We start from the raw sequence: 57,671 nt of genomic DNA, 5'->3' as shown, positions 1-57,671 counted from the left end.
ATGCGACAGTGACGGCATTTCCCCTCCCAAGGCGGCCGAAAACACCCCCGGACTATAGCGACGCGGTCACGATTGCCGACCGCCCTGGCCATGAATACGTATGCAGCTCGATGCAGGCTGCGGCGTGCCGTCTACCATGGGCCCAAGGCACCCTGGGAGGGGGCCGCGAGCGCATTGCCGCGAGGCGGTGCGGACCTACAACGCGAGCAAAGGGGAGGGAGGCAACTGGCGCGAGCCGGTTCGCCACTTCGATGCTGAAGATGATCTGCCTGACCGTTGCCCTCGGGGCAGCGATGGGGTCCACCGCACGTGCGGCCGACCTGGACTTCGATGGCCGCCATGCGCGTGCCGAGACCGCCGCTGAAGGTGGCTACCTTCTGCACGCACCGCAGGGCGAGGTGCGCGTCAACGCGCAGCCGATGCGCAGCGAAACCGGCAGTGTGCTGTTCGATGCGCTGTTCGGGCTGGCCCAGCAGGAGATGGATGCCGACCGCGTGGATGCGATCCGCGACCCGGCCTTCAATCACGGTAAGCCCGTGGACTGCGAGTGCTTCCAGACCGGCGAGCGCTGGCCCTATGTGTGGACTCGCGATGTGAGCTTCGCCGCGGATCTGGCACTGTCGCGTCTGGATCCGGTACGCACGCGCCAGTCGCTGCAGTTCAAGCTGTCCACCGCGCGCGATGGGCATACGCCGGGCCTGTTCGTGGCGCAGGACACCGGCTCCGGTGGCAGTTGGCCGATCAGCAGCGACCGCGTGGTGTGGTTCCTGGCCGCACGCGGGCTGCTGGATGACGCGGCCTTTGCCGACCAGGTCTGGCAGGCACTGCAGGCCACCCTGGCACAGGATCGCGAGGCGGTGTTCGAGGCACGGATCGGCCTGTATCGCGGCGAGACCTCGTTCCTGGATTGGCGCGAGCAGACCTACCCGGACTGGACCCGCGAGGACGTGCGCTTCATCGGCGAGTCCTTCGCGCTGTCCACCAACGTGCTCCACTATCAGGCCCTGCGGCTGGCCGAGCAGCTGGCACGCCAGCACGGCGATGCGCGGGCTGCCACGTATGGTCAATGGGCCGACGCGCTGGCCCGCCAGATCGACACGCGCTTCTGGCGCGAGGATGCCGGGCAGTACATGAGCTACATCGGTGAAGCCGCGCACCCGGTGCCGTATGCCAAGTACGACCTGCTCGCGCTCTCGCTGGGCGTGCTGGCCGATGTGTTTCCGGCCGATCGCGCGCGGCGTGCCCTGTCGAACTACCCGGCCGTGGCCGGTGGCAGTCCGGTCGTCTGGCCGCAGGAAGCCCAGCAGCCGATTTACCACAACCGCGGCATCTGGCCCTTCGTCAGCGCGTACTCGCTGCGCGCGGCGCGCCGGCTGGACGATGCCCCGCGCATCGCCATGGAGATCGAGTCGCTGATGCGCGGCACCGCGCTGGCCGGTTCCAACATGGAGAACTACGAGATGCGCACGCTGGCGGTGCATGTCGATGAAGGTGCCCTCAGCGGCCCGGTGGTGAATTCGCCACGCCAGCTGTGGTCGGTGGCCGGCTATCTCTCGATGGTGCTGGAAGGTGTGTTCGGCGTGGAGGACGACGGTCGTATCGCGCCGAAGCTGCCGACATCGCTGGTGCCGACGCTGTTCGGTGAGCATGACCGCATCCGCCTGGACGATGGCGAACAGCGTTACGTGCTGGTGCGACCGAAGCACCTTGCCGGCGAGCTGTTGGTGGCGGGTGATATCCAGCGCGACGGCACGACCACCACGGTGCAGCTGGTGCCGTTGCATGCCACGGGCGCGACGCCATCACCGGCCATCCTGCGTCCCTCGGCGGTGTTCGCCCCGGCCACCCCCGCCGCCCCGGTGCCGCGTGAAACGACGGCAGGCTGGCAGATCACGGTGCCTGCCGGGCACGTGCTGTGGCGCGACGGCCAGCAAGTAGTGACCGTGCAGGGTGTCGCCACGCTGGTCAAGGACGGTGCCAGCCACTGCTTGAGCCTGACCCGCCGTGCAGGCGCGCTGGAATCGCTGCACAGCCCGATGACCTGCATCGGCCCGCAGCAGGTGCTGGCCGGCGACACGCAGTGGCAGTGGACCGCACCGACCGCCGGCCGCTGGCGTGCACGGCTGCGTTACAACAACCCCAACGGCCCGATCAACACCGGCGTGACCGCAGCGGTGAAGACGCTGGTGCTGCAGTGTGCGAGCCAGCCCGAGCAGCGCCGCCCCATCGTGATGCCGCACAGCGTGGGCGAACAGGATTCAACAGCCGTAGAGTTCGAGACGACGGCACGGGCCTGCCGCATCTCGCTGGAGGAGGGCTTCAACATGAGCGCGCTGACCCACTTCGCGCAGTACAACGGCGGCAAGGGCGGCAGCGCGGGCGTGCTCAACCAGGCGCGCGTATCCGCACTGACCCTGATGCCGGTGGCAGCCTCGACGGAGCCGCGCCGATGAGCCGTTCGCCCAAGCCGACGCTGTCGTTCTGGCAGATCTGGAACATGTGCTTCGGCTTCCTCGGCATCCAGTTCGGCTTCGCGCTGCAGAACGCGAATGCCAGCCGCATCTTCGAGACGCTCGGCGCCCCGATGGATGCGGTGCCCGGGCTGTGGATCGCCGCGCCACTGACCGGCCTGCTGGTGCAGCCGGTGATCGGCTACCTGTCCGACCGCACCTGGACGCGCTGGGGTCGCCGCCGCCCGTTCTTCATGATCGGTGCGGTACTGACCACGCTGGCCCTGCTGGTGATGCCGAATTCGCCGGCGCTGTGGATCGCGGCCGGCACGCTCTGGGTACTGGATGCTTCGATCAACGTATCGATGGAGCCGTTCCGCGCGTTCGTCGGCGATCAGCTGGCCCCGCGGCAGCGGCCGACCGGCTTTGCGATGCAGAGCTTCTTCATCGGCATCGGCGCCATCGTCGCCAGCTTCCTGCCTTTCATCCTGGCCCACTTCGGCGTGGCCAATACGGCCGCAGCGGGGCAGGTGCCCGATACCGTGCGCTACGCGTTCTACTTCGGCGCGGCGGTGTTGCTGGCGGCGATCACCTGGACGGTGGTCAGCACCCGGGAGTACTCGCCTGCCGAACTGGCCCGCTTCGACGATGCCGAGCCGGCCGCCGTGCACCACAGTGCGCGCGTGGCCGGACCGCCCCCCTGGGCGCAGATCGGTGGCTGGGTGGCGGCCGGTCTCGTGCTTGCCGCCGCCATCGCGTCGCAGCAGGGTGACCGCATGCTGTATGTGCTCGCCGGCCTGTGCGTCGCCTACGGCGTGCTGCTCGGTGTGGCGCGCTGCGTGCCCGGCGCGAACATGCTGGCCACCATCGTCGACGACCTGCGTGCGATGCCGCGCACCATGCGTCGCCTGGCGTGGGTGCAGTTCTTCTCATGGTTCGCGCTGTTCGCGATGTGGATCTACACCACCGCCGCCGTCGCCGGTAAGCACTTTGGCTCGACCGATACCGCCTCGGCCGCCTACAACGACGGCGCCAATTGGGTCGGTGTGCTGTTCGGTGCCTACAACGGCTTCGCCGCACTGGCGGCCTTGCTGATCCCGTTGATGGTGCGTGCACTCGGCCTGCGCTGGAGTCACCTGGTCAACCTGTGGCTGGGCGGGCTGGGGCTGATCTCGATGCTGTTCATCGGCGACCCGCACTGGCTGCTGCTGTCGATGGTCGGCGTCGGCTTCGCCTGGGCCTCGATCCTGTCGCTGCCGTATGCGCTGCTGTCCGACAGCGTGCCGGCGGCCAAGATGGGGATCTACATGGGCCTGTTCAATTTCTTCATCGTGATCCCGCAGCTGGTCGCGGCCAGTGCGCTCGGCTTCCTGCTGCGCACGTGGCTGGGCGGTGACCCGATGCACGTGCTCGCACTTGGGGGCGGCAGCCTGCTGCTGGCCGGCCTGTGCGTGCTGTATGTGCCATCCCAACAGGAGGTTGTCTGATGTCCCGGTATTCGTCGTTGTCGCTGGCCCTGTCATTCGTACTGTCCGCCAGTCCCGCCCTGGCCGTCGAGCGCCCGGACTATGTCGGCACGCGTGAGCCGTTCGCCAGCCAAGCGGTCTACTTCGTGGTCACCGACCGCTTCGTCAATGGCGACCCGTCCAACGATCACCGCGACCAGGGCGGTGCACACCCCACCTTCGACATCCCGGTGCCGTGCCCGGACAAGGTGGACGGCAACATCGGCTATCTCGGCGGTGACTTCAAGGGTGTGCTCGACAACGCCGCGTACATCCGCAATCTGGGCTTCGGCGCGGTGTGGATCACCCCGATCATCGACAACCCGGACCAGGCCTTCACCGGCAGCAAGCCGATCAGCTGCACCAGCACGCTGACCGACCGCGGCAAGACCGGTTACCACGGCTACTGGGGCGTCAACTTCTACACGCTCGACGAACATCTGCCGAGCAAGGACCTGGACTTCGGCGATTTCACCCGTGGCCTGCACGCGGCCGATCTGAAGGTGGTGCTGGATATCGTGGGCAACCATGGCTCGCCCGCGTGGACGATGCCGGTGGCGCAGCCGCAGTTCGGGCAGATCTTCGACAAGGGCGGCCGGCTGATCGCCGACCATCAGAACCTCCCGCCGCAGCAGCTGGACCCGGTCCACAACCCGTTGCACGCGTTCTACAACAACATCGGCCCGGTGGACGGGAAGAGCGGCTCGATCTTCGATGGCAACCTGGCCGAACTCTCCGATTTCAACGAGCACAATCCGGCGGTGATGGACTACCTGGTCGGCGCGTACCTGCAGTGGACCGCGCAGGGCGTGGATGCGTTGCGCATCGATACCATCGGCTGGCTGCCACACCCGTGGTGGCATGCCTTCGTCAACCGCATCCGCGCGGAGCATCCGGGCATGTTCATGTTCGGCGAAGCGTTCGACTACGACGCCCGCAAGATTGCCGAGCACACCTGGCCGGCCAATGCGAACGTTTCCGTGCTCGATTTCCCGCTGCGCGGCGCCTTGTCGTCGGTCTTTGGCAGGGAGCAGAAAGGCTTTGAGGCCCTGGCCGAGCCGCTGCACCTGCTGGATGGGCCGTATGCCAATCCGTACGAGCTGATGAGTTTCTACGACAATCACGACATGGCGCGGCTGGATGCCAGCGATGCCGGGTTCATCGACGCCCACAACTGGCTGTTCACCGCGCGAGGCATCCCGGTGATCTACTACGGGTCGGAAACCGGCTTCATGCGCAGCCGCGCCGAGCATGCCGGCAACCGTGCCTACTTCGGCCAGAAGCGCGTCGATGAGGCGCCGAAGAGCCCGATCTTTGCGCCGTTGCAGCGCATCGCCAAGCTGCGCGAGGCCACCCCCGCCCTGCAGCGCGGCCTGCAGGTCAACGAGCGCCTGCACGGCGATGAAGCGGTGTTCTTCCGTGTGCTGCAGCAGGGCGATACCGCGCAGACCGCACTGGTGCTGCTCAACAAGGGTGACGCGGCGCGCACCTTCGAGGTCAGCCGCTACCTGCAGGCCGGGACCTGGCGCGAAGCGCTGGGCGGTGCCAGCCACACGGTGAAGGGATCACTGACTGCCGAGGTACCCGCACACGGCGTGCGCGTGTTCGTGCTGGATGCACCGGTCGACCAGACGGCGCTGCAGCAGCAGTTGAAGGCAGCGGTCGACGACCAGCGTGCGCGCACGAAGCGCCTGGCGAAGTAGCCGGATGACGCCCGGTCCGCCGTTCGCGGTGGGCCGGGCCTTACAATCGGGCTCGCGACCGCGCAGTGCGGTCCTTCCGAGTAAGCTGTCCATGTCACGCCTGTCCCTGCGCCACGCAACGCCCGGCGACGCCGAGCGCCTGCTCCATCTGATGCAGTTCTACTACTTCGAGGCCTCGGCCTGGAGCGGGGAAGAGGTACGTCCCGACGGCCTGTTCGACTGTGACCGGCGCGACGTCGAGGCCTCGCTGCGCGATGACCCGCAGTGGGCACGGCTGCTGTTCGTCGACGAAGCACTCGCCGGCTTCGTGCTGGTGGACCGGGTGGAACGGGACGGCCACCACTATCCCGAACTGGCCGACCTCTTCGTGCTCCCCAAGTACCGGCGGCAAGGCCTGGCCGCTTATGTGGTCAGCACACTGCTGCGCCCCGGCGAGGGGCAATGGCTGCTCGCGGTGTTCCGCGGCGATCTGGCGGCGCATGCCTACTGGCTGCGGACCCTGCCGCGGCTCGGTCTCCTGCATGTCGCGCTGACCGAGGAGGACCCGACGTTCCACCTCTACCTCGTCGGCGATCCGGCCAGCCCGTAGTGCCGGCCGCTGGCCGGCTCCTGGCACCCCCGGCGGTACACTAGCGAACCCCACCCATACCCCTGCATTCCATGACCGACGCTGCTGCCCCCCAGACCCCGATCGAAACGCTGCTCAAGACGGCAATGGACGGCCAGCTGCCGATCGGCCTGTTCATGAAGGCCTTCGTGGCGTCCGAGGTGGTGCTGCTCACCGGCAGCCTGGTGACACCGGACGGCAGCGGTTTCGATCCGCTGCTGTTCGACAAGCAGGGCGTGCTGCACGTGTCGGTGTTCACCGATATGAGCCGGGTCGGTTTCCACAGCCAGCAGGCCCCGCACACCATCCGCATGCTGATGCTGGACGTGCTCAAGCGCGTTCCCGGCGGCTACGGCGTGGTGATCAACCCCGGCACGCCGCTGGGGTTTGAGATCGCGCCATCGGGCGTCGGCGAAATCCTGAAGGACTTCGCCGACAGCCCGCGCTGACGCTGCGTTCTACTGCAGCGTCACCTTGCGCCGGTTGTCCGAGGAGACCCGATCGATCAGTTTGTTGTAGGGATCGAAGCCCGCTTCATCCGGCTTGCCGTCCACCGTCACGGTGATCGACGGGTTGGCCTCGGTGACGTGGTGGCGCTGCAGGTACAGCACCTTCTGGTCGCGCTCCTTGCCCGAGGGAGCGTTGGCAAACACGCCGAGCTCGATCCAGTCGTCCATGGCGCCAGCGGTCTCCTTGCCGTCACCGTCGGCATAGCGCTTTTCGGCATGCAGCTTCAGGGTGACGTCGTACTTGCCGTCCGCCCGCTTGCGCGCGGTCGCGGCCAGCACGCGGTTGTCGTAGAAGCTGATCTTCTCGAACAGATCGGTCACCAGTTGCTGGCGGTCGGCCGGCGTCTCCGCCCGGATGTAGCCCAGGAGTTCGGTCGAGGTGGTGTAGGGCGGTTGCTGGAAGCCCTTGTCCTGCAGGAAACGCTTGAGCGCACGGTTGAGTGCGGCCTCGCCGATCTCTTCGCGCAGGCGGTAGAACGCCAGTGAGCCCTTTTCGTAGTGGATGTACTGCTGGTTCTCCACCCGCGCCAACGGCAGCTCCTCGATACCCTCGCTGCCACGCCCGGACAGGTAGCCATCCAGTTCCGTCTTCAGGAACTGGCGCATCTGCTGCCGGCCGTACTCCTTCTCCATCACCATCAGCGCCGAGTACTGGGACAGCGATTCAGACAACATCGTCGCGCCCTGCACGTTGGCACCGATCACCTGGTGCGCCCACCACTGGTGCGCGACCTCGTGGGCGGTCACGTAGAACACATAGTCCACCTTGTCACGGTTGCGCAGATCGGCGATGAAGCCGATCGATTCGGAGTAGGGGATGGTGTTGGCAAACGACTGGGCGAAACGTGCGTAGCCCGGGAACTCGATGATGCGCACCTGCCGGTGCTGGTACGGCGTGAAGTTGGCCTCGTAATACGCCAGCGACTTCTGTACCGCCTCGATCATGCGGTCCACGTTGTAGCCGTGGCGCGCATCGTAGTACACCTCGATCGGGATGCCCTTGTATGCGGCGCGCTTCACTTCCCAACGCGCCGAGAGGTAGGCATAGAAGTTGAGCATCGGCCGGTCCATGGCGTAGCTGAAGCAGCGCCGCCCGTTGATGGTCGCTTCGTGCTGCAGGTAGCCCGGCGCCAGCGCGATCTGGTCCGGCGCGGTGCAGATCGTGCTGCGGAAGGCCAGCCAGTCGGCATCGTCGGTCACGTAATTGTTCGCGCGGGCGGCCTGGTCCTCCAGCTTGGGCATGCGGCTCGGTTCGCCGAGGCCGCGCTTGCGGCGTTCGTTGCGGTCGGTGATCTGCACGCCCTGGTCGTACCCGAACGAGGGCAGCAGCCGGCTGTTGAAGAAACTGCCATTCTCCACCAGGTCGGTTGGCGCCTGATCGGAGGTGATGCCGGTCGGATGCTGGTTGACGCGGAAGTGGATGCGGCGTTCCTCCCCTGGCTGCAGCGGGGCGGTCAGCTGGTAGATGCGATAGCCCAGGTCGGCGTCATGCATCGCCAGCGTCTGGCCGCCCAGGTCGACCGCGGTCAGCTGCTTGTCGTCGTTCATCGCCACGTGCAGCTGCGCGATGGGGGTGGTGTGGGTGTTGCGCACCGTCCAGTACGCATCGATCACCACCGACTGGGTTTCCGGGTGCAGGTCGATCCGGTTGTCCACCGCGACGATGCGCGGCTGCGGCAGGTCGCGGTAGCGCGACAGTTCACGCTCGTAGCGGGCCTGCAGGTCCAGCTGCTGGTCCGGCGAGAGGAATTCGTTGCGGATGTTGGTGCTCCAGTACAGCCAGCCGCCCAGCCCGATGAAGGCCAGCGTTGCGACGGCGCCGCCCAGCCCGGCCGGGCCGCGCAGGCGACGGCCCGCCAGCACCAGGCGTTGGCGCAGGCTGGTGCCGACACCACGGACCCAGAACGCCGAGGCGACACACAGCAGCGCCAGCAGGAACAGCGCCCAGTAGCCCTGGAAAGCCAGTTGCCCCGGCAGGAAATGGCCGTAGCCGTTCATGTCCGAGTACGGCGCGATCGGCCAGCTGCCGAAGTTGTACAGGTTCTGGGTGTAGTCGAGCATGCCCAGCACCGCCTGGCCGATCATCACCACGATCAGCAGCGCGTAGCCGATGAACTTGTTGTTGGTCAGCACCTGCAGCACCAGCGCCAGGCCGCCCATCAACAGGTAGACGACCGAGTCCAGTGCCAGGGTCTTGAGATACACCAGTGGCTCGATCTGCGTGTAGCCCTTGCTCAGCTGCACCGCGATCGCGGCCAGCGCACCGATCGCCTGGAAGCAGGCGATCACCGCCACCAGCGTGGCGAACTTGGCCAGCAGCGGGACCCAGTTGGGGACGGGCATCGCATCGGTGACTTCATTGATCCGGGCCGCGCGCTCTTTCCAGACCAGCTCGCCGGCGAAGAACAGCACGATGATGATCAGCAGCCAGCTGTAGGCGCCCTGCAGGGCGGTCAGCATCTCCGAGGTGACCGGCCAGATCGGCGTGCCGTACAGGGTCTGGCGGAACAGCGCGCCGGGCAGGAAGTTGCACAGCCCCAGTACCAGCAGCACCAGGAACGGCACGCTGCGCAGCACGCCGCTGGTGTCGAAGCGGACCTGGTGCAGGAACTGCCTCCAGGCGGTGCCGGCGCCGTGGCCCGGCACCACGCGGGGCACTACGACCTGGCTCGGCCGCTGTGCGGGCGCGGTCGTCACGAGGGCGGTCCTGCGTCCCCAGCGACGTCCAGCGCTGCCGCTGCGTTCGGTGCGGAACAAGGCGAACGTGGCGGCGTACAGTACGGCCGCCACGCCCAGCCACAGCGCGCGGTTGGCCAGCAGCTGACCGGCCACGGCGGGCAGGCCGCTGTTGCGCTCGGCCACCGACCAGTAGCGGATGGTCCGTGACAGCGCGCGCAGGCCGAGCGGCTCGCTCAACACGGCCACCCAGGTGTTGTCGATGTCGCTGAGCAGGGCGGCGCTGACGCCGTACAGCACGAAGTAACCGATCACGCCGATGTAGACCCACAGGATCGAGCGCGTGGTGGCCGCGAGCAACGCCAGCAGCGCCGTGGTGAAGACCAGGTTCGGGATCACGATCACCCCGAAGGCCCACACGTAGCTGTACAGCGAGACCGGGCCCATGCGGGCCGGATCCACCCAAGGCATGAACGGCCCCAGCGCCAGGCCCAGGGCGATGATCATGTAGACCAACAGCCCGCTGACCAGGGCCGCACCGATGCGCCCGGCCAGATAGTCGCGGCGTTTGATCGGGCTGGCGAAGATCAGCTCGGCGGTGCCCAGATCGAAGTCGCGCAGCAACGCGTTGCTGACGAACAGCGTGGACACCAGCATGCCGAGCAGGGTGAAGATGCCCAGCATCGAGGCGATCACGGTTGGCGCATTGCTGTGCACATTGCCGGCGCCGCCGCCGATCTGTACGGCGTCGGAGGAGGCCGCACCGAAGGCCATCAGCGCGAACAGGCCCGCCAGCAGCCACAGCGGCGGGGAACGGAGCTGCTCGCGCAGCTCGAAGCGGAAGAAGGCAGCGATCATCGGCGGGCTCCGGTCAGGCGGCCCGCGACTGCAGGCGCAGTCGCTGGAAATAAACGTCTTCCAGATCGGGAGCAACGGCGGCGAAGCCGTCGCCGGGGTCGGTCGCGCTGTGCACGTGGATCACCGGCCGGCCACCAACCAGGCGGGTGGACAGCACCACATGGTTGGCTTCATAAGCGGGCAGTTCGGCAACGTCCACCTGCTTGCGCCAGACCTGGTGCTGCAGCGCGTCGATCGCATCGCTGGGCTTGCCGGTCAGCAGCACCTGCCCCTTGTTCATGATGGCCATGCTCGGGCACAGGTCGGTGACATCCTCGACGATGTGCGTGGACAGGATCACCGCCACGTTCTCGCCGATCGCGGCAAGCAGGTTGAGGAAGCGGTTGCGCTCTTCCGGGTCGAGCCCCGCAGTAGGTTCATCGACGATCACCAGGCGTGGGTCGCCGAGCAGCGCCTGCGCGATGCCGAAGCGCTGGCGCATGCCGCCGGAGTACGTGCCCAGCTTGCGCTTGCGCGCGTCCCACAGATTGACCTGCTGCAGCAGGGCATCCACCACCTCGCGGCGCTGGGCCTTGTGGGTGAGGCCCTTGAGCACTGCGAAATGCTCAAGCAGATCCAGTGCGCTGACCTTCGGGTACACGCCGAAGTCCTGTGGCAGGTAGCCCAGCCGTCGGCGCACGGCGTCCTTGTCGCGCAGTACATCGATGCTCGCCTCGCCCGGAATCGACAACGTGGCGGTGCCGCTGTCCGCTTCCTGCAGCGTGGCCAGGGTGCGCATCAGCGAGGACTTGCCGGCGCCGTTCGGGCCGAGCAGCCCGAACATGCCGCGGGGAATATCGAGGGTGACACCGGCAAGGGCGTGGACCCCATTGGCGTACGTCTTGGACAGCGCGCGGATCTCAAGCATGCGGACAGCTTCCCCTGGGCGATGGATCGGTTATCCGCCCTATTCAGATAGCCTGCATCCGCCGTAAGTCATGGGTGCTTCCGGCCGGACGCCCGCCAACGGGCCGCCAGCCACGACAGCGCCACGCAGGCTGCGCCAGCCAGCAGCCACCCGGTCGCCGCGCTGCCCGCGGCGTGCTCGATCGCGCGCCACCATGCCGGGCCGAACAGCGAAACCAACGCCAGCACCGCGACCGCCAGCACCCCCAGCAGGGCCCGGGAGACCCAGCGTTCGATCCCGGCGTCATGCCGGGCGATGTGCACGGCGACATCGCGGGCGAAGCGCATCGGCGGCCCGCTCTGCGGCGCAGAGGCGATCGCCTGGGCAATACGCAGGTAATCGGGGGCGTACGGTCCGGCGCGTTGGCCGCTCAGCGCCGCGCGCAGCCCGCGTTCCTGGGCGTGCCATTCGTCGGGGTCGATCCGGGAATCGTCTGTGCTGCTCATGCGGGCACTCCAATGCGGGATTCGAGCAGTTCGCGCAGCCGCTTGCGGCTGCGGAACAGGTGGCTCTTGATGGTGCCTTCGGCCAGGTCGGTGAGGGTGGCGATCTCGGCGATGGAGATCTCTTCCAGATGGTAGAGCGTGAGCAGGGTGCGCTGCAGCGGGGGCAGGGCGTCCATGGCCGCATGCAGGTGGGCGTTGATGTCCTGCTCGCTGGTCAGGGCTTCCAGATCGATGCCATTGCCGACCCGATCGATCAAGGCGGTGCCGTCGTCGCTTACGGTGTTCTCCACCAGCGGGATGCGTCGCCGTTCCAGGTGCCGCTTGGCAATCGAATAGGCAACCTGCGCGACCCAGGATTTCAGTGCGCTCTCGCCGCGGTATTGATGCAACGTCTGATGGATGCGCAGGAAGGCTTCCTGACACAGCTCGCGGGTGTCGTCGGGGTGGCGGACCATGCGATCGACCACGCGCCAGCAAAGGCCTTGATACTCCCGCACCAGCTGCTCGAACGCCCCGGGCTGGCGCGACAGAATGGCGTCGACCAGTTTCCGGTCGGCATCGAGACAGTCGGCAGGAGGGGGCGGCGACGTGCGCATGTTCCATAGAGATACGTCGAGTGCCTCTCCGGTTGCAACTGTGTTCCGTGCAACCGACCCCGCCGTGGCCGTATCTCAGTGGACAAGCCCCTCCTCAACGGAACGAACGCACCATGGATTACAACCTGATTCTGCCCGTCGTCCTGATCCTCGGCATCGTGTATGCCATCAAGAGCGTGGTCGATGGCCACACGCGCCGCCGTATCGTCGAAGCCCGCGGCTCGGAAGAGCTGGTGCGTTCGCTGCTGGCCGGCGATACCACCAAGCGCCGGCTGGCCGCGCTGCATTGGGGCTGCGTGATGTTGACCCTGGCCCTGGCCTTCGGGCTGGTCGATCTGCTCGGCATCGACCGGGTCACGCCGGGTGCGATCGCGCTGCTGCTCGGGGCGACCGGTCTGGGCAACGTGGTGTACTTCGTGCTGGATCGCCGCTTGAAGTAAGCCAGCGTACGGCCCGCTGACCGATCGCCCGCCGGTTGTCCGCCGCGGCCTGACCGTCGGCATCCGGCGCAGGCCGCGGATGCGGCCGCCCACCCCAGCCGGCAGGTCCGCTGTCGGCTGCTCTGCAACAGGACCCTCGAATGAAACGCATCCTGGCACTCTGTGCCGGCCTTGCCGTGGCCGTGCTGTCTCCGGTCGGCGCCGCCACGCCGCTCGATTTCGCCCCGCTGTCCGCCCTCATCGAACAGACCAAGGCGGCGACCGGCTTGCCGTCCGGTACCGCCGTCGTGGTGGTGAAGGACGGCAAAGTGATCCATGAGGGCTACTACGGTTTGGCGGACATTGCCGCCGGTACGCCGGTCACGGCCGACACCGTCTTCTATATCGCCTCGGCGACCAAGCCGTTCTTCGCGCTGAACGCCCTGCAGAGGGAGGCCGCCGGTGAGCTCGACATGGCGATGTCGCTCCAGCAGATGTTTCCGCAGATGCGCCTGGAAGGTCTCGATGCCGAGGCGGTCACCGTGCGTGATCTGCTCACCCATACCGCAGGCGTGGACAACCCCGCCTTGGTCTGGGCCACTGCTTTCAGCGGCGTGCATGACGCTGCCTCGCGGCTGGCGCTGGTGGGCGCGACCCGGCGCGACCCGGACGCGCCCCACGGCACCTTCGGCTACACCAACCTCGGCTACAACCTGCTGAGTATCTGGATGGACCAGCACGACGCGCTGCCGTGGCAGGACCAGTTGCAGCGCGCGGTGTTCGATCCGCTGGGCATGCGCCATACCAGCACCCGGATCAGCCGTGCCCAAACGGCAGGCTGGCCCCTTGCCAAGCCGTACTCACTCGGCAGCGCGCAACCGACCACGGCCCTGTATCTGCGCAAAGCGGACGGGACGATGCAGGCGGCCGGTGGCATGGTTGCCAGCGCACCGGATCTGGCCCGGTTCCTGATCGCGCAGTTCCCGCGCGCGGGCACCCCGGCCTTCGCACCGCAGGTGATCAGCCGTTCGCAGCACCGGCAGGTCGCGCTGAGCGCGCGCTATCTGGACTTCGCGCGCGATGGTTATGCCTGGGGCTGGTACACCGGGCAGTACAAAGGCCACCGGCTGCTGCACCACTTCGGCGGATTCGCCGGCTTCCACGCGCACCTGTCCTTCATGCCTGATCAGAACATCGCACTGGTGGTGCTCAACAACGAGGACCTGCTGGGCGCACCGCTGACCAATCTCATCGCCGATCACGTGTATGGCGTGCTGCTCCATGAGCAGGGGATCGCAGCGAGCTCCGCCGCCCGCTTCCTGGCCCTGCAGGCAACGGCGGCCCAGGCGCAGCGGAACATGGCGCGTCAGCGCCAGGCGATCCAGGCACCCCCGTGGCTGCGAACGTTGCCGCGCGATGGCTACGTGGGCAGATACGTGCACCCGTTGCTCGGCGAGATGAACGTCGAAGCGGCCGGTGACCAGGCACTGCGGCTGCGTTGGGGGCAGCTGGACGCGGTGGCCACCGCGGGCGAACACCTTGACCAGGTCCGGGTCGAGTTCATCCCCAACAGCGGCAACTGGCTGACCTTCCACGTGGCCGATGGCCAGGCGCGGTCCCTCAGCTTCGAGAGCCTGAGCTTCCAGCGGGTGCCCTGAACGGACTCAGCGGCGCAGCGAGGATTCCCGCAGCACCTGCTTCACCGCGATGCTCTGGCCTTCCACCGGCTGGCCGTCGATCAGCGCCAACAGCTTTTCCACCAGCAGGTGCCCGGCCTGCTTGGTGTCCTGCTGCACTGTGGACAGCGGCGGGGACACCGAGGCGGCCAGCGGGATGTCATCGAAGCCGGTGACCGCCACGTCCTCCGGCACGCGCAGGCCATGCTCGCGCAGGGCGCGCATCGCACCGATCGCGATCAGGTCGCTGGCCGCGCACAGCCCATCGATACGCTCACCGCGCGCCAGCAGCGCCTGGCAGGCATCGAAGCCGGACTGCTCGGTGGTGATCGCATCGTGCTGCAGCGAGGGCTCGGCGGTGAGGCCTCGCGCCCGCATTGCTTCGACGTGGCCGCGATAGCGCTGCTCGAACTCGGGATAGTGGCTGGAAGCGTGGCCGACGAACGCGATCCGGCGGCAGCCCTGGTCGAGCAGGTGGGCGGTGATGTCGAAACCGCCCTGGAAGTTGTCGCTGCCGATCGAGACACCGGGCTGGTCGGGCAGGGAAGCGCCCCAGCGCACGAAGTGGGTGCCTTGCTCGACCAGCCGCTGCAGCCGCTCGCGCGACTCGTGGTAATCGCCATAGCCGAGCAGGATGATGCCGTCGGCCTTGTTGCTGTCCTCGTAATCGGCCTGCCAGTCAGTGGACAGCTGCTGGAAGGAGACCAGCAGGTCATAACCGCGCAGCGCGCAGGCCCGCGTGATCGAGCCGAGCATCGCGTGGAAGAACGGGTTGATCAGCGAATCGTCATTGGTCGGGTCTTCGAAGAACAGCAGGGCCAGTGTGCCGGCATTGCGCAGGCGCAGGCTGGAGGCGTTCTTGTCGACCTTGTAGTTCAGCTCCCGGGCGATGGCCAGGATCCGCTGCCGGGTTTCGGCGTTGACCATCGGGCTGCCGCGCAGCGCCCGCGACACCGTGGGCTGGGAGACGCCGGCCAGGTGGGCGATATCGAGGGAGGTGGCTTTACCGCGGATGGTCATTTCAGCAGGCGGGGAGACGGTGAAGCGACATCATGCCATGCGCCGTGATGGCGGGGCCGGGAGGTCCCTCGGGCTGGCGGCCAGCGCCCTGCGGCGCGGGGACTGAACCGCCGTCACCGTTGCGGCATATGGCTCGAGCAGGTTTCCGGTCGTTCCCGGCCGGAATTCCGACAGGGTCGGGGACGGCGGCGATGATAAGATGGTGCAATCTGGATCCCCCCAATTCTCCCAAGGGCGGCCCGGCAGATCTGCGCCCCGCCCGGGGCTGTGATATGACTGCGGCCTGCCCTCGGACAACGGAAGAGCAACCCTATGGCGCGCGGCATCAATAAAGTCATCCTGGTCGGCAACCTCGGCAACGACCCGGACGTGAAGTACACCCAGGGCGGTATGGCGATCACCCGCATCAGCCTGGCCACCACCAGCGTCCGCAAGGACAAGGATGGCAACCAGCAGGAGCGTACCGAATGGCACCGCGTGGTGTTCTTCGGCAAGCTCGGCGAGATCGCTGGTGAGTACCTGCGCAAGGGCAGCTCGGTCTACGTCGAAGGCAGCCTGCGTTACGACAAGTACACCGGCCAGGATGGCGTGGAGAAGTACTCCACCGACATCATCGCCGATGAAATGCAGATGCTCGGCGGCCGTGAAGGCGGTGGTGGCGGTGGCGGTGGCGGCGAACGTCCGCAGCGCCAGCAGGCCCCGCGCCAGGAGTACGGCGGTGGTGGCGGCGGCGGTGGTGGTCAGCGTGGCGGTGGTGGTGGTGGCTACGGCCAGCAGCGCCCGCAGCAGCAGGCTCCGCAGCAGTCGGCGCCGCCGATGGACGACTTCGCTGATGACGATATTCCGTTCTAGGACACCTATCCTCACGCTTTGTAGCTAATGGATACAGGAAGCCCCTTCTACTAAGGGGCTTTTCTATTTTTTGCTCACTACTTTTGTAAAATAAAATGGTATAGTCATTCATATGTAGTAAATGTAGAAAAAGACCTTATGTCCTCGCTTGCGATGCGCGTGATGAATCAAGGTGAGCGCGTGCCACTTCTGCTGGACGATCAGGGGCTTCCTGTGTTCTACCCGACGCTCTTTGCGACGGCGCAGTTGCGCAACGCCGGAGCGGCCGTCAATACGATTCGAAACGCTCTCACGCACATCCAGGTGCTCCTTCGATGGGAGATGCAGGAAGGACGCAACCTCGTTGACGAGTTCACGGGTGGGACGTTCCTTTCGTTGCCAGACATCGTGTCGCTGCGCGATTTCGCGAAGCTGGACATGCGATATGTGGGCGCTAGAGAAGACACCGAAGTGCGCTCGGGCAACGTGGTGGCCTTTTCTGATGCACGGGTAGGCCCGACGGTGGCGCGTCCCTCGGTGACCCAGCGAGTGGCCTACAACCGCATGACGACGATCGCGGACTACCTGGAGTTCCTCGGCGGCGTCATCATCCAGCATCGCAACTCTGCGGAGTTTGCGCACGATTTGGCTGAGATGGGCAAGCGCATTCGAAAGCACCGCCCACGAGGGTCCAAGCACGGACTCATTCAGACGCCGGTCGAGAAGTCGCCTGATCCAGGGGTGGTCAAGCGGCTGCGGGAAGTCATCGCCATCGGGAGCGACGAGAACCCGTTCAGCGATCCGACGATCCAGCTGCGGAATGCGATCATCATCGAGTTGTATCGAGTCACCGGCATGCGAACGGGCGAACTGCTCAGCCTTTGGGTGGAGCAGTTTCATCTTGGGCACGAGCCAAGCGTCAGCGTTCGACGCAATCACGATGACGTGCACGATCCTCGCGCTTATCAGCCGACCAGCAAAACGAAAGAGCGCATTCTGCCGATCTCGGACGAGCTCGCAAAGCTGGTCCAGCACTACATCCTTGAAGTGCGTGCACGCATTCCTGGAGCGCGACGACATCCCTACGTTTTCGTATCGCACAAGGCCGGGAAGACCTTTGGGAGGCCGCTGTCGAAGAATGGCCTGTACCGAGTCATCGAGCGAGTCAGCGCGGTCTCGCCAGAACTGGCGGGCATACATCCTCATGCACTGCGCCATCACATGAATTACGCGCTGTCGCTAGCGATTGATCAACACAATGCAGCGTCGCGTTCCAATGACGCCGAGCAGATCATTAGGGAGGGTCGCGAGCAGGACATTCGTGCACACCTCAATGGACATCGCAACAAGGAGTCGGGCAAGGTCTATAACGAGCGTCATATCCGTGAACAGGCCGACAAGGCCATGCGACTGCTTGGCAGCGCACTTGCTCGCAATAACGATAAGAAGGTGGGTGATGAAGGCAAGCGCTAAGGCGAATGCAGCCGTACCAGAGACTGCTTCGCCGCGTATGGCTATATCGAAGGATGGCTATTCATTCGATCCGAAGGACATGCAGTGGAAGCTCAATAAGGATGTTCAAATCTCGCTTGGTGTCATAGATGACCTTGAGCCGGATTGTAGGCAGGGTGCCCGCCTCACCCTTCAGCGCTACGCAGAGGAGCAATCCGCCTCACATACCTACAACATGGCTGAGCGCATGAAGCGGTTCATTCGTGAAACGGGGTCTGCTGAAGTGTCTCCGGCTTCGCTCATGAACTGGAGAGCCTCACTCGGATTGGATGGGGAGTGGAATCTGGGGGGGCTCAAGGGGTTCTTGCTGGCATGGCATGACTATGGGTTCGCTGGGATCTCCAAGGATGTGGTTGAACTACTTGAAGGTTGGCGTATCACCGGCAATGAAAAAGGCGCAGCTGTGGCAAACGGCTGCCCAGAAACGGGACCTTTCACGGATATTGAGCTGCAGTCCCTATTGGATTGGGCGAATCTCGCGGTGGTCCAGAAAACGATTGATTTCGAGGATTACGCCTATCTGTTGATGCTGGCAATGACTGCTCGGCGACCCATCCAGATCGCTGCGCTCAGAGGCAAGGATCTGGCTTTGCCGAAGGCAGGCGATAGCTTCTATACGCTAAATGTTCCACGCTCCAAGCAGCGAGGTGGCTCCTTCCGCGGTGAGTTTCGTTCACTTCCAATCCCGAACGATCTTGGCGTTGTGTTGCAGCAACAGCACAGGGGCTCAGTCAAACTTGTCGAGAGTCGAGTGGGATATACGTTGCACGCATCGCTGCGGGATGAAATTCCGATCTTCATCAATGCATCCAAGGCGTACACACTTCGACGCAACACCGATGGTTTCGCGCTTAAAGAGTTGCTTCTTGGAGGTACGCCTGATCTTTTGCACGCGACGACGACATCATTTAGTCAGGCGCTACAGCGCGTCGCACAAGCGTGCACAGCGCGCTCGGAGCGGACTGGCGAATATCTCCGCCTCACAGCCACGAGATTCCGCTACACACGAGGTACGAAACTTCGGAGGGAAGGATTCGGGGCATACGTGATCGCAGAGTTGTTGGACCAATCCGACATCCAGCAGGTCAAGGTCTATACCGAGAATACGGCCCAAGAGGCGGTGTTCATCGACCGGATAGTGGGCCCCGCCCTTGCGCCATTTGCACAAGCTTGTCTAGGAACGCTGGTTCGCAGCGAACGTGACGCGATACGCGGCGACGACCCTACCAGTCGTGTGTCGAATGATCGGCAGAACGCCGTGGGGACATGCGGAAACTTTGGCTTCTGCGCCAGTGGATATCGCGCTTGCTATACATGCGTGCACTTCCAGCCCTGGCTCGACGCTCCACATTCGGAAGTGCTCGAGGATCTTTACGCTGAGAAACTCAGGGTGAAGGAGGCTGGATGTGCGGAGGTGGTGGTCAACGCCAATGATCTCCTGATACTTGCTGTGGAAGACTGCGTCTCGAAGTGCGCTGCCATGCGTCAACAACTGGCTGGCGCATCGTGCCTCGCTGAGGTGGCCGATGGCTGATGTCGTCCTCTTTGTACCGCGTGACGCACGATTTGCCAGCGAAAATTTGGCTGAGTTCATACGGCTTGCACGTGAAGATCTAACCGCATTCGGTGGGCGAGACGGTTGGGAAGAGCACAAGTGGAGGCTTGGAAAGACATCAGTTGTATTTGCCACGAAGACGAAGGAATTAACGAGCCATCGTTTCACCCCGATGGCAGAGCCGTTCATCCAATTCGCCAAGGCATACGTTCGTTATACGTACAGTCACAAGCCCGTTAAGAACATTGACTATCCGCTTCGAGCATTGCGTTGCATTGAAGCGGCTCTTCTTGAGTCCCGCGGAGGTGCCGACGTCAGCGGCCTGAACGGGGCTGTGATGGATGTGGCGGCTGCCAAGTGTCGGGAGTTCTACAAGAGCGACGACGAGAGATGCCAGACGGGGCGTCAGATGGCTCGCATTGTCGAATTCCTTCGGGAGAAAAAGATTGTCCCTTCCTTGCAGCAGTGGAAGTCGCCGTTCCCGAAGCCGAAGATACTGACCGAAGACATCGGAGGCGCGGGGAAAGCACACCGTGCAGCGAAGCTGCCGTCCAACGAGGCAATGTTCGCTTTGGCTGAAATGTTTGCAGCCGCCGATGATGTCGAGACTCAATATTTTTCCTCTATCGCCACGCTTTTGATGGTTGCACCGTCGCGAATTTCTGAGGTGCTCGCGCTTCCAGTTGACTGCATTCAGTGGGATACCGACGAATATGGAGCGCCGCAAATGTGCCTGCGATGGCGGGCAGCGAAGGGCAAGGGAGCCACGAAGAAGTGGGTGCCTTCGGTGATGCAGGATGTTGTCATCGAAGCCGTGCGTCGGCTGACCCAAATCGGCGCTCCCGCTCGTGCGGCTGCCCGCTTCGCTCATGATCACCCTGGAAGATTTATGGATCATCCGGGCTGTGTGGTGACGGTGGGCGATGCCGCCGATCGTCTGCTGATGCCGAATGAAGTGGCAGCTGCTCTAGGGCTTCGGGTTCACAGAAAAACGTACCGTACTGACGGCACGCCCACTTGGTCGCAGGTGGTTGGGGACAAGCGGTTGAAAAAGCTCCTTGATCGGGGTGACATCTCCTACAAGGATCTGGCCGCCTACGTTTTTGAAGGGTGCGCCGGGCCGGATTGGCCATTCATTGATGACAGCAGGACAGTGAAGATCTGGGATGCCCTCTGCCTGCACCGCGTGAACGAGTTCCATCGCGAACATGAAGTCAAGCGGTTCTCATGGGCAATCGCCACATCAACGATGGTGAATGATCGCCTGGGCGGGAGTTCGGATCTCTCGCTCTTCGAGAAGAAGGGCTATCGGAACTCAGATGGAAGTCCAATCAAGCTCACGACTCATCAGCCCCGTCATTGGCTCAATACCCTGAGTCAGCGGGGCGGTATGGACGAGATGACGTTGGCTCAGTGGTCGGGCCGCGCCCGTGTTGCCGACAACGCGCACTACGATCATCGTTCGCCAGAGGAGCGCATGAGAGAGGTGCGAGACATCCTCAAGGTGGAACATAAGTCGCTACTTGAACGATTCCAGAGCCGTCAACCGGTCACTTATCAAGAGCTTGGGGTAGATCGCCTGGGGACCGCCAAAGCTACGCTCTACGGGATGTGCGTTCACGATTACGCGATGAGTCCCTGCCAAAAACAGCGTGAATGCATGACTTGCAAGGAGCATGTATGCATCAAGGGGGATCACGTGACATTGGATCGAATCCTGCTTCTGGAGGCGCAAACCAAAGCGCTTCTTGATCGGGCCCTCGAGGCTCGCGAAGCTGGGGACTTCGGCGCAGACCGATGGGTGGACAACCATAAATGGAAGTTGGCACATGTGCAGGCGATGCGCATGACGTTGGAGCATGATGGCGTGCCCGATGGCACTGTCTTGCGCATTCCAGATGGTCACGATCCTTCGCCAGTGCGGCGAGCGCTGATTGAACTAGGCGTAGTCCTGCCCGATGCTCTGGCTCTGCATCCTCGCGTAATTCCCTTGGCACTCGCATAAAGCCATGCCGAAGAAGATTGTCACGAAATCGACCCTACCCAAGATCCTGCGGGTATTGGATCAATGGGAAGGCAAGTTGACCTGGGATGCTTACTGCGATCGAGTTGCCCAAGCGCTTGGCATCGATTCCGTGAGCCGCCATGCGTTGCTCAATTATCCTGCAATCAAGGAACACTACCGGCGTCGGCAGCAGGAGCTGAGAGAGGTTAGGGATCAACGGCCAAGAGACTTCACGATGGAAGTTGCAAATCGGCGGATCGCGGATCTTGAGGCGCAGGTGAGCCGGCTTGAAGCCACCAACACGTTGCTGCTTGATCAATTTCGGCGGTGGCAATACAACGCGTACGCCAACAACGTGCGGATGGATAGCTTGAATTTGGATAAACCACTGCCTGCGGTTGATCGGTCAGGACATGGGGCGAAAGGGAAGAGTAGGTAGATTTTCGAATTGCATCGAGCATCGGCAAGCGGTCGAACAGTTGGCAGATCTTGATGCAGCAGGGAGCGAGGATGTCTCACTTGAGCGTTGTTGTCTCAGTTTTTGAGACTCACGTGGAGTAGCTTCGGGTCACTGGAGTGTGGGATGCGATGGATGAACCTGATTCAAGCTTACTGGCCGGCTATCGCTGCAATGGCGTTCTCGTTGCTGGCCGTAGGAGTGATATCTACCTTGCGGCACAGTTCATTTGGTACGGAGTTGATGGCTAGTTGTTGGCGCGCACTTAAAACTGACCCAGGCTGCGCGTTGAACTTTGACCCACCCGGTGTACGGGGCTGAGGGTATCAGTTGGTGGTCTGGGTGGTGGCCTCCTTTGCCCTGATTCTGGCTTTGGTCTTGTTGGCGGCGGTGCTGTTGCGCAGCCGCCAGGAGTCGTTGCCGGTCTCCAGGATGTGGCAGTGGTGGGTGATGCGATCCAGCAGCGCGGTGGTCATCTTGGCGTCGCCGAACACCTGACCCCATTCGGAGAAGGCCAAGTTGGTGGTGATGGCGAGGCTGGTGCGCTCGTAGAGCTTGCTGATCAGGTGGAACAGCAGCGCGCCGCCTGAGGGGGTGAACGGCAGGTAGCCCAGTTCATCGAGGATGACCAGGTCGGCATAGGTCAGGCGCAGGGCGATCTGCCCGGCCTTGCCCTGGGCCTGTTCCTTCTCCAGCGCATTGACCAGTTCGATGGTGGAGAAGAAGCGCACGCGCAGGCGATGCTGGCGCACGGCCTGGATGCCGATGGCGGTGGCCAGGTGGGTCTTGCCGGTGCCCGGTCCACCGACAAGGACGACGTTCTCGGGGGTGTGGATGAAGTCACCCTGGTGGAGTCGTTCGACCAGTGCGCGATCAACGGGACTGGCCGCGAAGTCGAACCCGAGCAGGTCACGATGGACGGGGAAACGTGCGGCCTTCATCTGGTTGGCCTGGGCACGAACCTGCCGTTCGGCGGACTCGGCCTGCAGCAGTTCGGCCATCCAGTGTTCGGGCTCCATGGTGTGCAGGCGCATCTTGGCCAGCAGTTCGGGCCACTGGCTGGCCATGCCGTGCAGCTTGAGCTGCTGCATGCGCAGCGGCAGGTCAGGCGTCGACATGATCTGCCTCCCGCAGGGCGTCGTAGCGGGCCGGATCGGACACCGGCGGATGACGCAGCGTCACTCGCGAGGCGACCGTCTCGATCGTGCGGTCCGGATGCTGCAATCGCCCCAGCACGTTGAGCACGTGGTCGGCGCGCACCAGGCCGGACTCGAGTGCCAGTTCCACCGCCACCAGTACCGCTTCGAGCCCGTGCACGGGTACGGCGGCCAGCACCTGGGCCATGGCGCGGTCGCCGTGAGGCTGGCGCAGCAACACCTGCTGCAGCTTGCGCAGCGGATCGGGCATGGACAGGAACGGCGCGCCGTCACGCAGTGCCCCCGGCTTGCGCTGGACCAGGGCGATGTAGTGCTGCCAGTCGTAGTGGACCCGATCACGCTCGAAGCTGCGCCGGTGGCGGGCGACCTCGGCCTCGCCGACCACCACGGCCAGTTCGAAGGGATACACGCGCAGGCTGGCGACGGCGTGGGCGTGTTCGCACGGCACGCTGTAGCGGTTGCGCTGGAAGCTGACCAGCGCGGTCGAACTGACCCGCACCGGCCGCTCGATGTAGCCGTCGAAGGGCGCGGGCATCGGCATCAGGTGGGGCTGTTCGTCCTCCAGAGCTTCGGCCACGGTGATGTCGGAGGCATCCGGATGCGCCTGCATCGGCCAAGCGGCGCGGCACTCGCTGGCGAGCCAGGCGTTGAGGGTGTCCAGATCTGGCCAGTGGCGGGCCCCGGCCTCGATCCAGATCTGTCGGCGCCGGTCCTGCACGTTCTTCTCGACCCGCCCCTTCTCCCAACCCGCGGCGCGGTTGCAGAACTCCGCGGCGAACAGGTAGTGGCTGGTCATGGCGTGGAAGCGGGCGTTGACCCGCCGTTCCCGGTGCTGGCCGATCCCGTCCACCGCCGTCTTCATGTTGTCGTAGATGCCGCGGCGCGGCACGCCACCGAAGGCGGTAAACGCCTGGGTATGAGCATCGAACAGCATCTCGTGGCTCTGGGTGGGATAGGCCACCAACCAGAAGGCGCGGCTGCAGGCCAGCTTCACGTGGGCGAGATCCAGCGGCATCTTGGCGTGGCTGCCGACGAAGGCGTACTCGCGGCTCCAGTCGAACTGGAAGGCTTCACCCGGAGGAAAGTGCAACGGCACGAAGGCCGGGCGGCGGCTGGCGCCGCCGGCCGCCTTCCACTGGCGGATGAAGGCCGTCACCCGGGTGTAGGTGCCCGGATAGCCGATCGCCTGCAACTGCGAGAACAGCACCTTGGCGGTGCGTTGTTCCCGCCGGGGACGATGGCTGTCGGCACGCAGCCACGTCTCCAACTGGGACCGGTAGGGATCGAGCCGGGAGGGCGAGGCTCGCCTGGGATAGACCGGCTCGGACTGGCCGCTGCGCAGCCATCGCCGGATGGTATTGCGGGATAGGCCCGTGCGCTTGGCGATCTCGCGCAGCGGCAGGCCATCGCGGAAATGCATCCGCCGGATCTTGGCCAACATGACCATGGTGATCACTCCTGAAATCCCCCGAGCAAAAGATGCTCAGGATGTGGGCTTCAGGTGGGTCAGTTTTACCCGCGCATCACCGCCGAAAGTGGGTCAGTTCTGGATGCGCGCCAACACCAAGACGGGCCGATCGGCTCTGGCACTGTCGCGGGAGCTGGGGATCGGCTACGACGCGGCCTGGCTGCTCAAGCACAAGCTGATGCAGGCCATGGTCGAGCGTGAAGGCAGGCGCCAGTTGGCCGGCTGGGTCCAACTGGACGATGCCTATTTCGGCGGCGAGCGCCGGGGTGGGCCACGTGGCCGCGGTGCCGACGGGAAGCAGGCGTTCGTGGCCGCCGTGCAGTGCTCCGAGGAGGGCCATCCGGAAGTGATGCGGCTGGATGTCGTCAAGGGATTCAGCGCCGATGAGATCGGCGCCTGGGCCACGCGCCACCTGGCCCCCGATACCGTCGTCGTATCCGATGCCCTGGCAGGGTTCAATGCGGTGGGCGAGGTGGCCGGCACCAGCCATCGCCGGCTGCGGACGGGCAGCGGTGGGCACAAGTGCGACCATCCGGCACTGCGCTGGGTCAACGTCATGCTGGGCAACGTGAAGACCGCTCTGCGCGGCACCTACCATGGACCCCGGCGCAAGTACGCCCAACGCTACCTGGGCGAGTTCTGCTATCGGTTCAACCGACGGTTCGAACTGCATCGGCTGGTTGCACGATTGACCTACGTGCTGCTCCGTACGCCGCCGCTGCCCTATCGGATGGCAACCGTGGATGCGATAGCCGGGTAATCAGGAACAAAAAAGCCACGTTGAATCCAGACTCCAAGGCATTGCCGCATCATAGCGGCAGCAGAACCGGCACGAGAAGGACCGTCACCACCAGGGCGATCATCGCCAGCGGCACGCCGATCTTCACGAAATCGACGAAGCGATAGTTTCCCGGCCCCACGACCAGCATGTTCACCGGCGATGAAACGGGAGTCATGAAGGCCGTCGACGCGGCAAGCGCCACGGTCATGGCGAAGGGATAGGGCGAAGCCTCCAGCCCCGCCGCAAGGGCAAGCGCGACCGGCGCCATCAGCACGGCGGTCGCGGTGTTGGAGATGAACATGCCCAGAAGGGCGGTGACGAAGAACAGAACAGCCAACACGGCACGCGGAGAACCGGACCCTACCGTCGATAACAGCCAATCGGCCGCCAGATCGATCCCGCCCACTTCCTGCAGCGCAATCGAGAAGGGCAGCATGCCGACGATCAGAACCAGCGTCTGCCAATGGATCGAACGGTAGGCGCCGTTCATGCCGACGCAGCCGGCAAGGCCGAAAAGCAGGCAGCCGATCAGCGCCGCCAGAACATTGGGCACGATGCCGCTGGCCATCATGAAGACCGTCAGGAGCAGGATCGCCACCGCAAATGGCGCGCGCGACCGGACGGGCGCTACATCGTCGCTCTCGACAGGCAGGTTCAGCAGGATCAGCCGGTCCGGCGAGCGCGGCAGACGCTCTATCGCGCGCCAGGGGCCGATGACAAGGAGTATATCCCCGGCGCGGAACCTCACTTCCGTCACCGGCTCTTCCAGCGCCTTGCGTTCGCGCCTGACCCCGACGACCGTCACATCGTGAAGCGATCGGACATCGGCCTCCGCCACGGTTTTGCCCACCAGCCTCGAATCCGGAGAAAGCAGCACTTCGGCCATGCCGATCTCCTGACTGCGATCCCCGAAATAATTGGCGGCCAGTTCCATCGGGTGCAGCCTGAAGCTGCGAGTCACTTTCCCGATATCGAGATCGCGCCCGCACGCATCGATCATCAATATGTCCCCGGCCTCCAGCTGGCTGTGGGCGTGCGGGCGCAGAAGCTGGCGGGAAAAGCGCCTCTCACGCTCGATGGCGATGATATTGATCCCGGCGCTGCCGCGCAGGTCGAGCGTGGCGAGCGGCCGTCCGATCAGGGAAGAATAGGGATCCACCGCAAAGCGGTATTCGCGGCCCTCCAGTCCGTATTTCTCTATGAAATCGCGAAGGGTGGGGCGTTCCGGCCCCTGCTCCGCTTCCGGCACGCCGGCGAGGAAACGGCGCGCGGCGAGCATATAGATGATGGCCAGGACAAGCAGCGGAAGGCCGAAAGGCGTGAAGGCGAAGAAGCTGAATCCCTCATAGCCATGCCGCTCGAGCTCGGCATGGACCACGAGATTGGGCGCCGTGGCGACCAGTGTCATCATGCCGCTGAGCAATGCCGCGACCGACAGCGGCATCATCAGCCGGCTGGCGGGAATGCGGGCGTTGCGCGCGATCCGCAGGACTATGGGGATGAAAATGGCGACCACGCCGGTCGAGCTCATGAACGAGCCGATGCCCGCCACGACGATCATCAGCAGCACGATCAGCCGGGCCTCGCTGCGGCCGGCCTTGCTGACAAGCCAGTCCCCCAGCATCTGCGCCACGCCCGTCCGGACCAGCGCCTCGCCCACAACGAAAAGCGCGGCGATGAGGATGATGTTGGGATCCGCGAAGCCGGCGAATGCCTGCTCGACGGTGATGACCCCGGAAAGCGGCAGCGCCACGATCATCATCAACGCAACGGCATCCATTCGCGGACGGCCGATCGCGAACATGACAATGGCGGAAATCAGCAGGGCGAGGACAAGGGCCAGGTCGGACATCGTCCCAGCCTAGTGCATTTTTTGCAGTCAGGGGAATCCGCGCGCCGCAAAGAGGTCCGGCGGCCGCCTGTTCGGGGGTGACTTGCCTACTCCGGTTTCCGGCTGGCGGGCTGCCGCAGGCGCAGGATATTATCCAATACGGAAGGATGCAGCGGCCGGGCGAACTGGCAGCCGACCACGAATTCATCCACCCACACGACCTTCGCCTGCTGGGGCTCCAGCTGCGGCAACCTTATCCAGCAGGTGTCCCCGATACGGAGCGCCTGGATCGCGGCAATACGCACGCCATGCGTGGAAATGTCGAGGATCTGGACATTGGTGCGGACGTTCCCCTTGCGGAACTGCACAGTCGCATTCAGCGGCCGCCGCTCGGCAAGGCGAGAAATCTTGCCCAACCTCCTGCTTCCAGACCTGCTGCAGGCGCATTGGCCGGACTTTCTCGCGCGCCGTGAGGTAGAAGACCGCCCGCTGCCCGAGTATGTGCGCGAGGAGTTCGAGACCTACCTGCGCTGCGGCGTGCTCGAGCACGGCTTCCTGCGCGTGGTCTGCGAGCACTGTCGTGCCGAGAGGCTGGTGGCGTATTCCTGCAAGAAGCGCGGCTTCTGCCCCAGCTGCGGCGCGCGGCGCATGGCCGAGTCGGCGCGGCATCTGGTGGACGAGGTGTTCGGCCCGCGGCCGGTGCGGCAATGGGTGCTGAGCTTTCCGTACCCCTTGCGTTTCCTGTTCGCCAGCAAGCCAGAAGCCATTGGCCCGGTGCTGGGCATCGTGCAGCGCGTGATCGCCGGTTGGCTTGCCGATCAGGCCGGCGTGCCGCGGGATACGGCGCAATGCGGCGTGGTGACCCTGATCCAGCGCTTCGGCAGCGCGCTGAACCTGAATGTTCACTTCCACATGCTGTGGCTCGACGGCGTGTACGACGCGAACGTCGAGCCCCCGCGGCGCAAGCCGCGCCTGCGCCGCGCCCCCACCTCTGCGCAACTGACGCAGCTCGCCAACACCATCGCGCATCGCGTCTGCCGGCACCTGTCGCGCCGCGGCTGGCTCGAAGGCGAAGACGAATCCGTGTTCCTGTCCGACAGCGCGGGTAGCGACGACGGCATGGATGGGCTGCGGATGAGTTCGATGACCTACCGCATCGCCACCGGTCGCGACGCTGGCCGCAAGGTCGTCACGCTGCAAACATTGCCCGGTGACGCAGGCTCGCTGGAGGGCGATGCCGGCAAGGTCGGTGGCTTCTCGCTGCATGCCGGCGTGGCCGCGGAAGCACACGAAAGCCACAAGCTCGAAAAGCTGTGCCGCTACATCACGCGCCCGGCGATCAGCGAGCAGCGGCTGTCGATCTCACCGCAGGGTAGGGTGCGGTATCAGCTCAAGACGCCGTGGCGAAATGGGACCACGCATGTCGAATGGGATGCGGTGGACTTCATCGCCAAGCTGGCGGCACTGGTCCCGCCACCTCGCGCGCATCTCACCCGCTTCCACGGCGTATTCGCCCCGAATGCAAACCTGCGTGCGCAGCTGACGCCCTCGGGGCGCGGCAAGCGGCCTGCGGGCGATGCGGCGCCGGTTGACGCAAGCGCCCACGACGAGCCGCGCAGCCCCGAGCAGAAGCGCCGTGCGATGAGCTGGGCGCAACGGCTCAAGCGGGTCTTTTCCATCGACATCACCACCTGCGCCCACTGCGGCGGCGCGGTACGGATCGTCGCCAGCATCGAGGAACCCACCGCCATCCGCGCCATCCTCGCCCACTTCGAGAAGCACGGCGCGCTGGAGCAAGCGCACTACCGGCCCGCAGCGCGCGCCCCGCCGCCGGCCGCGTGACGAGGTGCCGGCCACACAGCCGGCAGCCAAGCCAGAGTCCGATCCGATGCGGCCACGACCCCGCAGGGCTGCGCTCGGCCCTGTGCCGGGATTCGGTGAGAAATGGCTACGCACTGAGCCGCTGCGTGGCCCCGCGATGTCGAAAACCCACGCATGAACCCCCGATCTGTGCCCGATCTGTGCCCAAAGCGGCGCTTGCGCGGCCGCTTCCTACCTGCCAGACTCGCAAAAAAGGGCGGTTGAACTTCCTATACCCAAGATACCGCCTACGTCTTCTTCGGAAGGCCGGTAAGGGTGAAATGGTGCGGTAAGAGCGCACCGCGAGTCTGGCAACAGACCGGCACGGCAAACCCCACCTGGAGCAAGACCAAATAGGGATCCTTTGGCGCGGCCCGCGTTGGATCCGGGTAGGTTGCTTGAGCGTTGCGGTGACGTAACGCCTAGAGGAATGACTGTCCACGACAGAACCCGGCTTATCGGCCGGCTCCGCCTCTTTCTTACGGTAGGCCGAGCATGGCTCGGCTCTACAGTAGAGCCGAGATCCTATGTTCGTGGTCAAGCCTGCTGGAAGCAGGCTTGACCCACTTTCAGCATGGCCGGGTCAAAGTCCCGGCCGCTCTTGAAGACGCCCCAAGCGATCCTGGCCAGCTTTCTGGCCAGGATGTTGAAACTGGCAGTACTGCTGTGGCCGCGTTCGCGGATGGCGTTGTAAAGGGCTTTGCCATTTTTGGAGCGGGTCAGTCCCATGGCCGCCATGTAGAGGATCTGGCGCAGGCTGGCGTTGCCGCGCTTGGACAGGCGCCGCCTACCGATCCGGGCGCCGGATTCGTTGGGGCGCGGATCCAGGCCGGTACAGGCGATCCAGGCGTCCGAGCTGGTCAAGGGCCATCGTGTGATGTGATGGGTGACGAAGGCCGCTACCGTCGGCCCAACCCCCGGAATGGTCATGATCCGCCGATACAGGTCGCGCTGTTCGCCACTGCGGCACAGCTGCTGAATCTGTTGGTCGAGCAGGGCAATGGCCTCTTTCAGACCATCGAAGATGCGCCCAAAGATGGCCGACTCCGACGCCCCCGCGCCTAGCGAGAGATTCAACTTCGCCTTGCTCCGGACCAGGCTGTCACGTTGCTGGAGCAGCACATGCAGCTGCTCCTGCGCAGGCGATCGGGCGACATGCTCATGCAGATTGTCGGCCTCCTTGGCGATGTAACGCGCAATGACCTGCGCGTCACCTGAGTCGGTTTTGCCGCGGCAGGCCACGCCCTTGGCGTAATGTTTGATGTCGCGCGGATTGAGCACAAAGACGACGTGGCCGGCCTTCTGGGCAGCTTGAACCACAAGCTCGTGGTAGCGATTGGTTGCTTCCACTCCAATGCGAGACCCGACCGGCAGAGTGGACAGCCACTTACCGATGGCTGACGCTGAATTGGGGATTCGAGTGCTGCCTTTGGTGCCATGGCGTGCCACCACAAGGCTCTTTGAGTCGGCATCGATGCCGACGGCCAAATGATCTGACATCTGCGCAACTCCCAGCTATTGTTGAGGGGCTGGGGTGGTACCGCACCACGTTGGCTTGCCTACATCGGCGGTCCTCAAAGGCCGCTAGATCCTTTATCGACGTTAAGGTGCGGGATGGGGATCGCTCGGCTCGTCTGTCGGCTGCTATCCGCAGATATCATGTTGACGGTCCCTCCACCCTGGCTCCTACATACCGCGTAGGAGCCGGGAGGAACATACAAGCCATGCTCGGCTGCTCTTCGCCCAGATGCTTGGGATGTTGTTCAACCCGGCGTGCGGTACTGCCCGGCGGAAATGAACTGCTCGAACCGTTCGCACCACACCACTACGGTGGTGTAATCGTCCACGTTGACGCTTTCAGGCACGTCCACCAGGAAACGGTTGAAGGTCTTCACCTCGCCGATGCGCTGGGCCTGTGCCTTGATCTTCAGGAAATCGGCCTTGTTGTCGACGAAGTCACGGACCAGGTACACCTTGTAATCCGGACCCGGACCCATCTTGCCGTCGAACGCGACCTGGCGCGGGCTGACGCTGACGTTGCCTTCCGCCCAATGCACCGCATCACTGCCCTTGAGGTCGCGGCGAAAGGTGGTGCGGTAGGGGGCGTCTTTCATGGCCGCCTGCACCTGCGCAACCGGCGGGTCATCGGGGGCGATCAGGATCGGCAGGAGATAGACGCCCAGGCCGAAGCCCAGGCCGAGGGTGAGCAGGTGGGTGGCGAGCAGGATGAGGATGCGGCGCATGGGGCCTCCTTGTGGTTGCGATCGATCGCGCGGCGAAGTGCCGGGCCTGACCACCCTGGGAGGTCAGGGCCGACATTATATAGGCACAGGGCCGATTGCGAAAAGGGCACAGTCGGGTGGCTGCGATGCTGAAAGCCCTCTGGCGAGGGCGGATCGCGGTCGCGGCTGGAAGCTGAATGACGTATCAGGCGCGCTGCGCTGACGACGACCGCCACGTCAATGACGACATGCGTGCGGTAGTGCCGGCCGCTGGCCGGCAGCTGCGTGGCCTGCCTGAAAATCCGGAGGTTGCCGGCCAGTGGCCGGCACTACCCTGCTGAAAAGAGGTTCCGGCCAGCGGCCAGCGTGACCGGGTCAGAAAATGACGTGGCTCTGTCCGTTGGCTGCGCCCTGAGGGCCGAAGCGACGCTCGTGGATCTGCCCGTGCCCTTCGGCATCGATCAGCAGCACCGTGCTGGCGCGGGTGCCATAGTCGTCGCCGCGGATGAAGGCCGGGCTCAGCCAGCGCTCGCGTTCCAATCCGATGCCGGTGTCGGGCAGGTCGCTGTCGGCGGGGCGATGTTCGTCCGCCAGGGCGGCCCAGAGCGGGGTCAGGTCCTCATCGCCGGCCTCGAACCAGGCTTCAAGCGCGGCCATCAGTCGTCGGGTCTTCGGCCAAGGTGCGTCCAGCGCGCCGTTGGACATGCCATGCACGCCCGGGCCCAGGCGCTGGCGCTCGGCAGGGTGGTTGCCCAGGAACTCCAGGCTGTCGCTATCGGCCAGCAGCAGGTTGAATGGGGCGTAGGCGCCGGCCACCGTTGCCAGTCGGTCGATATGCACGGCGGCGGGGTCGCGGCCGCGCAGGAAGTCGGCCACCAGCGCACCCCGTGAAGGACCGGTCTGTGCGGCCAGCGGGTCGCGGACATTGGTGACCACGGCCATGCGTCCACCCGCACCGACGCCGGCCCAGCCGCCGCCGGAGCGCAGGTCGCGCCCCCCGATGACGGAGGTCTCATCTTGCCAGGGGGCCAGCGCCGCTGTCGGGCGGGCGTGGAACTCATCACGGTTGCCGGTCATCACCAGCCGCCAGCGCGGGTGGTGCATCCAGCCAAGAGCGAGCAGGCACATGGCCTCATTGTGCACGGTTTGCGCAGTCTGGCGCCGCTTCCTGCCCGTCCCGCATGAATGCGCGAGCGATGTTTCACGCTCTGTCCACACCCCTGAACTTCCGTTCAATCTCAAAAATTGAGACGGATCAGCAACTTGTGGATAAGCCTTGAACAATTCTCTAAAGGTTGTTGCAAGCCATTGATGCGGCTGGCGATTTCCCCGCTGAAAAGTTGTTGACAACCCTTCGGCCGCTGCTAAGGTGGGCATCAGAGGGAAATCTAGCGTGCCGGACAAGACCTCGATTCGGGTTGCGCGTGGCAGGTCCAGCACTGCGTCAGCGGGAGGCCTGGCCGCAGCAGATTCGGCAACCATGAATCACTGCTGCGCCGCCTGCAATCGCTCGCGCAGCGGCTGCATCTACAGACGCTTCCTCAACAGCCTGAAGGCGGCGAAAAAGTCTCTCAGTGATGAAATGCTGCATGGACCTGCGCCTTGCTGCCACAGTCGAATCGGGAACTCTCATCCCCGTTTTGCGGGTTGTCCGCCGGTTTCTGGCCAGCTTCAGGATTCATTGTCATGCGCCGCAGTTGTTGTGCTTTGTTGCTGAATGCGACGCGGTGCAACAATTCTAGACCTGACCCTCTGCGCCGCAGTCGAATCGGGAACTCTCATCCCCGTTTTGCGGGTTGTCCGCCGGTTTCTGGCCAGCTTCAGGATCGATTGTCATGCGCCGCAGTTGTTGTACCCGGAGGATCACCCTGATGCCGTCAGCGGGGCACTCTGCTGAGGGCTGCTGGCGCGAGAGCGGGGGTTTTTAGAGGTGCCCTCAGGTAGGTGATTTGCTACGCTGCGCCGCGCCGATGTCTTACCCATGCGCGGGAGAAATGCCGATGGGCGGCGATGAGGCCGCGCGGAACACTGTGCAGCCGTCGATGCGCAGGATCGTTCCGTGCTGTGCCTCACCGCACCGGAGGGACGCGCCGCGCCGCGTGTCGCCCGTGCCGCAAACACCGCGCTGGCGGCCGCGCCGAGCTACGCACGCCATGTTCCCGAGCGCACGCTGCTGTACGCGCTAGTGCAGGCGCACTACCCGGACTTCATCGCGCGTCTTGAGGCCGAAGACCGCCCGCTGCCCGAGTATGTGCGCGAGGAGTTCGAGACCTACCTGCGCTGCGGCGTGCTCGAGCACGGCTTCCTGCGCGTGGTCTGCGAGCACTGTCGTGCCGAGAGGCTGGTGGCGTATTCCTGCAAGAAGCGCGGGCTGTGCCCGAGCTGCGGCGCACGGCGCATGGCCGAGTCGGCGCGGCATCTGGTGGACGAGGTGTTCGGCCCGCGGCCGGTGCGGCAATGGGTGCTGAGTTTCCCCTACCCGTTGCGCTTCCTGTTCGCCAGCAAGCCGGAGGCCATCAGCCCGGTGCTGGGCATCGTGCATCGTGTGATCGCCGGTTGGCTTGCCGATCAGGCCGGCGTGCCGCGGGATACGGCGCAATGCGGCGTGGTGACCCTGATCCAGCGCTTCGGCAGCGCGCTGAATCTCAACATCCACTTCCACATGCTGTGGCTCGACGGCGTGTACGACGCGAACGTCGAGCCCCCGCGGCGCAAGCCGCGCCTGCGCCGCGCCCCCACCTCTGCGCAACTGACGCAGCTCGCCAACACCATCGCGCATCGCGTGTGCCGGCACCTGTCGCGCCGCGGCTGGCTCGAAGGCGAAGACGAATCCGTGTTCCTGTCCGACAGCGCGGGTAGCGACGACGGCATGGATGGGCTGCGGATGAGTTCGATGACCTACCGCATCGCCACCGGTCGCGACGCTGGCCGCAAGGTCGTCACGCTGCAAACATTGCCCGGTGACGCAGGCTCGCTGGAGGGCGATGCCGGCAAGGTCGGCGGCTTCTCGCTGCATGCCGGCGTGGCCGCGGAAGCACACGAAAGCCACAAGCTCGAAAAGCTGTGCCGCTACATCACGCGCCCGGCGATCAGCGAGCAGCGGCTGTCGATAGCGCTCCAGGGCAGGGTGCGTTACCAGCTCAAGACCCCGTGGCGCAATGGCACCACGCATGTGGAATGGGATCCGGTGGATTTCATCGCCAAGCTGGCGGCGCTGGTCCCGCCACCGCGCGCCCACCTGACCCGCTTCCACGGGGTGTTTGCCCCGAACGCCGCCCTGCGCGCACAGTTGACGCCATCGGGGCGCGGCAGGCGGCATGACGCCGCTGTGGAGCCGGCGGACGCAAGCGCGAACGACGCGCCGCGCAGCCCCGAGCAGAAGCGCCGTGCGATGAGCTGGGCGCAACGGCTCAAGCGGGTCTTTTCCATCGACATCACCACCTGCGCCCACTGCGGCGGCGCGGTACGGATCGTCGCCAGCATCGAGGAACCCACCGCCATCCGCGCCATCCTCGCCCACTTCGAGAAGCACGGCGCGCTGGAGCAAGCGCACTACCGGCCCGCAGCGCGCGCCCCGCCGCCGGCCGCGTGACGAGGTGCCGGCCACACAGCCGGCAGCCAAGCCAGAGTCCGATCCGATGCGGCCACGACCCCGCAGGGCTGCGCTCGGCCCTGTGCCGGGATTCGGTGAGAAATGGCTACGCACTGAGCCGCTGCGTGGCCCCGCGATGTCGAAAACCCACGCATGAACCCCCGATCTGTGCCCGATCTGTGCCCAAAGCGGCGCTTGCGCGGCCGCTTCCTACCTGCCAGACTCGCAAAAAAGGGCGGTTGAACTTCCTATACCCGGCAGAGCTCTGGCAGAAATCGACTGTTCAGTCACGCCGTTCGCAACACATTGCTGTCGAACTCCTGCGCTGGCACTGGACTCTATTGTCAGTCCTAGCGCGTGCCACACCGCTATAACCGCCAATCAGACAGGAGCCCCGATGACGTCAACGCCAGCTTTCCCAGTGTCCAAGGCCTGGTTGACGATCATCGTCTGTGCGCTGCCGCTGCTCGGCGGTTGTTCCTCGGAGGCCGAGCCGGCGCCCGAGCCACCACGCGTGGCCTTGGTCGAGCCCTTGCAGCCGGCCGAGCCGAAGGCCGAGGCGCTGCGCTTTTCCGGCGTAGTGCGCAGTGTGACCACCACCCAGTTGTCCTTCGAGGTGGCTGGCCGCATCGAGCGCATCCTGATCGACGAAGGCACTCGTGTTCGTCGCGGGCAAGCCCTCGCACAGCTGGACCGCACCGACTATCGCCTGCAGATGCGTGAGGCCGAAGCGCGCCTGCGCCAGCTCGAAGCAGACCTGGCGCGCAAGCGCACCCTGCTCGCCGAAGGCATCCTCGCCCCCGCCGCCATCGAGGCGCTGGAGGCCAACACGGTGGCCGCCCGCGTGGCCCGCGACAGCGCCCAGCGCAATATCGATCACAGCACCCTGACGGCGCCATTCGATGGCGTCGTGGCTCGACGGCTCGCCGAACCGGACATGGTGGTCGCGGTCGGCACGCCGGTATTCGAGATGCAGGACAACCGCCATATCGAGGTCAGCGTCGATCTGCCGGAAAGCGCAGCACTGAGCATTCCGCTCGGGCCCGAGCTCAAGGCCGAGGCCGAGCTGGTGATCGCCGACCTGCGCCTGCCGCTGCGCTACAAGGAACACAGCACCCAGCCGCGTGAAGGCGCGCGCACCTACCGGCTGGTGCTGCAGGGCGAACCGCCGGAGGATTTCAACCTGCTGCCCGGTATGGCCATGCGCGTCAGTCTGGAGCGCCCCGCCCGGCCACAGACCGACGATGACGGCTTCCGTCTGCCGCTGTCGGCATTGCAGACCGACAGCGACGGCAAACACTTCGTCTGGCAGGCCGACGATGGCCGCGCCCGGCGCCATCCGGTTCAGCTGCAGCAAGTCGATGGCGATCAGGCGCTGATTCGCGGCGACGCACTGCAGGCGCAGATGCCAATCGTGGTAGCAGGTGGCAGCAAGTTGCACGAAGACCAGCCGATCGAAGCGCGGGAGCGGAACTGAGCCGATGGATTTTGCCCGTTACGCCATCACCCGACCGGTCAACATCTGGATTCTGGTACTGATATGCCTGCTCGGCGGCATCCTCGCCTTCTTCGAGATCGGCCGCCTGGAAGATCCGGAATTCACCATCAAGCAGGCTATCGTCAATGTGCAATACCCCGGCGCCACGGCGCTGGAGGTCGAGCAGCAGGTAACCGAGCCGCTGGAAAGCGCCATCCAGCAGATGTCGCAGATCAAGGAGATCCGCTCGCGCTCAATGCCGGGCATCGCCGAGATTCGCGTGGAAATGCAGGACCGATACGATGGCGATGCGCTGCCGCAGATCTGGGACGAGCTGCGCAACAAGATCGACGATGCCCAGGGCGACCTGCCGCCGGGGATCGAGCCGCCGATGGTGAATGACGATTTCGGTGACGTATACGGCATCTTCTACGCCCTGACCGGCGACGGGCTGACCCTCAAGGAGCTGCACGAAACGGCCAAGGACCTGCGCCGCGCCCTGCTCACTGCAGATGGCGTCGGCAAAGTGGAGATCGCCGGGGTACAGGAAGAACGCATTCTGGTGGAGGTCGATCAGGCGCAGCTGGCCGCACTGGGCGTCGCCCCGGACGAGATCGCCGCGGCCCTGACCGATACCGACGCCGCGGTGGATGCCGGTGGCGTCAATGCCGGCGACTTCTTTGTGCGCCTGCGCCCGAGCGGTGCCTTCGATTCTCTCGACGAGTTGCGTGCACTGCCGGTCGGCCAAGGGCCACAACGGGTCGAACTGGGCGCCATCGCCAAGCTATCGCGAGAATACGCCGAGCGGCCACAACAGATCATTCGCCACAACGGCCAGCAGGCGCTGACGCTCGGCATCAGCGGGGTATCCGGGGCGAATATCGTCGAGGTCGGGCATAGCGTCGAAGCTGTCCTGCAGGCCAACGAGCACCGTATGCCGCTGGGCGCCGACCTGCATCCGCTGTATGAACAGCACCAGATCGTCGACGAGTCGGTGAACAGTTTCGCGCTCAACGTGTTCCTCTCGGTGGCCATCGTGGTCGGCGTGCTGTGCATTGCCATGGGCATGCGCGCCGGCTTCATCATCGGTGCGGTGCTGTTCCTCACCGTGCTTGGCACACTGCTGGTGATGTGGCTGGTGGGCATCGAGCTGGAACGGATTTCCCTCGGCGCGCTGATCATCGCCATGGGCATGCTGGTGGATAACGCGGTGGTGGTCTGCGATGGCATGCTGGTGCGCCAGCGCCAGGGCAAGAGCATTCTCGAAGCCTCGCAGCAAACGCTGCAGCAAACGCAATGGCCGCTGCTTGGGGCGACCATCATCGGCATTCTCGCCTTCGCCGGGATCGGCCTGTCCCAGGACACCACCGGCGAATTCCTTTTCTCGCTGTTCTTTGTCATTGCCGTGTCGCTGCTGCTCAGCTGGTTGCTGGCCCTGCTGCTGGTACCGCTGTTCGGCCATTACCTGCTGCGCAATGCCGGCACCGACGAGGACCCCGATGCGGCCTACAACGGCCCCTGGTACAACCGTTATCGGCGCCTGGCCGGTGGCGTGCTGCATCGGCCCTGGCTGACCATCGGCGTGCTGCTGGTGCTGACGGTGGTCAGTGCCGTGATCTTCACCCGCCTGCCGCAGAGCTTCTTTCCGCCGTCAAGTACGCCGCTGTTCTACGTCAACCTGTTCCTGCCCCAGGGCACGCATATCCGCGATACCGCGCGCACCGCGACTGACGTCGAGGAGTACCTGGCGGAGATGGAGGGTGTCAGCGGCGTGTCCAGCTTCATCGGCGCCGGGGCCTCGCGCTTCATGCTCACTTACATGCCGGAGCAGCCGAATTCATCGCTGATGCACTTTCTCGTGCGCACCGAGGATGCGGATTTGATTGACGACCTGGTGCGGCAGATCAACCAGGAGTTGCCGCAGCGCTACCCATCGGCTGACGTCACGGCCGCTCAGTTCATGTTCGGTCCCAATGCCGAGGCCAAGCTGGAGGCGCGCATCAGCGGCCCGGATATCGACGTGCTACGGAGAATATCTGCCGAGGGTCGCAAGCGGTTGCAAGATGAGGGCAAGGTATTCAACGTGCGCGACGACTGGCGCCAGCCGGTGCTGGTGCTGCGCCCGCAGCTGGCACTGGATCGTCTTGCAGACGCCGGTCTGACCCGCCAGGCCGTGGCCCGCGCGCTCGCAGCCGGCAGCGAGGGCCAGCGGGTCAGTCTGCTGCGCGAGCGCGACGAACTGATCCCAGTGCTGCTGCGCGCCGCGCCCGACGACCGCATCGGCAGTGACAACCTGCTGCAGCGGCTGATCTGGAGCCCAGCGGGCAACGGCTACGTGCCGCTGGCGCAGGTCGCCGACGGCATCGAGCCGACCAGCGAGGACAGCATCATCGTGCGCTACGACCGCGAGCGCACCATCTCCATTCGCGCCGAGCCGCGGGATGGCGAGAACACCAACGAGGCGCACGAGCGCATTCGTCCGCTGATCGAGGGCATCGAACTGCCGGTCAACTACAGCCTGAAATGGGGCGGCGACTACGAACAGTCATCCGATGCCCAGCAGGCGTTGGCCAGTACGCTGGCAGTGCCCTATCTGGCGATGGTGCTGGTCACCGTGCTGCTGTTCGCCAAGGTGCGCCAGCCGTTGATGATCTGGCTGGTGGTACCCATGGCGATCTGCGGGGTGAGCTTCGGCCTGTTGCTCACCGGCCAGGCGTTCGGCTTCATGGCGCTGCTCGGCCTGCTCAGCCTGACCGGCATGCTGATCAAGAACGCCGTGGTGCTGGTGGACGAGATCGACCGGCAGATCGATGACGAAGTGCCACGCCTGACCGCCATCATCGAGGCCTCGGCGTCACGCCTGCGCCCGGTGATGATGGCTGCTGGCACCACGGTGCTGGGCATGGTGCCGCTGCTGTTCGACCCGTTCTTCGCCAACATGGCGGTTACCATCATGGGCGGCCTGGGCTTCGCCACGCTGCTGACCCTACTTGCGGTGCCATGTCTGTACCTGCTGTTCATGAAAGTGCGACCGGAGGAAACCGCATGACTGCCAAGGCCCTGGCCGCTCCGCTGCTGCTCGCCCTGGCCCTGAGCGCCTGCTCCAGCGCACCGCAGTATGCCGATCCGCAACTGCCGGAAGGTTGGTTCAGTGCCGCCGGCGCGCAAGCGGCGGATGCCGAAACGCTGGCCGCCTGGTGGCGCCAGTTCGATGACCCACAGCTCACCGCACTGGTCAGCCGCGCCATGCAGCAGAACCACGATGTGCGCCTGGCCATGGCACGTGTCACCGCAGCGCGGGCTCAGCTGCGCCAGTCGCGTGCCGGCCTGCTGCCGAGCTTCGACCTGCCCGGCTCGGCTAGCCGCCAGTGGGTCGAGAACGACCAGGACGCCGAACCTGGAAGCCCGCTGGCCGGCTTTATCCCTGACGATGATGTGATCAGCGTCGACACCTGGGAGCTGGCCTTGCAGGCCACCTGGGAGCTGGACCTGTTTGGCGCCACCCGCGCGCGGCGTGACAGCGCGGCCCGGCAACTGCGTTCGGCGGAGGCGCAGACGGTAGCGGCGCGGCTCGCCGTTGCCTCGAACACCGCGCAGGGCTATCTGCAAATGCGCGCGCTGCAGGGCCAGCGAGCCCTGCTGGTCGAAGGCATTGAAGTGGCGCGCGAGCTGGAGCGCATCGCCGGACTGCTCTTCCATGCCGGCGAAGTGACCCGACTGGATGTGGAAGCCACATCCGCCGAGCGCGCGTCGCGGGAAGCCGATCTGGATGAGCTGGATATCCACTTGGCCGAAGCGCAGCTGGCGCTGGACACCCTGCTCGCCGAGCCGCCGGGCAGCACCGCCGCGCGTTTCGCCGCCAACGCGCCGGTGCCACTGGCCGAACAGCGCATCGCCCCCGGCCAGCCCATCGACCTGCTGCGCCGCCGTCCGGACCTGATTGCCGAAGCGGCACGGCTGGACGCCGCCGAGCTGCAATCGCTGGCCGCTCGCCGCGACCTGTTTCCCAAGCTGGCGGTGCAGGCCGCAGTGGGCCGCTCCGGCTTCGCGCTGGGCGATGCAGTGTCCAGCGCGTCGAACTTCGCCCGAGTCGGTGCCACATTCGGCCTGCCGCTGCTGGACTATCCACGCCGCGGTGCAGCCATCGACCTTGCCGATGCCGAGGGCGAGACAGCCTATGTCGCATTCGAACAGGCGTTGGCCCGTGCGCTGGAGGAAGTCGAGCGTGGCCTGACGAGGATGGCTGGTCAGCAACGCCGACACGCATCCCTCAGCCGCACCCGCGAGCACCGCGAACGTGCGCATCGACTGGCGCAGCGCAGCTATGAGTTGGGTGAGGCCAACCTGAGTGAAGTGCTGGACGCCCAGCGTGGTGCACTACAGGCCAAGCGACAAGCGCTCGAGGGCAGGACGGAGCTAGCGACGGCCCAGGTGGCGTTGTATGTGGCGTTGGGAGGTGGGTGGCAGGCTGAGGCCGCAGATGCCGCGGCTAGGCCTGCAGAGAAATCGGCACAGTGAAGCCGTTGAAAAGCCAAAGCCTTTGGTCGCTCTAGCCAAACCGATTGCCAAGTCACTTGATAGCCTGGTTCGCCTCCTGGGAAACCAGGCGATCAAGCGGCTCAACGAAGCAGAGCCAGCAGTCTCCAGCTCTTGCTAGAGACTGCCAATTACCCTCTCATCCATGGCGGCTCCGGCGGCTCATCCTTCGGCGCATCGTCGGCCCCGCGCAAGGCCTCGCGGCGCTCCTGCTCGGCCAGCGTAGCCTTGATCTCGCGCATTACCGCATCGATATCTGCGGCATCTTCCGGCTCGGCAAACTCGCCGGTTGCTGCACCTCGCCGCCTGCCTGGCGATGGTGGGCGCGCTCGGGCGCGAACTGCGTGACGGCAGCGCGGGCACATGGCTGGCCGAGTGCGGCGATCGCCTGCTGCCGGCGGTGGCCGGCAAGCTGGCGCCGTACCTGCTGCTGTTCACCGCCTACGGCACGCTGTCGCTGCTCTGGCTGGCGGCGATCCGCGGCGGTGTGGCCGGCAGCGCGGTACTGCTGGTCGCCGCGCAGGCGGCGATGTACCTGGCCTACGGCGGCATCGCGCTGCTGCTGGTCGGGGCCACCCGCAATATGGGCACGTCGCTGTCGCTGACCGGACTGTATGCGGGCACGTCGCTGGCGTTCTCGGGCGCGACGTTCCCGGTGCAGGGAGCGCCGCTGTTCGCACAGGTCTGGAGCCAGCTGCTTCCCTTCACCGCCTACCTCAAGCTGCAGGCGCAGCAGCTCGACCTGGGTGCGGCATGGACGGCCTCGCTGTCGTTGCTGGGGACCTTGCTGCTGTTCGTGCTGGTGGCCGGCGGCGCGGGGCTGCGCCTGTATGCGCGCGGAGCGCGCGATCCGGCCTCCTGGGGGCAGCGATGAACCAGGTCAGGGCCGCCTTCCTGGAGACTCTGCGCGCCGTGTTCTCGGACCGCTACGCGGTGGTGACGCTGATCGGCGCCGTGGTGCTGTACTCGTTCTTCTACCCGGTCGCCTACCGGCACCAGGTGGCTTCGCAGTATCCGGTGCTGGTGGTCGACCTCGACCATAGCGCCATGAGCCGCGCCCTGGTGCGCAAGGCGGGCGCGGTGCGCGCGGTGAGGATCGTCGGCGATGCGACCTCGGTGGAGGAGGCCCGGCCAAGGATCGCCCGTGGTGAAGCGCAGGGCCTGCTGGTGGTGCCCGCGGGGTTCGAACGCGGGATCCTGCGCGGCGGGCAGGGGCAACTGGCGCTGTACGGCAGTGGTGCGTTCCTCGGTCGCGGCGGCGTGGTGCTCGAGGGCCTGGGCGAGGCCGCCGCCGCGTTCGCGCGCGAGGCCGCCGTGGTGCAGGCAGGTTTCGCAGGTGCGCCCGGCGCAGCGCCGCTGCAGGTGGTGGCGCGGCCGCTGTTCAACACCCGCGAGGGTTACGGCAGCGCCGTGGTGCCGGGCGTGGCACAGCTGATCGTGCAGCAGACACTGTTGATCGGCATGCTGGTCATGGCCGGCACGCGTCGCGAACGCCTGGGTCGGCTGGCGTTCTCGCGCCGCGGCCTGCTCGGCATCGCCGCCGCGTTCGCGCTGATCGGCGTGTGCAGCATGCTGTACTACAACGGTCTGGTGATGTGGCTCCAGGACTATCCGCGTGGCGGCAATCCGCCCGGTACGCTGGTGGGCGGAGCGCTGTACGTGGCCGCGGTGGTGGCGTTCGGGCTGTTCGCGGGCAGTTTCTTCCGCACCCGCGAACGGCCCTTCCAGCTGATGCTCGTCACCGCGCTGCCACTCTTCTTCCTGTCCGGGCTCTCATGGCCGGCCGTGGCGATGCCACAGCCCCTGGCGTGGCTGGCGAAGCTGGTTCCCTCCACGCCCGGCATCAACCTGATGGTGAAGTTCAACCAGATGGGCGCAAGCTTCGCCGAGGCGCTTCCCGAGTTGTGCAACCTCGCTTTTTTGACACTGCTGTATGGCGCGCTGGCGGTATGGCGCTACGCCCCGGCGCGGGACGGCGCCTGACGGGCCGGTCACGGAACACGGGGCCGGGGCGGCTTCTGCGCAGGTATCGGAGATCGTCTGCGCGCTGGATGTGCTGGCCGACAATATCGATCCGGCCGAAAGCTGCAAGGCCTTCCGCGTCCGCATGCCGAGCGCCGATGCCCTGCTGCGCAACCGCGGCCTGAAGTGACTTCGGCGGGTGCGGTAACGAAAAGGCGACCCGGGCGACCGGGTCGCCTTTTTCATGCTGCGGACGACGCACCGGAGACGCCGCGTCATCCGCCGCGCGGCCACGCACCGGTGCTCAGTCGCCGGCGGTCTTCCGGGTGCCGGCGCCCGCGAACTCCGGAAACGCCTCCTCCAGCGAGCCCTCGTCCGGCAGCACGTAGAACACGCCGCCGCGCGCGAAGGTGGGGCTGACGACCTGCTCGTAGAACGCCGGAGACACGTTGATGCAGCCGTGGGTGACCCGGTTGTCATCCGGCGTTGGCGAGGCCAGACGCTCGGGGCGCTTTTCCTCCGGCACGCCGGTCGCGGTCGGGTGGATCGAGACCGCGGAGTCGTAGTCGACCCACAGCACGCGGCCGGCATCGATGGACGGACCGTAGCCGCCGACGAAGCGGCCGGCCGGGGTGGTGCGGTCGCGGCCGGGGATCTCGCGCAGGGCGAGGCCCGCGATGCCGGGGGCGGTGTGGTCGCCCACGGCGGAGCCGAACAGGCCGGGCGCGGCGCCGCGCAGGCGGCCATCGCCGCCGAACACGAGGATCTGGGCGGCGGCCTTGTCCATGATCGCGAAGGGATAGCCCTGGCTGTCGCCGGAGGCGACGACCCAGCCGGCCAGTTCGATCACCGTGTCGGAGACGTCCTGGCCGCGGGGCAGTTCGTCCAGTGACGTCACCGGCGGGGTGCCGTCGTCGCGCGCGCTGGCGGTGGCGCCCACGCTGGCCAGCGCCAGCGCCAGCGCAACCGCGCGCCGGCCCGGGTGGGAGAGGGAGTGGGGGAAAGTACGGATGGGAAGCTCCTCGGGGGCGGAACACCATCCAACGCGGGGATCCGCGCCGCGCAGGCGACGGATCCCCGCGCCGGTCGGTCAAGCGGAGTGCGTGCTCACCCGCGCGGCACGCGGCGCGGCGACGATTCCAGCTGCTGCACGCGGCCTTCGATCTGGTCGAGGCGCTGGTTGGCGCGCTGGGCGCCCTGATTGGCGGATTCGGCGCTCTGGGCCGCGCCCTGCACCTGGGTGTCGAGGCGGTCGAGGCGGGAGTCGCCGCGGCAATGTCTGACGCGAAGATCAGAACGCACCGATACGAACGTGCGAACACAGGCGCAACACTGAGCAGCCGTCCCCGCACCGGAGCGCTGCGTGCCGCGCCTCGCCACATCCCGGCGGCAAGCCGCGGGATGCGCGCCACTGCCGTCCGCCCACACCGGTTCGCGGTACGCGCGCCACGCGCCCGAGCGCACGCTGCTGTACGCGTTGGTAGAGGCGCACTACCCGGACTTCATTGTACGGATCGAAGCGGAGGGCCGCTCGCTGCCCGGATATGTCCGCGAGGAGTTCGAGACCTACCTGCGCTGCGGCGTGCTCGAGCACGGCTTTCTGCGCGTGGTCTGCGAGCACTGTCGTGCCGAGAGGCTGGTGGCGTATTCCTGCAAGAAGCGCGGGCTGTGCCCGAGCTGCGGCGCACGGCGCATGGCCGAGTCGGCGCGGCATCTGGTGGACGAGGTGTTCGGCCCGCGGCCGGTGCGGCAATGGGTGCTGAGTTTCCCCTACCCGTTGCGCTTCCTGTTCGCCAGCAAGCCGGAGGCCATCAGCCCGGTGCTGGGCATCGTGCATCGTGTGATCGCCGGTTGGCTTGCCGATCAGGCCGGCGTGCCGCGGGATACGGCGCAATGCGGCGTGGTGACCCTGATCCAGCGCTTCGGCAGCGCGCTGAATCTCAACATCCACTTCCACATGCTGTGGCTCGACGGCGTGTACGACGCGAACGTCGAGCCCCCGCGGCGCAAGCCGCGCCTGCGCCGCGCCCCCACCTCTGCGCAACTGACGCAGCTCGCCAACACCATCGCGCATCGCGTGTGCCGGCACCTGTCGCGCCGCGGCTGGCTCGAAGGCGAAGACGAATCCGTGTTCCTGTCCGACAGCGCGGGTAGCGACGACGGCATGGATGGGCTGCGGATGAGTTCGATGACCTACCGCATCGCCACCGGTCGCGACGCTGGCCGCAAGGTCGTCACGCTGCAAACATTGCCCGGTGACGCAGGCTCGCTGGAGGGCGATGCCGGCAAGGTCGGCGGCTTCTCGCTGCATGCCGGCGTGGCCGCGGAAGCACACGAAAGCCACAAGCTCGAAAAGCTGTGCCGCTACATCACGCGCCCGGCGATCAGCGAGCAGCGGCTGTCGATCTCACCGCAGGGTAGGGTGCGGTATCAGCTCACGACGCCGTGGCGAAATGGGACCACGCATGTCGAATGGGATGCGGTGGACTTCATCGCCAAGCTGGCGGCACTGGTCCCGCCAACTCGCGCGCATCTCACCCGCTTCCACGGCGTATTCGCCCCGAATGCAAACCTGCGCGCGCAGGTGACGCCATCGGGGCGCGGCAAGCGGCCTGCGGGCGATGCGGCGCCGGTTGACGCAAGCGCCCACGACGAGCCGCGCAGCCCCGAGCAGAAGCGCCGTGCGATGAGCTGGGCGCAACGGCTCAAGCGGGTCTTTTCCATCGACATCACCACCTGCGCCCACTGCGGCGGCGCGGTACGGATCGTCGCCAGCATCGAGGAACCCACCGCCATCCGCGCCATCCTCGCCCACTTCGAGAAGCACGGCGCGCTGGAGCAAGCGCACTACCGGCCCGCAGCGCGCGCGCCGCCGCCGGCCGCGTGACGAGGTGCCGGCCACACAGCCGGCAGCCAAGCCAGAGTCCGATCCGATGCGGCCACGACCCCGCAGGGCTGCGCTCGGCCCTGTGCCGGGATTCGGTGAGAAATGGCTACGCACTGAGCCGCTGCGTGGCCCCGCGATGTCGAAAACCCACGCATGAACCCCCGATCTGTGCCCGATCTGTGCCCAAAGCGGCGCTTGCGCGGCCGCTTCCTACCCGCCAGACTCGCAAAAAAGGGCGGTTGAACTTCCTATACCCCGCAGAAACTTGATCTCCTGCCTATCGCGCTGCCGCTTTCACAAAGCTGGAGCGTTGTAGGTTGCGCCCATAACGGGTGCGGGGCGCTTCGGTGAAGAGCGCAGTTCCGCATGGAAAGCCATTCGCACTTTTCCTTTCGGAGTTGCTCTGAAGGAGGTGTGCCCTTGAATGTAGCCGTCTCTCCCCGAACCGTTTCGAGCAGTGGTTTGCCTGCTCTGGTTCTCAATGCGGACTATCGGCCGCTCAGCTATTACCCTTTGTCGCTCTGGTCCTGGCAGGATGCGATCAAGGCAGTCTTTCTTGAACGTGTGCATATCGTGGCGGAATATGATCAGGTCGTATCTTCGCCATCGTTTTCCATGCGTTTGCCGAGCGTGATTTGCCTGAAAGAATATGTAAAGCCGCCGCGTCATCCGGCGTTTACGCGCTTCAATCTGTTTCTGCGTGATCGTTTTGAATGTCAGTATTGCGGCTCTCCGCATGATCTGACCTTTGATCACGTTACCCCGCGTTGCCATGGCGGCGAGACGACGTGGGAAAATGTGGTCGCCGCGTGCTCCCCTTGCAATCTGCGCAAAGGCGGGTTGATGCCAGCTCAAGCACATATGTGGCCGCGTCAGAAGCCGGTCATGCCGAGCGTGCAGGATCTGCACAAAAATGGCCGTCTTTTCCCACCCAACCATCTTCATGAAAGCTGGCTCGATTTTCTGTATTGGGATGTCGAACTGGAGCCTTAGTGTCTGCTCCAAAAGTCGCCATGCCGGTCTGCAAATGGCAATTTGTCTACGTTCTGATGCTCATGCACCCAAAATTATATTTCGCTTCGGCATTCGAGAACCACCATTTTCGCCATGGCCTGCCGCTTTTTGATTCGGATCCCAGAAAGAACAACTTCCTCAGAATTCCCTCTTACTTTCCACCTTTTGCAAAAGCGCCGTAGTAGCCAATCGCTGCAAAAAACAGGCTTGCGACCACGTTCCATCCTGCAAATGACAGGCCGAGAAAGAAGCCCGGTGCGCTGTCACATGCAGGCGGGCGGGTCGCGTTGAGATCGCCGAGCAGATTGCCGGCATCCAGCGTGAGCTTCATGGTGGCTGCGCTGCAATCAGCCGGACCCGGCCAGTATTTGAGTTCGACACCGGTGTGATAGATGGCAAGCGCAAGGCCAAAGGTCATCAGCAGTGCACCAATCAGGATCAGACCGCGCGTGAGAACCGGAGGCCATTTCAATCTATAAGAAACCCAGGCTGCGGCCAGAACCGGAACGCCGATATAATAAGGCGTGCGTTCTTCAAGGCAGAGTTTGCAGGGCATGAAACCAGCCAGATGCTCGAAGCCCAAAGCCGTTCCGACTGTTGCAGCCATTCCGACTGCCATGATGCCTGCGGTCCAAGACTGAATTTTGCCAACCGGCTTGTTAAGTGCAAATGTCATATGAAATTTCCTGCGCCATGCTGGCCTTATTTCTTTAGCCTAAAATACTGCTTCGCCTCCAAGCAATTAAATTTGACCGGCTTGAGGCAAAATCAGGCGTTCAGATATTTAATCCCGACGAAGAGCACGATCAGCAAAACAGCAACGAGACCAGCCAGCAGGCCGAGACGCTTTTCGATAAATTCGCGGATCGGTTCACCATAACGCTTCAACAGCCATGCGAGGAAGAAGAATCGTGCGCCGCGCGCAATGATCGCGGATGCAATGAACAGCCAGATATTGATGCCTGCCGCGCCGGAGAGGATGGTGACAACCTTGATCGGCGGCAGATGCGCGAGGCCTGATGTGATGAGCATCAGCAGAATCATGTCGGCGCTGGTCGTTCCGCGCATTTGCTCGAAGGTGTCGAGCTTGCCATACATTTCAAGCACAGGCTTTGCGACCTGCTCATAGGCATGATAGCCCAAATACCAGCCTGCTATGCCGCCAAGAACGGAAAAGATGGTTGCGACGAGCGCGTAACGATAGGCCCGTTCCGGGCGCGCAAGCGCCATCGGAAGAAAGAGCACATCGGCGGGCACCAGAAATACCGAGCTTTCTATAAAGGCGATGAAGGCGAGCCAGTATTCGGCGGACTTTCGGGCAGCAAGCGAGATCGTCCAGTCATAGAGTCGGCGCAGCATGAAAATTTCCGGATTTTTTAAGGGGGCAAACACCCAGGGATTATTTGCACCGTCCCGCGGCAATGTCTGACGCGAAGATCAGAACGCACCGATACGAACGTGCGAACACAGGCGCAACACTGAGCAGCCGTCCCCGCACCGGAGCGCTGCGTGCCGCGCCTCGCCACATCCCGGCGGCAAGCCGCGGGATGCGCGCCACTGCCGTCCGCCCACACCGGTTCGCGGTACGCGCGCCACGCGCCCGAGCGCACGCTGCTGTACGCGTTGGTAGAGGCGCACTACCCGGACTTCATTGTACGGATCGAAGCGGAGGGCCGCTCGCTGCCCGGATATGTCCGCGAGGCGTTCGATGCCTACCTGCGTTGCGGCGTGCTCGAGCACGGCTTCCTGCGGGTGGTCTGCGAGCACTGTCGTGCCGAGAGGCTGGTGGCGTATTCCTGCAAGAAGCGCGGGCTGTGCCCGAGCTGCGGCGCACGGCGCATGGCCGAGTCGGCGCGGCATCTGGTGGACGAGGTGTTCGGCCCGCGGCCGGTGCGGCAATGGGTGCTGAGTTTCCCCTACCCGTTGCGCTTCCTGTTCGCCAGCAAGCCGGAGGCCATCAGCCCGGTGCTGGGCATCGTGCATCGTGTGATCGCCGGTTGGCTTGCCGATCAGGCCGGCGTGCCGCGGGATACGGCGCAATGCGGCGTGGTGACCCTGATCCAGCGCTTCGGCAGCGCGCTGAATCTCAACATCCACTTCCACATGCTGTGGCTCGACGGCGTGTACGAGGACACCACCGAGCGTCCGCAGCGCAAGCCGCGCCTGCACCGCACCCGTGCGCCCACATCGGCGCAACTGACGCAGGTCGCCAACACCATCGCGCATCGCGTCTGCCGGCACCTGTCGCGCCGCGGCTGGCTCGAAGGCGAAGACGAATCCGTGTTTCTGTCCGACAGCGCGGCGGGCGACGACGGCATGGACGCGCTGCGGATGAGTTCGATGACCTACCGCATCGCCACCGGTCGCGACGCTGGCCGCAAGGTCGTCACCCTGAAAACGCTACCCGGTGATGCGGGTTCTCTGGACGGCGACGCCGGCAAGGTCGGCGGCTTCTCGCTGCATGCCGGCGTGGCCGCGGAAGCACACGAAAGCCACAAGCTCGAAAAGCTGTGCCGCTACATCACGCGCCCGGCGATCAGCGAGCAGCGGCTATCGATCTCGCCACAGGGCAGGGTGCGTTACCAGCTCAAGACGCCGTGGCGCAATGGCACCACGCATGTCGAATGGGATGCGGTGGACTTCATCGCCAAGCTGGCGGCACTGGTCCCGCCGCCACGCGCGCATCTCACCCGCTTCCACGGCGTATTCGCCCCGAATGCAAACCTGCGCGCGCAGGTGACGCCATCGGGGCGCGGCAAGCGGCCTGCGAGCGATGCAGTGCCGGTGGACGTCAGCGCCCACGACGAGCCGCGCAGCCCCGAGCAGAAGCGCCGTGCGATGAGCTGGGCGCAACGGCTCAAGCGGGTCTTTTCCATCGACATCACCACCTGCGCCCACTGCGGCGGCGCGGTACGGATCGTCGCCAGCATCGAGGAACCCACCGCCATCCGCGCCATCCTCGCCCACTTCGAGAAGCACGGCGCGCTGGAGCAAGCGCACTACCGGCCCGCAGCGCGCGCCCCGCCGCCGGCCGCGTGACGAGGTGCCGGCCACTCAACCGGAAGCGAAAGCAGAATCCGATCCGATGCGGCCACGACCCCGCAGGGCTGCGCTCGGCCCTGTGCCGGGATTCGGTGAGAAATGGCTACGCACTGAGCCGCTGCGTGGCCCCGCGATGTCGAAAACCCACGCATGAACCCCCGATCTGTGCCCGATCTGTGCCCAAAGCGGCGCTTGCGCGGCCGCTTCCTACCCGCCAGACTCGCAAAAAAGGGCGGTTGAACTTCCTATACCCCCCTGTCAGTATGGCGCGTAGCATTGGTCGCATGCTCCTTCCCGCTGGCCCCACCCTTGCCGACCGCCCATGACTCCACCACACCACCCCACCGCCGCCGCCCCTGCCACCCTGTTCAGCGGCCCTGCCTGGTGGCTGCAGATCGTGCTGGCCTGGCTGTTGCTGCTGCTGGCGCTGGCCATGGCGGCGCTGGGCGTGCAACTGCTGGCGCTGGGCGGCAGCGCCTACTACCTGCTGGCCGGCGTGGCGGCGCTGGCCGGCGCGCTGCTGGTGTTGCGGCGCCGGGTCAGCGCCGGCCTGTGGTGCTACGGGCTCACCGTGCTGGCCACCCTGGCGTGGGCGCTGTGGGAGATTCACGGCAAGGGCTGGCGCCCGGCCTGGGGTTTCGACCTGGCGGGGCGCGTGGGCCTGCTGGCCGGCCTGTGGCTGCTGATGGCGCTGGCCTGGTGGTGGATGCGCCGCCGCGCGGGCGACCGCGGGCCACGACGCCGGTCACCGGCCTGGGCACCGGTGGCCGCGGTGACGGTGCTGGGCACGCTGGCCCTGACGGCGCTGGCCCCGCGCCTGTGGCCGGCGCAGGCGCAGGCGGCGCCGCAAGCCGCCGCGCCCGATGCGCTGGGCCGCACCGCCTTGAAGCGCGGTGCCGACGAGTGGCTGGCCTTCGGCGGCTCCAACCTGGGCCAGCGCTTTTCCGAGGCGGCGCAGATCACGCCGCGCAACGTTGGGCAACTCGAGCAGGCCTGGGCGTTCCACACCAACGACTGGGCGCCCAACGAGCGCGTGTACTACGCCTTCCAGAACACGCCGCTGAAGATCGGCGACAGCCTGTACGTGTGCTCGCCCAGCAGCCAGGTGTTCGCGCTCGACCCGGCCACCGGCCGCCAGCAGTGGCACTTCGACCCCCAGGTGCCGCCGGCCGCGATGGAGCCGCTGTTCAGCGCCACCTGCCGCGCCGTCGGCTACCACGAGCAGGCGCAGGCGCCCGCTGGCGAGCTGTGCGCGCGCCGCATCCTGCTGGCCACCACCGACAGCCGGCTGATCGCGCTGGACGCGGCCAGCGGGCAGGTGTGTCCCGGCTTCGGCCACGGCGGCACCGTGAACCTGGCCGAGCGCATGGGCAACCAGGTGATCGGCTTCTCGTCCAACACCTCGGGGCCGGCGGTGGTGGGTGGGCTGGTCATCGTGGGCCAGCAGGTCAGCGACAACCAGCGCCGCGACGCGCCGGGCGGCGTGGTGCGCGCCTACGACGCCGTTACCGGCGCGCTGCGCTGGGCCTGGGACGCCAAGCGTGCCGACGATGCGCAGGCCCCGCTGGCCGCAGGCGAGCTGTGGCCGCGCGGCACGCCCAACGTGTGGAACGTGATCTCGGCCGACGAGCGTCTGGGCCTGGTGTTCATGGGCACCGGCAACGCCGCCGCCGACCATTACGGCGGCGACCGCACGGCGGCCGAGGACGCCTTCACCTCGGCCGTGGTGGCGCTCGACATGCACACCGGCAACACGCGCTGGCACGTCAACACCGTGCACCACGACCTGTGGGACTACGACCTGGGCGCGCAGCCCCTGGTGACCGACATCGACGTCGACGGCACGCCACGCCGCGTGGTGGTGCAGGGCACCAAGACCGGCTCGGTGTTCGTGCTGGACGCGCGCACCGGCGAGGCCGTCAAGCCGGTGCAGGAGCGCCCGGTGCCCGCCGGCACGCTGCCGGGCGAGCGCTACGCGCCGACGCAGCCGCAATCGGTCGGCATGCCCAACTTCGCCGGCATGCCCGGCCCCGAGCCCGAGGTGCTGACCGAGGCCAACAGCTTCGGCCTGACGCCCATCGACGCCGCGCTGTGCCGCATCGCCTTCCGCCAGATGGAGTACGAGGGCATGTACACGCCGCCCAGCGAGAACCCCGGCGGCATCCTGCTGTTTCCCGGCATCGTGGGCGGCATGAACTGGGGCGGGCTGGCGGTCGACCCCGAGGCACAGCTGCTCATCACCAACCACAGCCGCCTGCCGAACCGCATCACGCTGACGCCGCGCGCGCAGGTGGAGGACCGGGCGCTGGGCGACGGCGGCGCGCGCGCCGACCAGCGCATCGCGCCGCAGGCCGGCACGCCCTATGGCGTGGCGCGGCCCAACTGGATGTCGCCGCTGCAGGTGCCCTGCATCGACCCGCCCTGGGGCTTTCTGTCGGCCACCGACCTGCGCAGCGGCCGGCTGCTGTGGTCGCGCCCCCTGGGCACCGGCTTCGACACCGGGCCGCTGGGCATACCGACGCGGCTGAAGATCACCATCGGCACGCCCAACCTCGGCGGCGCGGTGGTGACGCGCTCGGGCCTCACCTTCATCGCCGCCGCGCAGGACAACTACCTGCGCGCCTTCGACACCCGAAGCGGCGAGCTGCTGTGGGAAGGGCGCCTGCCCGCCGGCGCCCAGGCCTCGGCCATGACCTACATGCACCAGGGGCGGCAGTACGTGGCCATTGCCGCCGGCGGCCACGCGCGCTTCGAAACCAAGCTGGGCGACAGTCTGGTGGTGTTCGCCCTGCCCGAGGGCGGCCGCTGATGCCTGCCGCTACAGCTGGCCCAGTGCCGCCTTCACGTCGGCCACGCTGAGGATTTCGCTCAGCACGATGGGCGGCTTGCCGGGCGCCTGCAGCACGTACACCGGCACGCCGCTGCGGCCGAGCTTGTTCAGCTCGGCGGTGATGGTGGCGTCGCGCCGCGTCCAGTCGGCGCGGAAGGTCTGCACCTTGGCAGCGTCGAACGCGTTCAGCACCTCGTCGTTGGCCAGCGTGGTCTTCTTGTTGTACTGGCAGGTCACGCACCAGGCGGCGGTGAAGTCGACGAACACCGGCTGGCCGGTGCCCAGCACGGCCTGCACGCGCTCGGGCGACCAGGGTTGCCAGCGCTCGCCCGCCGCCGCTGCGGCCTGCGCGGCGGGCAGCGCCGTGTGGATGACGTTCGGGCCGATGGTGGCCAGCAGGAAAGCGCCGAACGCTACCGAAAGCGAAGCAATCAGCAGGCGCGTGCGGCCCTGCAGGCCGAACGCCCACAGCACCAGCGCCAGCGTCACCAGCAGCGCCAGCAGCGCGCCCGCGCCGTCGATGCCGGTCTGCTGGCCCAGCACCCACAGCAGCCACACCGCGGTGCCGAACATCGGGAAGGCCATGAACTTCTTGAACGTGTCCATCCACGCGCCGGGCGGCGGCAGCAGGCGCGCCACCGCCGGCCACCAGCTGGCGTAGAGGCGCACTACCCGGACTTCATTGTACGGATCGAAGCGGAGGGCCGCTCGCTGCCCGGATATGTCCGCGAGGAGTTCGAGACCTACCTGCGCTGCGGCGTGCTCGAGCACGGCTTCCTGCGCGTGGTCTGCGAGCAGTGCCGGGCCGAGAGGCTGGTGGCCTTCTCCTGCAAGAAGCGCGGCTTCTGCCCCAGCTGCGGGGCGCGGCGCATGGCCGAGAGCGCGCGGCACCTGGTGGAGGAGGTGTTTGGCCCGCGGCCGGTGCGGCAATGGGTGCTGAGTTTTCCGTACCCGCTGCGCTTCCTGTTCGCCAGCAAGCCGGAGGCCATCGGCCCGGTGCTGGTGATCGTGCAGCGCGTCATCGCCGGCTGGTTAGCCGATCAAGTCGGCGTCGACCACGCCAGCGCGCAATGCGGCGTGGTGACCCTGATCCAGCGCTTCGGCAGCGCGCTGAACCTGAATGTTCACTTCCACATGCTGTGGCTCGACGGCGTGTACGACGCGAACGTCGAGCCCCCGCGGCGCAAGCCGCGCCTGCGCCGCGCCCGTGCCCCCACCTCTGCGCAACTGACGCAGGTCGCCAACACCATCGCGCATCGCGTGTGCCGGCACCTGACGCGCCGCGGCTGGCTGGAAGGCGAGGACGAATCCGTGTTCCTGTCCGACAGCGCGGGTAGCGACGACGGCATGGATGGGCTGCGGATGAGTTCGATGACCTACCGCATCGCCACCGGTCGCGACGCTGGCCGCAAGGTCGTCACGCTGCAAACATTGCCCGGTGACGCAGGCTCGCTGGAGGGCGATGCCGGCAAGGTCGGTGGCTTCTCGCTGCATGCCGGCGTGGCCGCGGAAGCACACGAAAGCCACAAGCTCGAAAAGCTGTGCCGCTACATCACGCGCCCGGCGATCAGCGAGCAGCGGCTGTCGATCTCACCGCAGGGTAGGGTGCGGTATCAGCTCAAGACGCCGTGGCGAAATGGGACCACGCATGTCGAATGGGATGCGGTGGACTTCATCGCCAAGCTGGCGGCACTGGTCCCGCCACCTCGCGCGCATCTCACCCGCTTCCACGGCGTATTCGCCCCGAATGCAAACCTGCGTGCGCAGCTGACGCCCTCGGGGCGCGGCAAGCGGCCTGCGGGCGATGCGGCGCCGGTTGACGCAAGCGCCCACGACGAGCCGCGCAGCCCCGAGCAGAAGCGCCGTGCGATGAGCTGGGCGCAACGGCTCAAGCGGGTCTTTTCCATCGACGTCACCACCTGCGCCCACTGCGGCGGCGCGGTGCGGATCGTCGCCAGCATCGAGGAACCCAAAACCATCCGCGCCATCCTCGCCCACTTCGAGAAGCACGGCGCGCTGGAGCAAGCGCACTACCGGCCCGCAGCGCGCGCGCCGCCGCCGGCCGCGTGACGAGGTGCCGGCCACACAGCCGGCAGCCAAGCCAGAGTCCGATCCGATGCGGCCACGACCCCGCAGGGCTGCGCTCGGCCCTGTGCCGGGATTCGGTGAGAAATGGCTACGCACTGAGCCGCTGCGTGGCCCCGCGATGTCGAAAACCCACGCATGAACCCCCGATCTGTGCCCGATCTGTGCCCAAAGCGGCGCTTGCGCGGCCGCTTCCTACCCGCCAGACTCGCAAAAAAGGGCGGTTGAACTTCCTATACCCAACTGGGCGTGGACGCGGTCGGTTTCGTGTTCGCCGAAGGCAGTCCGCGCCGGGTCAGCGCGGCCGAGGCGCGGCAACTGCGCCTGGCGCTGGCGCCGATGGTCGGCGCGGTGGCGCTGTTCCGCGACAACACCGTGGCCGAGGTGCGTGAAGTGGTGCGCATGGTGCGACCGGCGTTGCTGCAGTTCCACGGCGACGAAGAGGATGCGTTCTGCAGCGCCTTCCGCATGCCCTGGCTGAAGGCGGTGCCGATGGGCGGGGGCGAGCGTTGGGATGCGGCCGCGCTGCAAGAGCGCTGGCCGAACGCCGACGGTTTCCTGTTCGACAGCCACGGCAAGGGCGCAGCCGGCGGTACCGGCCACACGTTCGACTGGAGCGCGATCCCCGGCGGACTGCACCGGCCGTTCGTGCTGGCCGGCGGGATCACGCCGGACAACGTGCACGACGCGATCCGCGCCACCTCGCCGTGGGCGGTGGACGTGGCCAGCGGGATCGAAGTCGCGCCGGGAGTCAAGGACGGCGAGAAGATGCGCCGCTTCGTGGCGGAAGTGCGACGTGCCGACGGTACCGGTCCCGATTGAACGGCGTTTTCCTTTACGCGCTGCGTGTGTCCCTGTAGTTTTCCCCCGTCCCTACGGATCCACCCATGAGCACTCCGGCCCGCACCCGCAAGGCCACCCCGGCCAGGAAGACCGCTGCGTCCAAGCCGGCGCCGCGCCGCAAGAGCCGTGCGGCGCCGCCGCCCGAACTCCTGTCCATCGACCTGGCCTTGCAGGGCGGCGGCTCGCACGGCGCCTTCACCTGGGGCGTGCTCGACCGCTTGCTGGAAGAGGAGTGGCTGCGGATCGATGGCGTGTCCGGTACTTCCGCAGGCGCGATGAACGCGGCCGTGCTGGTCGATGGCTTCGAACGTGGCAGTCGCCAGGGCGCGCGCGAGGCGCTGGCCCGGTTCTGGCGCGCGGTGTCCGACGCAGCGCGCTTCAGTCCGCTGCAGCGCGGGCCGCTGGACGTGCTGATGGGACGCTGGAGCCTGGAGGGCTCGCCGGCGTTCCTGGCCATGGACCTGGTGTCGCGGCTGTGGTCGCCCTACGACCTCAATCCGTTCGGCGTCAATCCGCTGCGCGACATCCTGGAGCGCTCACTCGATTTCGACGCGCTGTCGAAGTCGGACATCAAGCTGTTCATCACCGCCACCAACGTGCGTACCGGCCGCGGCAAGGTGTTCCGCAACGCCGAACTGAGCCCGGACGTGCTGCTGGCCTCGGCCTGCCTGCCGAACATGTTCCAGGCGGTGGAGGTGGACGGCGAGTACTACTGGGACGGCGGCTACTCCGGCAACCCGACCATGACCCCGCTGGTGCGCGACTGCAATTCGGACGACGTGATCCTGGTCGCGGTCAACCCGGTCGAGCGTCCCGACCGGCCGACCGGCGCGCGCGAGATCCTCAACCGGATCAACGAGATTTCCTTCAACGCCGGCCTGCTCAAGGAACTGCGCATGATCGCGCTGCTGCGCCAGGTGGCCGACGTGGGCAACTGCGAGGGCGCGCGCTGGGCGAGCAAGCGCATCCACCTGGTGCGCAACGACCTGGCCACCGTGCTGGATTCCTCGTCGAAGATGAGCGCCGAGTGGGCGTTCCTGGAGATGTTGCACAAGGAGGGGCGGCGCGTGGCCGAGTCCTTCCTGGCGCAGGACGGCGCCAACCTGGGCAAGCGCTCATCGATCGACCTGAACGTGCTGCTGGAAGGAGTGTGAGCATGGGACTGCTGGGCATGCTGGTCGGCCTCGGCCTGTTGATGTACCTGTCCTACCGGGGCTGGAGCGTGCTGCTGCTGGCGCCGGCCGCGGCGTTGGTGGTGGCGGCGTTCTCCGGCGAGCCGCTGCTGGCGCACTGGACCTTGACCTTCATGTCGGCCGCCGCCGGATTCATCTCCCAGTTCTTCCCGCTGTTCCTGCTCGGCGCGCTGTTCGGAAAGCTGATGGAGGACAGCGGCTCGGTCGAGGCCATCGCCGCGTTCATGACCGCCAAGCTCGGCACCCGGCGGGCGATGCTGGCGGTGGTGCTGTCCGGCGCGCTGGTGACCTACGGCGGGGTGAGCCTGTTCGTGGCGATCTTCGTGCTGGTGCCGATGGCCGCGGTGCTGTTCCGCGGCGCCGGCATCCCGCGTCGGCTGATGCCGCCGGCGCTGGCGCTGGCGCTGGGCACGATGACCTTCACCATGTCGGCCATGCCCGGCACGCCCTCGATCCAGAACGCGATCCCGATGCCGTTCTTCGGCACCACGCCGTTCGCCGCGCCCGGGCTGGGCCTGATCGCCTCGGCGATCATGCTGGCGTTCGGCCTGTGGTGGCTGGCCCGCGCCGAACGTCGCGCGCGGCTGGCGGGCGAAGGCTTCGGCGAGTTGGCCACGCCCGACGCCGGCATGGTGGCCGAGGACGAGATCGTGCGCGAACGCGCGGCGGTGGCGCAGCCCTTCGATCCGGCCGAGGCGGCGCATGGCGTCCAGGGCAGCGGCCTGCCGTCGGCGCTGGTTGCGTTCGCGCCGCTGGCGGTGGTGATCGGGGTGAACCTGCTGATGTCGCTGCTGATCCTGCCGCGGATGGACGTGTCCTACCTGCAGTACGCGCGCTTCGGCGAAACCTCGCTGTCCGAGGTGGCGGGCGTGTGGTCGGTGTCGGTGGCGCTGGCCGCGGCGATCGCCACCACCATCGCGCTGAACCTGCGCCGCTTCCCCTCGCTGCGTTCGAGCATGGACTCCGGCGCCAACGCCTCGGTGCTGCCGATCCTGGCGGTGGGCAGCCTGGTCGGTTTCGGCGCGGTGGTCGCGGCGATGCCGGCCTTCGAGATCGTGCGCGACTGGGTACTGGGCATCGGCGGCGGTCCGCTGGTGTCGCTGGCGGTGGCGACCAACAT

General features: G+C 66.0%; 44 protein-coding genes, 1 other RNA gene and 2 pseudogenes (2 of these 47 cut by a window edge). 29 read left to right on the top strand and 18 right to left on the bottom strand.

What is annotated here, in order from left to right; all coding sequences use genetic code 11:
* Positions 1-18: the start of a glycoside hydrolase family 97 protein gene (locus POS15_RS12635; RefSeq protein WP_284128244.1), read on the bottom strand. Its footprint begins 2,049 nt before the window's first position; 18 of the gene's 2,067 nt are visible here — the first part of the coding sequence; it begins with the start codon at positions 16-18; its stop codon lies off the left edge, out of view.
* 233 nt (positions 19-251) lie between these two features.
* On the opposite strand from POS15_RS12635, the gene POS15_RS12630 reads away from it, so the two are divergent.
* From POS15_RS12630 to POS15_RS12610, 5 genes are all read left to right on the top strand, one after another.
* Entirely contained in the window at positions 252-2,453 is a 2,202-nt protein-coding gene (locus tag POS15_RS12630) for a Six-hairpin glycosidase-like protein (protein ID WP_284128243.1), read from the top strand.
* Positions 2,450-3,937 carry an MFS transporter gene (locus POS15_RS12625; protein WP_284128242.1) on the top strand — a complete coding sequence of 496 codons (1,488 nt, stop codon included), beginning with the start codon at positions 2,450-2,452 and terminating at the stop codon, positions 3,935-3,937. Before POS15_RS12630 ends, POS15_RS12625 begins: the two co-directional genes overlap by 4 nt.
* Entirely contained in the window at positions 3,937-5,658 is a 1,722-nt protein-coding gene (locus tag POS15_RS12620; protein WP_284128241.1) for an alpha-amylase family glycosyl hydrolase, read from the top strand. Before POS15_RS12625 ends, POS15_RS12620 begins: the two co-directional genes overlap by 1 nt.
* A 91-nt stretch (positions 5,659-5,749) precedes the next feature.
* Positions 5,750-6,247, top strand: coding sequence for a GNAT family N-acetyltransferase (locus POS15_RS12615; RefSeq protein WP_284128240.1), 498 nt, complete (start codon positions 5,750-5,752; stop codon positions 6,245-6,247).
* A gap of 71 nt (positions 6,248-6,318) precedes the next feature.
* Complete coding sequence (locus POS15_RS12610) at positions 6,319-6,714, top strand: SseB family protein (RefSeq protein WP_284128239.1); 396 nt, start codon at positions 6,319-6,321, stop codon at positions 6,712-6,714.
* Positions 6,715-6,723: 9 nt separating this feature from the next.
* On the opposite strand, the gene POS15_RS12605 is transcribed toward POS15_RS12610, so the two are convergent.
* From POS15_RS12605 to POS15_RS12590, 4 genes are all read right to left on the bottom strand, one after another.
* Positions 6,724-10,308 (bottom strand): M1 family aminopeptidase, encoded by a 3,585-nt coding sequence (locus POS15_RS12605; RefSeq protein WP_284128238.1) that lies wholly within the window; start codon positions 10,306-10,308, stop codon positions 6,724-6,726.
* 13 nt (positions 10,309-10,321) lie between these two features.
* A complete protein-coding gene (locus POS15_RS12600) occupies positions 10,322-11,215 on the bottom strand; it encodes an ABC transporter ATP-binding protein (RefSeq protein WP_284128237.1) in 894 nt (297 codons plus the stop codon).
* Between the two features lie 68 nt (positions 11,216-11,283).
* Positions 11,284-11,700 (bottom strand): hypothetical protein, encoded by a 417-nt coding sequence (locus POS15_RS12595; protein ID WP_284128236.1) that lies wholly within the window; start codon positions 11,698-11,700, stop codon positions 11,284-11,286.
* Positions 11,697-12,296 (bottom strand): sigma-70 family RNA polymerase sigma factor, encoded by a 600-nt coding sequence (locus POS15_RS12590; protein ID WP_284128235.1) that lies wholly within the window; start codon positions 12,294-12,296, stop codon positions 11,697-11,699. Before POS15_RS12590 ends, POS15_RS12595 begins: the two co-directional genes overlap by 4 nt.
* Positions 12,297-12,409: 113 nt before the next feature.
* On the opposite strand from POS15_RS12590, the gene POS15_RS12585 reads away from it, so the two are divergent.
* Together POS15_RS12585 and POS15_RS12580 are read left to right on the top strand one after the other, a co-directional pair.
* Complete coding sequence (locus POS15_RS12585; RefSeq protein ID WP_019185699.1) at positions 12,410-12,736, top strand: hypothetical protein; 327 nt, start codon at positions 12,410-12,412, stop codon at positions 12,734-12,736.
* A gap of 140 nt (positions 12,737-12,876) precedes the next feature.
* Positions 12,877-14,373, top strand: a complete 1,497-nt coding sequence (locus POS15_RS12580) for a serine hydrolase domain-containing protein (RefSeq protein WP_284128234.1) — start codon at positions 12,877-12,879, stop codon at positions 14,371-14,373.
* Positions 14,374-14,379: 6 nt separating this feature from the next.
* Here the strand turns inward: POS15_RS12580 and POS15_RS12575 are convergent, their stop codons facing one another.
* Positions 14,380-15,411 carry a LacI family DNA-binding transcriptional regulator gene (locus POS15_RS12575; RefSeq protein ID WP_019185701.1) on the bottom strand — a complete coding sequence of 344 codons (1,032 nt, stop codon included), beginning with the start codon at positions 15,409-15,411 and terminating at the stop codon, positions 14,380-14,382.
* Between the two features lie 312 nt (positions 15,412-15,723).
* Between POS15_RS12575 and POS15_RS12570 the strand changes: the two genes are divergently transcribed.
* From POS15_RS12570 to POS15_RS12550, 5 genes are all read left to right on the top strand, one after another.
* Positions 15,724-16,263 carry a single-stranded DNA-binding protein gene (locus POS15_RS12570; protein WP_019185702.1) on the top strand — a complete coding sequence of 180 codons (540 nt, stop codon included), beginning with the start codon at positions 15,724-15,726 and terminating at the stop codon, positions 16,261-16,263.
* Between the two features lie 138 nt (positions 16,264-16,401).
* Positions 16,402-17,715 (top strand): site-specific integrase, encoded by a 1,314-nt coding sequence (locus tag POS15_RS12565; RefSeq protein ID WP_149500782.1) that lies wholly within the window; start codon positions 16,402-16,404, stop codon positions 17,713-17,715.
* A complete protein-coding gene (locus POS15_RS12560) occupies positions 17,699-19,288 on the top strand; it encodes a site-specific integrase (RefSeq protein ID WP_232092444.1) in 1,590 nt (529 codons plus the stop codon). Before POS15_RS12565 ends, POS15_RS12560 begins: the two co-directional genes overlap by 17 nt.
* Entirely contained in the window at positions 19,281-21,314 is a 2,034-nt protein-coding gene (locus POS15_RS12555; protein WP_232092445.1) for a hypothetical protein, read from the top strand. Before POS15_RS12560 ends, POS15_RS12555 begins: the two co-directional genes overlap by 8 nt.
* Positions 21,315-21,318: 4 nt before the next feature.
* The gene (locus POS15_RS12550; protein WP_080114903.1) at positions 21,319-21,753 is read left to right on the top strand and encodes a hypothetical protein; all 435 of its coding nucleotides are present in this window, start codon (positions 21,319-21,321) and stop codon (positions 21,751-21,753) included.
* Between the two features lie 344 nt (positions 21,754-22,097).
* Here POS15_RS12550 and istB read toward each other — a convergent pair whose 3' ends face one another.
* Entirely contained in the window at positions 22,098-22,889 is a 792-nt protein-coding gene (gene istB / locus POS15_RS12545; RefSeq protein ID WP_003097544.1) for an IS21-like element ISPa36 family helper ATPase IstB, read from the bottom strand.
* Entirely contained in the window at positions 22,876-24,375 is a 1,500-nt protein-coding gene (gene istA, locus POS15_RS12540; RefSeq protein ID WP_003097546.1) for an IS21-like element ISPa36 family transposase, read from the bottom strand. Before istA ends, istB begins: the two co-directional genes overlap by 14 nt.
* On the opposite strand from istA, the gene POS15_RS12535 reads away from it, so the two are divergent.
* On the top strand, positions 24,368-25,156 hold the full coding sequence (locus tag POS15_RS12535; protein WP_164145999.1) for an IS1595 family transposase: 789 nt from the start codon (positions 24,368-24,370) through the stop codon (positions 25,154-25,156). The two genes, istA and POS15_RS12535, sit on opposite strands and share 8 nt — an antisense overlap.
* A gap of 49 nt (positions 25,157-25,205) precedes the next feature.
* Here POS15_RS12535 and POS15_RS12530 read toward each other — a convergent pair whose 3' ends face one another.
* Together POS15_RS12530 and POS15_RS12525 are read right to left on the bottom strand one after the other, a co-directional pair.
* Positions 25,206-27,029, bottom strand: a complete 1,824-nt coding sequence (locus POS15_RS12530; protein WP_279732101.1) for an SLC13 family permease — start codon at positions 27,027-27,029, stop codon at positions 25,206-25,208.
* A gap of 86 nt (positions 27,030-27,115) precedes the next feature.
* Positions 27,116-27,424: a PilZ domain-containing protein gene (locus POS15_RS12525; RefSeq protein WP_019185708.1), complete on the bottom strand. Its 309-nt coding sequence runs from the start codon at positions 27,422-27,424 to the stop codon at positions 27,116-27,118.
* Between POS15_RS12525 and POS15_RS12520 the strand changes: the two genes are divergently transcribed.
* Complete coding sequence (locus POS15_RS12520; protein ID WP_345782470.1) at positions 27,417-28,850, top strand: transposase; 1,434 nt, start codon at positions 27,417-27,419, stop codon at positions 28,848-28,850. The genes POS15_RS12525 and POS15_RS12520 overlap by 8 nt on opposite strands.
* Positions 28,851-29,037: 187 nt before the next feature.
* Positions 29,038-29,342, top strand: an RNA gene (gene rnpB / locus POS15_RS12515) — RNase P RNA component class A.
* 63 nt (positions 29,343-29,405) lie between these two features.
* Here rnpB and POS15_RS12510 read toward each other — a convergent pair.
* The 3 genes from POS15_RS12510 to POS15_RS12500 all read right to left on the bottom strand — a co-directional run bounded on the left by POS15_RS12510 (position 29,406) and on the right by POS15_RS12500 (position 32,218).
* Positions 29,406-30,368, bottom strand: coding sequence for an IS110 family transposase (locus POS15_RS12510; protein WP_049459279.1), 963 nt, complete (start codon positions 30,366-30,368; stop codon positions 29,406-29,408).
* Positions 30,369-30,631: 263 nt separating this feature from the next.
* On the bottom strand, positions 30,632-31,111 hold the full coding sequence (locus POS15_RS12505) for a DM13 domain-containing protein (RefSeq protein WP_047290306.1): 480 nt from the start codon (positions 31,109-31,111) through the stop codon (positions 30,632-30,634).
* Positions 31,112-31,465: 354 nt separating this feature from the next.
* Entirely contained in the window at positions 31,466-32,218 is a 753-nt protein-coding gene (locus POS15_RS12500) for an NRDE family protein (protein ID WP_180832829.1), read from the bottom strand.
* 997 nt (positions 32,219-33,215) lie between these two features.
* Here POS15_RS12500 and POS15_RS12495 point away from each other — a divergent pair.
* From POS15_RS12495 to POS15_RS12470, 6 genes are all read left to right on the top strand, one after another.
* Positions 33,216-34,682 (top strand): transposase, encoded by a 1,467-nt coding sequence (locus POS15_RS12495; RefSeq protein WP_284129642.1) that lies wholly within the window; start codon positions 33,216-33,218, stop codon positions 34,680-34,682.
* Positions 34,683-35,079: 397 nt separating this feature from the next.
* Positions 35,080-36,159 carry an efflux RND transporter periplasmic adaptor subunit gene (locus POS15_RS12490; protein WP_026070258.1) on the top strand — a complete coding sequence of 360 codons (1,080 nt, stop codon included), beginning with the start codon at positions 35,080-35,082 and terminating at the stop codon, positions 36,157-36,159.
* Between the two features lie 4 nt (positions 36,160-36,163).
* Positions 36,164-39,208 carry an efflux RND transporter permease subunit gene (locus POS15_RS12485; RefSeq protein ID WP_019186241.1) on the top strand — a complete coding sequence of 1,015 codons (3,045 nt, stop codon included), beginning with the start codon at positions 36,164-36,166 and terminating at the stop codon, positions 39,206-39,208.
* Positions 39,205-40,677: an efflux transporter outer membrane subunit gene (locus POS15_RS12480; RefSeq protein WP_019186240.1), complete on the top strand. Its 1,473-nt coding sequence runs from the start codon at positions 39,205-39,207 to the stop codon at positions 40,675-40,677. Before POS15_RS12485 ends, POS15_RS12480 begins: the two co-directional genes overlap by 4 nt.
* A gap of 307 nt (positions 40,678-40,984) precedes the next feature.
* The gene (locus POS15_RS12475) at positions 40,985-41,569 is read left to right on the top strand and encodes an ABC transporter permease (protein ID WP_019186238.1); all 585 of its coding nucleotides are present in this window, start codon (positions 40,985-40,987) and stop codon (positions 41,567-41,569) included.
* Entirely contained in the window at positions 41,566-42,678 is a 1,113-nt protein-coding gene (locus POS15_RS12470; RefSeq protein ID WP_019186237.1) for an ABC transporter permease, read from the top strand. The genes POS15_RS12475 and POS15_RS12470 overlap by 4 nt, the downstream gene beginning before the upstream one ends.
* 283 nt (positions 42,679-42,961) lie before the next feature.
* On the opposite strand, the gene POS15_RS12465 is transcribed toward POS15_RS12470, so the two are convergent.
* Together POS15_RS12465 and POS15_RS12460 are read right to left on the bottom strand one after the other, a co-directional pair.
* On the bottom strand, positions 42,962-43,618 hold the full coding sequence (locus POS15_RS12465; protein ID WP_026070257.1) for a L,D-transpeptidase: 657 nt from the start codon (positions 43,616-43,618) through the stop codon (positions 42,962-42,964).
* A gap of 146 nt (positions 43,619-43,764) precedes the next feature.
* Positions 43,765-43,959 carry a hypothetical protein gene (locus POS15_RS12460; protein ID WP_019186234.1) on the bottom strand — a complete coding sequence of 65 codons (195 nt, stop codon included), beginning with the start codon at positions 43,957-43,959 and terminating at the stop codon, positions 43,765-43,767.
* A 109-nt stretch (positions 43,960-44,068) separates the two neighbouring features.
* On the opposite strand from POS15_RS12460, the gene POS15_RS12455 reads away from it, so the two are divergent.
* Together POS15_RS12455 and POS15_RS12450 are read left to right on the top strand one after the other, a co-directional pair.
* Positions 44,069-45,544: a transposase gene (locus POS15_RS12455; protein WP_284129641.1), complete on the top strand. Its 1,476-nt coding sequence runs from the start codon at positions 44,069-44,071 to the stop codon at positions 45,542-45,544.
* A 420-nt stretch (positions 45,545-45,964) separates the two neighbouring features.
* Positions 45,965-46,537, top strand: a complete 573-nt coding sequence (locus POS15_RS12450) for an HNH endonuclease (RefSeq protein ID WP_026070265.1) — start codon at positions 45,965-45,967, stop codon at positions 46,535-46,537.
* A gap of 172 nt (positions 46,538-46,709) precedes the next feature.
* Here the strand turns inward: POS15_RS12450 and POS15_RS12445 are convergent, their stop codons facing one another.
* Both POS15_RS12445 and POS15_RS12440 read right to left on the bottom strand, forming a co-directional pair.
* A complete protein-coding gene (locus POS15_RS12445) occupies positions 46,710-47,234 on the bottom strand; it encodes a disulfide bond formation protein B (protein ID WP_026070266.1) in 525 nt (174 codons plus the stop codon).
* Between the two features lie 92 nt (positions 47,235-47,326).
* Positions 47,327-47,917, bottom strand: a complete 591-nt coding sequence (locus POS15_RS12440; protein ID WP_019186284.1) for a YqaA family protein — start codon at positions 47,915-47,917, stop codon at positions 47,327-47,329.
* Between the two features lie 150 nt (positions 47,918-48,067).
* Between POS15_RS12440 and POS15_RS12435 the strand changes: the two genes are divergently transcribed.
* The gene (locus POS15_RS12435; RefSeq protein ID WP_284128233.1) at positions 48,068-49,597 is read left to right on the top strand and encodes a transposase; all 1,530 of its coding nucleotides are present in this window, start codon (positions 48,068-48,070) and stop codon (positions 49,595-49,597) included.
* Between the two features lie 325 nt (positions 49,598-49,922).
* Positions 49,923-52,409, top strand: a complete 2,487-nt coding sequence (locus POS15_RS12430) for a membrane-bound PQQ-dependent dehydrogenase, glucose/quinate/shikimate family (RefSeq protein WP_019186271.1) — start codon at positions 49,923-49,925, stop codon at positions 52,407-52,409.
* 9 nt (positions 52,410-52,418) lie between these two features.
* On the opposite strand, the gene POS15_RS12425 is transcribed toward POS15_RS12430, so the two are convergent.
* Positions 52,419-53,003, bottom strand: a complete 585-nt coding sequence (locus tag POS15_RS12425; RefSeq protein ID WP_237740363.1) for a thioredoxin family protein — start codon at positions 53,001-53,003, stop codon at positions 52,419-52,421.
* Positions 53,004-53,087: 84 nt separating this feature from the next.
* On the opposite strand from POS15_RS12425, the pseudogene POS15_RS12420 reads away from it, so the two are divergent.
* The 4 genes and pseudogenes from POS15_RS12420 to POS15_RS12405 all read left to right on the top strand — a co-directional run.
* Positions 53,088-54,500, top strand: a pseudogene (locus POS15_RS12420) (transposase); the annotation flags it as partial.
* 252 nt (positions 54,501-54,752) lie between these two features.
* Positions 54,753-55,337: pseudogene (locus POS15_RS12415) on the top strand (phosphoribosylanthranilate isomerase); the annotation flags it as partial.
* A gap of 65 nt (positions 55,338-55,402) precedes the next feature.
* The gene (locus POS15_RS12410) at positions 55,403-56,512 is read left to right on the top strand and encodes a patatin-like phospholipase family protein (RefSeq protein ID WP_019186276.1); all 1,110 of its coding nucleotides are present in this window, start codon (positions 55,403-55,405) and stop codon (positions 56,510-56,512) included.
* Positions 56,513-56,514: 2 nt separating this feature from the next.
* Positions 56,515-57,671 carry the 5' portion of a GntP family permease gene (locus POS15_RS12405; RefSeq protein ID WP_284128232.1) on the top strand. It continues 304 nt past the right edge of the window, so 1,157 of the gene's 1,461 nt are visible here — the first part of the coding sequence; it begins with the start codon at positions 56,515-56,517; its stop codon lies off the right edge, out of view.

This window comes from Stenotrophomonas sp. BIO128-Bstrain (assembly GCF_030128875.1).
Taxonomy (GTDB): domain Bacteria; phylum Pseudomonadota; class Gammaproteobacteria; order Xanthomonadales; family Xanthomonadaceae; genus Stenotrophomonas; species Stenotrophomonas bentonitica_A.
This window is presented reverse-complemented; position numbering and strand designations above follow the sequence as displayed.

Excerpts from the sequence above, each read along its gene's own strand:
- POS15_RS12600 (WP_284128237.1), bottom strand. The coding sequence starts at position 11,215 with ATGCTTGAGATCCGCGCGCTGTCCAAGACGTACGCCAATGGGGTCCAC.
- POS15_RS12550 (WP_080114903.1), top strand. The coding sequence starts at position 21,319 with ATGCCGAAGAAGATTGTCACGAAATCGACCCTACCCAAGATCCTGCGG.
- POS15_RS12505 (WP_047290306.1), bottom strand. The coding sequence starts at position 31,111 with ATGCGCCGCATCCTCATCCTGCTCGCCACCCACCTGCTCACCCTCGGC.
- POS15_RS12580 (WP_284128234.1), top strand. The coding sequence starts at position 12,877 with ATGAAACGCATCCTGGCACTCTGTGCCGGCCTTGCCGTGGCCGTGCTG.
- istB (WP_003097544.1), bottom strand. The coding sequence starts at position 22,889 with ATGTCGACGCCTGACCTGCCGCTGCGCATGCAGCAGCTCAAGCTGCAC.
- POS15_RS12480 (WP_019186240.1), top strand. The coding sequence starts at position 39,205 with ATGACTGCCAAGGCCCTGGCCGCTCCGCTGCTGCTCGCCCTGGCCCTG.
- POS15_RS12500 (WP_180832829.1), bottom strand. The coding sequence starts at position 32,218 with ATGTGCCTGCTCGCTCTTGGCTGGATGCACCACCCGCGCTGGCGGCTG.
- POS15_RS12595 (WP_284128236.1), bottom strand. The coding sequence starts at position 11,700 with ATGAGCAGCACAGACGATTCCCGGATCGACCCCGACGAATGGCACGCC.
- POS15_RS12620 (WP_284128241.1), top strand. The coding sequence starts at position 3,937 with ATGTCCCGGTATTCGTCGTTGTCGCTGGCCCTGTCATTCGTACTGTCC.
- POS15_RS12585 (WP_019185699.1), top strand. The coding sequence starts at position 12,410 with ATGGATTACAACCTGATTCTGCCCGTCGTCCTGATCCTCGGCATCGTG.
- POS15_RS12440 (WP_019186284.1), bottom strand. The coding sequence starts at position 47,917 with ATGCTGCGCCGACTCTATGACTGGACGATCTCGCTTGCTGCCCGAAAG.
- POS15_RS12570 (WP_019185702.1), top strand. The coding sequence starts at position 15,724 with ATGGCGCGCGGCATCAATAAAGTCATCCTGGTCGGCAACCTCGGCAAC.
- POS15_RS12490 (WP_026070258.1), top strand. The coding sequence starts at position 35,080 with ATGACGTCAACGCCAGCTTTCCCAGTGTCCAAGGCCTGGTTGACGATC.
- POS15_RS12590 (WP_284128235.1), bottom strand. The coding sequence starts at position 12,296 with ATGCGCACGTCGCCGCCCCCTCCTGCCGACTGTCTCGATGCCGACCGG.
- POS15_RS12410 (WP_019186276.1), top strand. The coding sequence starts at position 55,403 with ATGAGCACTCCGGCCCGCACCCGCAAGGCCACCCCGGCCAGGAAGACC.
- POS15_RS12560 (WP_232092444.1), top strand. The coding sequence starts at position 17,699 with ATGAAGGCAAGCGCTAAGGCGAATGCAGCCGTACCAGAGACTGCTTCG.
- istA (WP_003097546.1), bottom strand. The coding sequence starts at position 24,375 with ATGGTCATGTTGGCCAAGATCCGGCGGATGCATTTCCGCGATGGCCTG.
- POS15_RS12630 (WP_284128243.1), top strand. The coding sequence starts at position 252 with ATGCTGAAGATGATCTGCCTGACCGTTGCCCTCGGGGCAGCGATGGGG.
- POS15_RS12605 (WP_284128238.1), bottom strand. The coding sequence starts at position 10,308 with ATGATCGCTGCCTTCTTCCGCTTCGAGCTGCGCGAGCAGCTCCGTTCC.
- POS15_RS12485 (WP_019186241.1), top strand. The coding sequence starts at position 36,164 with ATGGATTTTGCCCGTTACGCCATCACCCGACCGGTCAACATCTGGATT.
- POS15_RS12535 (WP_164145999.1), top strand. The coding sequence starts at position 24,368 with ATGACCATGGTGATCACTCCTGAAATCCCCCGAGCAAAAGATGCTCAG.
- POS15_RS12565 (WP_149500782.1), top strand. The coding sequence starts at position 16,402 with ATGTCCTCGCTTGCGATGCGCGTGATGAATCAAGGTGAGCGCGTGCCA.
- POS15_RS12470 (WP_019186237.1), top strand. The coding sequence starts at position 41,566 with ATGAACCAGGTCAGGGCCGCCTTCCTGGAGACTCTGCGCGCCGTGTTC.
- POS15_RS12610 (WP_284128239.1), top strand. The coding sequence starts at position 6,319 with ATGACCGACGCTGCTGCCCCCCAGACCCCGATCGAAACGCTGCTCAAG.
- POS15_RS12625 (WP_284128242.1), top strand. The coding sequence starts at position 2,450 with ATGAGCCGTTCGCCCAAGCCGACGCTGTCGTTCTGGCAGATCTGGAAC.
- POS15_RS12425 (WP_237740363.1), bottom strand. The coding sequence starts at position 53,003 with ATGTTCGGCACCGCGGTGTGGCTGCTGTGGGTGCTGGGCCAGCAGACC.
- POS15_RS12615 (WP_284128240.1), top strand. The coding sequence starts at position 5,750 with ATGTCACGCCTGTCCCTGCGCCACGCAACGCCCGGCGACGCCGAGCGC.
- POS15_RS12430 (WP_019186271.1), top strand. The coding sequence starts at position 49,923 with ATGACTCCACCACACCACCCCACCGCCGCCGCCCCTGCCACCCTGTTC.
- POS15_RS12575 (WP_019185701.1), bottom strand. The coding sequence starts at position 15,411 with ATGACCATCCGCGGTAAAGCCACCTCCCTCGATATCGCCCACCTGGCC.
- POS15_RS12510 (WP_049459279.1), bottom strand. The coding sequence starts at position 30,368 with ATGTCAGATCATTTGGCCGTCGGCATCGATGCCGACTCAAAGAGCCTT.
- POS15_RS12555 (WP_232092445.1), top strand. The coding sequence starts at position 19,281 with ATGGCTGATGTCGTCCTCTTTGTACCGCGTGACGCACGATTTGCCAGC.
- POS15_RS12530 (WP_279732101.1), bottom strand. The coding sequence starts at position 27,029 with ATGTCCGACCTGGCCCTTGTCCTCGCCCTGCTGATTTCCGCCATTGTC.
- POS15_RS12445 (WP_026070266.1), bottom strand. The coding sequence starts at position 47,234 with ATGACATTTGCACTTAACAAGCCGGTTGGCAAAATTCAGTCTTGGACC.